Source organism: Larkinella sp. VNQ87 (assembly GCF_049445795.1).
Taxonomy (GTDB): Bacteria; Bacteroidota; Bacteroidia; order Cytophagales; family Spirosomataceae; genus Larkinella.
In genome coordinates this window covers 1-50,363 of record NZ_JBMSDT010000026.1, presented here as the reverse complement: position 1 = coordinate 50,363, position 50,363 = coordinate 1, and the positions used below count along the sequence as shown (strand labels likewise).

The window sequence follows — 50,363 nt, the reverse complement described above, 5'->3', positions numbered from 1 at the left end:
GGCCGTTTTGAGCACGATGGCGCTAAATCTGCACCGCAAGGCAGGCCACAACTCGATTACCGAGGGGCAACTAAAATTTGGCAGTAATGTCAAAGAACTCATCAAACTCATCAGAACTTAACAGCCCTGCCCTGGGTGGGAAAAATGAGTCTGGGCGGGATGGATTATGCCGACGATGAGCGCATTCTATACGTAATGAATTTGTTTGACCGGCGGTTGTATGCTTTGCTGTTGCCGGAAGATGGTTCCGCGCCCAGCTCGCAACAGGTCCAAAGTTATGCCATGCCGGAGCCCGGTTGCAAAGGAGGGTTTTTCCGGCCCTTCGCTGTGAAGTACCATGCCGGTAAGGTGTACATCGGTGGCGTTTGTGACGCACAGGAGTCAGGGAAGGCAAAAGATCTAAAGGCATATGTGTATGCGTTGAATCCGATTAGCCAAAAATTTTCGGAAGTCATCAGTATCCCGCTTGATTATCAGCGAGGAATTATTGAATACGGCGTGGGAAACTGGTTTGCCTGGACCGATGATAATCAAAAGACTATGTTGCCCGACCCCGCCTGGTGGTCGATTCATCCACAGCCTATTCTGTCTGACTTGGAATTCGATCAGGACGGTTCGCTGATTCTTGGTTTTATGGATCGCCTGGGACACCAAAAGGCTACCGGAAAAGGAACCCCCGATGGTCGCTGGAAGCAGTCGGTTGCAATGGCTGCTGGTGATGTGCTGCGGGTTGCGGCTGTTAAACGACATTACGAAATTGAACGCAATGGGCGGATTGGGAAGAACCAAACGAAAGGAATCGACAATCAACAAGGCCCGGGCGGAGGAGAATTTTATTTCGATGATACCTTTACCATCAACGAAACCCAGTATCATCAGGAAAACGGCATGGGTGGTTTGGCCCTTTTACCCTCTACAGGTCAATTGCTGGAAAGTGTTCGGGAGCCGGTTGCCGAGCGTAATTCCGGGGGTATTGTCTGGTTAAACAATCAAACGGGCGCGAAAGAAAGCGGGTTGGCAGTTTATCACCATAACCCCAATCAGGAGTTTGTTGCCCGAAAAACCAATCATGTTGGGGATGTCGAATTAATCACGGAAGCCCCCCCATGCAAATCGGTCACAGGATCTGGCAGGACTGCGATGAAGACGGGATGCAGGATGCCGACGAAATGGGGATGGCGGGCGTCCGGGTCGAGTTATGGCGCAAAGGGAAGCAACTGGCTTCAACCATGAGCGATAGCCTTGGTTTTTACTCCTTCGACAGTCGTTCAACACCGGGTGGGTTATCACCTAAGACCAGCTATGAAATCCGCATTGCGTATATTCAGGAACGTCATAAAAAATTGAGCCTGTCGGCAGCTGACCCGGCGGTTGATCCAGCCATCAACAACGATGGCGTGGATCGGCAGGAATATGCTGTCATTCTGTTCACAACGGAGGCCTTAGGAATCAGCAGTAACTCCCTCGATTTTGGCTTCAAATGTGTAGAAAGACCACAGGTGAAAGCTACGTTAGCCTGTACGGGAACCAATGCCGCTGATGCGATGGTGAAGGTAACGCTGAAAGGAGTTAAAGCTAACGAACGGTTTGACCTGACACTGACTAAGGAATACAGTGGCACAACGGAATATGTCTTGGCACACCCCATCCCACCTTCCGGTTCAATTTTCACCAAGCCATTACTGGATTGGGAATCAGATAATTTAACAGCCAGAGTGATCAACGCAACCGGGTGCTTCCAAGATGTTTACGTAAGTCTGCTTCAGTCAAAAGAATGCATCAGGCTATTTTCCGAACAATCGAATACGGCATCAGAAAGATTACAGATTTCACCGAATCCGACTCCCGATAAAGTGGTTGTTCACTACCGTGGCATGACCACTGGCCCAGTCGTCATTCAAGTGCTCAATGGCAGTGGGAAGGTTTTACACCAAGAAAGTTTGTCCGGCCCCAGTGATGCGTTATACCGCACGACCCTTGATCTTTCACGGTATCAATCTGGGCTTTATATCATATCGCTTCAGCAGGGAAGTACCGTGCTCAGCAGAAAAATCATTCGCCGGTGATCATTCCTCAGGTTTACTGATCGGCTACAACCGTTTTTAACACCTTTCTTTCTTCTTATGAAAAGTTTATCTATTTGCTCTCGCCGGAGTACAGGATGGCTATTGCTCCTGTTTTTGCTATGGAGCGAACTTGTGATAGCCCAAACAACGACTGATTTCCGTAAAGTTGTGCCAGCTTCACCCAACGTAGCGGCCTTGACAAAATACACGGATATACCCGTCAATAATTACACAGGAACACCCTCCATTGACATTCCCCTTTATACGATCAAAACCCGGGATTTAGTAGTTCCTCTTTCACTTTCTTATCATGGCTCAGGCATACGGGTGGAAGAAGAAGCATCAACCGTCGGTTTGGGATGGGTACTAAATGCCGGTGGGGTTATTAATCATGTGATTCGCGGCAGAGATGATTTCAATGATTTTGATGGTGCTACCTGGCGGAACCTTTCTTCAAGTGCCGTCAATGGAGGTTCAGGAGTTTGTTATTTCTTTGAGAATCCAAACTCGGCCTATTTTTTAACCAGTAACACAATCAATGGGAACGCCCTGCAAGAAAAGTTATTATCTGTATACCAAATGGCAGGTAACCAGAACGCCGATGGTGAACGTGATATATTTTCATTTAATTTTTTAGGACAATCAGGCAAATTCGTCATTGAACCCTTAGGGGGAGCACAGTATAAAATTCACTTGCTTTCTCAGAGCGATTTGCGTATTCAATTGATAAACGCAACACTTCCTAATAACGGTTTTATTATTACCGGCGTTGATGGGACAAAATATCACTTTGCCCAAGCCGAAGCGCAACGCTATCGGTCTGGTAAGAAAAGCAATGTTGGCAAACAATACAAGGGAGTGGACACGGATCCCTTGTATGGAAACGAAGAAACAGGATTTGAGCCATCAGCTTACACAACCTATACCGGGGCTTGGTATTTGACAAAAATAGAATCACAGCGTGGAGATGTAATTATTTTCACCTATACAGTTTCCACCGGATATGTTAAAGCGCTTATCAGCCGAATGGAAACTTACATGACGGGTAACGCATCATATGTTGGTCGGTGGAGTATTACCGGAACGGAAACTCAACAAGTTTATCCCAATACCATTTCATTCGATAATGGAACAGTGCAGTTTAGTCTTGCTTCGCGGGAGGATTTAAGGACGGGCGGAATGCGAGTCACTGGCCTCAACGTAACAGCAACCGGTGGCGCTTCCCTTAAAACCGTCCAGTTCACACAGAGCTATTTCAATAGTGGTCAGAATTCACCTTCTTTTGTAGCCAAACGGCTGAAATTGCAATCGGTGCAGGAAAGTAATGGTGGAGTATGTACCCCACCCTATACCTTTTCGTATGAAGAATCAATTGCCTTACCGAACAAAGATTCATACGCCCAGGATTACTGGGGATATTATAATGGTAACAACATTAACAATACGAGAGGGCCGGATGGTAATGGTACCCTTTTGCCTCCCATTGATATCCAATCCGGTCTGTATAAGTTACCCGGTGTATTCCAGGGAGGGGCAGACCGCTCGCCCAATGCGACCTATATGCGGGCCGGGGTGTTAACTCAAATCACCTATCCCACCGGTGGAACAACGGAATTTGACTTTCAGCCTCACACATTTTCTAACTGGCAAATCAATAATCCAAGACCTTATTTATATGTTCAGGAGTATACTGGGTCCACTCCACGAATTGGGGGCGGATTACGGATCGATAAAATCACGGCGAAAGACCAGGGCAACGTTAAGCAAGTAACTAATTTTGATTACCGCCAGCCCGGTTCGGATCCGTCTATGCCGTCTTCTACGGGTAAATTAATGTATCATCTAATATTTGGGGAGTTTGTGCCAGTTCTTGTTGATCCAGCGAATCCAACAAACGGTACAACCTATCAGATGCTGTTTACTTCTCAGCCGCGACACCCAATGGGCAGTGGCGCTCAAGGCAATCCCATTGGATATAACACTGTAACCGTTTACAAAGGGGCTACAAAAGGTGACGCAGGTTATACATCCTACACCTACGAGAATCAGGTAGATAAAAGAGATGTAAACTTCTGTTTATCTACTCCCTCAGGTAGCCTTGAGAACCAAGTAAATTGTACAACAGGTATTTCAAACGTAACGTATGATATTTATTGCGATCCATATGGCTCCGGCGCTTCGTTGAACTACACGTCAGTAACTGAGGCCAGTTTGCCTAATTATGTCTATACGCTGAATGGAAGTCTTTTACGTGAAGATCATTTTAAAGGTGCCACACCGGGTGTATTAGTAAAAACGATCGTCAATGAATATGAAACAACTAATAGGAGTCGTATAAAAAACTTCAAAGTACTAAAAAGGGGGGCGATTTATTCCAGTATAATCTATTACACGGATTCTGAGTGGATTAGGCTCAAAAAGACGATTGTAAATGAGTATGATGAAGGAGGAAATACCAGCCAGGTTGCTTCAACAACGACCACGTATGGATTTAATGCGACCGGTCAACACAAGCAAGTTACGTCAGTTATAAAAGATAACAGCAAAGGGGAACAATTTGAAACGGTAACTACCTATCCGCAAGACGATGTGAGTGGAGCGGCTGTTATGACAGATTTAAAAAATCGGAATATGGTTGTTCCGATTCAGGAAACCCGAAACAAAATAAATGCCGGTCAAAGCCGAACAGTAACACATTCTACGAAGACAAATTACAGTATCTGGTTCAATACCTTCATGGCACCCCAGACCATCGAATCAAAACTTGGTAGTGGGCCGTTTGTCATTGATGCCTCATTTGATTACTCGTCATCCGGAAACCTTGCGTCAATTACTGGCCGGGATGGAATCCGATCTGACTATCAGTATTTCACCGCCAGTGGGAAAAATAATCTACTACAGACCCATATTTTGGGAGCTGGTACATCGTCGGCCCGTTCAACCACGTATGATTATGAACCGTTAAAAGGAGTTTCGAAGATTACAGATCCTAACGGAATCTCGTCGACATACACGTACGATCTACTAGGCCGGTTAAGTGCGATCAAAGACAACAACCAAAATTTAGTAAAAACGTACCATTATAACTATAGTCCTGACGGATGCCGTGTTCAAGGTAGTTTAATCAGCGCCCCAACCCCAATTCCCAGTGAATCCATTGATTCCTTTGCCTACCAACGTGTATTAATTATAGGCAATAGCATTACCAAAATCCCGGCTCGTCTGGATGGAAGTGGCTGGGATTCACCGGCTCTTCGGGCTGAGCTAGGTGGGTGGGGAATGGCCGCATCTGCGAAAGAAAAAGATTATGTAAACATCCTAACAAGTCGTTTTAAAGCCTTAAATCCATCCGCCCAGGTCGTGCCAACCTATCTGCCGCAATTTGAGCATAATCCGGGTTGGAACGGTTTTAACTATGATACCTTACAAACAATTGTAAGTCAGTTTTTTGGGGGCCAAAAGCCGGATTTAGTCATTGTTAGGGTGGTTGAAAATGTTGATAATGCTAAAGTAAACAACCCAGCAAATAGTTTCAAAACCGGATATAATGCACTTTTAAATAAGCTTGTTAGCGTAGCTGAAACGAATGCTAAAATTGTTCTTACTACCTCATTCTGGGAGAAACAACCGGATGCCGATGCGGTGATTCGGCAGGTTGCAACTGAACGCGCATTGCCATTAGTCGAATTGGGTAATATGCGCTACAATCCTTTATTCCGGGCTGCGAACGATCCTGTTACCATAGCTGCCTTTCCCAATGCTGATTTTGGAGTAAATGAGCATCCGGGGGATACGGGGATGCTGGAAATTGCCGATCGTATTTGGGGGAAATTAACGGGGCAGACTCATACACCCGTTCCATCGCCGACAAACTGCGCAACGCCTTCGGCGGTTTTACTCACACCTGCTAACAGCAGCAGTGTGGTTGGCAGTTGGGCCGCGCGTCCGGATGGTAATTTGGGGTTAACCATTCCCTTCTCGTTAAGCGTGTGCATTCCCAGTGGTCAAATTATCAAACAAGTAGAAGTATGGGCCAGTACGACCAGTGATGGTTTCCAGCGCAAAGTAGGCAATGCCATCGCTACGGTCAGTAATCCCAATACTTTTACTCTGGCTTCGTTAGTGGGATCTTCAAACGGGATGTGGTTACCCGCTGATGGCAGTACTCAGGCAGGCCCATTAGATCCGGGCGCTTTTAAGTTCTGGGTAAAAGCGACAACCTATACGAACACTACGTTTGAATCATCAAAATCCACCATCACACTAGTAGCCCCGTCAGGAGGAGCGGGCTGTAGCCTGACAAAAGTGCGGGTGTTCCCTCGCACCGATTGCTGCTCGGGCCGGACTGTGGGCGCTCAGATTCAAGTCTCCACCGTGGGCAAGGACGGTCCCTGGACCACTGTGTTCACCATCCCCAGTGGCGAAACCACCACCTGGCGTGAGTTTGACATCAGTGGGGCCACTGGCACCTACAAAGCCATTCGGTATCTCTCACCCACAGCGGCTAACACGAATGTGGCAGAACTGGAATTTTATTCGGGCAGTACCAAATTAACCGGTACCCCGTTTGGGGACCCGGGCGGGCCACATCAGGGCAATGCTGCGGTCAGCTTCGAGAAGGCCTTCGATGGCAACACCAGCACGTATTATGATGCCTTGAATCCCACGGGGGGGTATGTGGGTCTGGAACTGACCAACTGTGCTCCTTCGGGTAGTTGGGCAGCCTCGATGATAAGCCCGGTGACCAACAGCAATGTGGTGGGTATCTGGACGACTCGCCCGGACAACAGCCAAGGCCTGACGTTTCCTTTCAGTGTGAGTGTGACCGTACCGAGTGGACAAAGTGTTGGCAGTGTGCAGATCCGTGCCCGAACAACCGATGGCAGTGTCGACCGGCTGGTGGGCCATGCGGTCTTGAGCAGTGGGACGACTTACACGCTGGGTTCAGGCATGGGCGCATCGGGCAGCAGTGGGAAATGGTTGCCGCCCTCCTCGACGGAAGCAGGGCCCTTGGATCCGGGAACTTTTATTTTCTATGTGGTGGTCAAGCGGCCGGATAACACCACGGCGATTAGCACCCAGACGAGTTCGCCAGTTACCGTTACGCTGACAGCTCCGGCGAGTGGAGGCAGTGGAACGGTGTCGTTCGTGAGTCCGGTCAACAACAGCAGTGTGGTGGGAACCGCCGTGAGTGGCTACACGGGTTATACGCTGCCCTTCAGTGTGAATGTGACCACCAGCGGTGGAGCCACGGTGGGGACGGTGGAGATCTGGGCCAGCACCTACAATAACAGTGTGACGCGGAAGGTGGGCCATGCGGTGTTGAGCAGTGGGACGACTTACACGGTGGGCACGAGTGTGGGTACGGGCAATGGGCAGTGGCTGCCGCCTTCGAGCACCGAAGCGGGTCCGTTGAATGCCGACACGAATCCCTACAAGTTCTGGGCGGTGGTCAAGCGGCCCGACAACACCACGCTGGTGAGCAACTCGACTACGCCAGTCTCCGTTACGCTGACGACCCCGTCGGGAAGCGGTAGTTGGGGTGCGACAATGGTAAATCCGGCGAACAACAGCACTCTAACCGGAGTACTGACGACCCGACCGGACAACAGCCAGGGCCTGACGATTCCTTTCAGTGTGAATGTGACGGTTCCCAGTGGGCAATCCGTGGGCAGTGTGCAAATCCGGGCTCAGACGCTGGATGGCAGCATCGACCGGCTGGTGGGCAATGCGGTGCTGAGCAGTGGTACGACTTACACGCTAGGTTCAGGCATGGGCGCAGCGGGCAGCAGTGGGCAGTGGTTGCCCCCCTCCTCGACGGAGGCCGGTCCGTTAGATGCAGGAAGCTTCAAATTCTACACCGTAGTCAAACGACCTGATAACACGACCGCCGTTAGCACGCTTTCAACACCGACAACGGTGAGCTTGACAGCCCCGACAGGCAGTGGAAATGGTTGTAGTTTAACAAAAGTGCGAATATACCCGCGCGCCGATTGTTGTGCCAGCCGGGTAGTGGGGGCGCAGATTCAGGTTACCAGCGATGGAACGAACTGGACAACGGTCCTGACGGTTCCGGGTCCGGTTACGACGGCCAGTTGGCTGGAGTTCCCCATCACAGGAGCAACCAATATCAAGTCGATCCGGTATGTAGCTTTGTCCAACGCCTGGGCCAATGTAGCCGAGTTGGAGTTTTACTCAGGCACCACCAAGTTAACGGGTACCCCATTTGGAAGCAACCAGGGTAATCAGACCATGAATTATACGAAGGCTTTTGATGGGAATGTAAACACCTATTTTGAGGCTGCTACCATTGCAAATGGGTATCTGGGCATGGAACTAACCGGATGTCCACAATAAAGAAGCGCTAATACTTTATCTGGAAATCGAAAATTTAGGGTTACAGTAACCCTAAATTTTCGGCTTTTATGGGACTTGCACTCAATTGGACACTTTGAGTGTCAGAAAGAAAGGCTTTATAGGTTGATAAAGAATTGATTTCTAGGATGAAGTAATTATTTGCGTGAGGATGCGAAGGGCGGAAATTGATTTTTTGTACCTTGAAAAATCAATTTCCATCCCTTCCTTTCTCATGAATCATTCGCTGAACCGCCGGACGTTCTTAAAACAGAGCAGCGCGGGTGCACTCGGTCTCGCTTTTTTTCCAACCGTTCGAAAAGTGGCCCCGAGCGACCGGCTGCGCATTGCCCACATTGGCCTGGGGGGCATGGGCAACAACCACATGGGCTGGTTTGCCAAATTACCCGAGGTCGAGATTGTAGCCTTGTGTGATCTGGATCAGGACCACCTCAACAACAGCCTGAAACGCTTGGCGGAACTGAATCCCGGCACGAAAGCCCTGGGATACAACGACTTTCGGCGGGTATTGGACCGCAAGGATATCGACGCTGTGACCGTGGCCACGCCCGATCACTGGCATGCGCAGATTGCCATGCTGGCCTTTGAAGCCGGGAAGGATGTGTACGGCGAAAAACCGCTTTCGTTCGACGTACGGGAGGGCCAGAAGATGCTCAAATGCCTCAACCGCCACAAGCGGGTATTCCAGCTCGGAACACAGATTCACGCGGGCGACAACTACCACCGGGTGGTCGAACTGATTCGGGGCGGTGCCATCGGGAACGTGCATACCGTCCGGTTATGGAAAACCGGCTTGCCCCCTGATCTGGGTCCGGCCAATTACCAGACGCCCCCGCCCACGCTCAACTGGGATATGTGGCTCGGGCCTGCTCCCAAATCACTTTATACTCCGCAGCGTTGCCATTTTACCTACCGCTATTTTTTGGATTATTCGGGCGGAGTATTTCAGGACTTCTGGTCGCACATCGCCGACATTGTCTGGTGGTCGATTGAACCCAAAAACCTAAAAAGTGTTAGCGCGACGGGAGAAGCGCCGGACGGAATCGCCGACGCTCCCAAAGCGATCAATATTGAGTATGAGTTCGACAACCTGAACCTTTACTGGACATCGGTGCCGCCCAACGTGCCGGGAGCCGCCAAACGCGGGATCGGGGCCTATTTCGAGGGTGATAAAGGTACGCTCCTCTGCGATTATGGCTCCCGCGAAATCACCGTCAACGGCATCGTGATGACCGACATCGCGGAAATCCCGCAGTCGATTTCGCGCTCGCCCGGGCACCAGCAGAATTTTGTCGATGCCGTCAAAGCCCGCACGCAGCCGGAATCGAACCTGGAGTACGCCCGGCGCATGACAATGCCAATGCACCTGGGGCTGATTTCGTACCGGCTGGGCCGCAAGCTGGACTGGAATGCCCGCCGGGAAAAGTTTGTCCGCGACCGGGAAGCCAACTCGTACCTGTCGCGGGAGTACCGCCCTGAGTGGGATCTGCTTTAGCCGCTGGTGCCCGTTCCGGAAGCTATCGTGAGGTAGAGCTTTAGCCGGACTCGATCTTCGGATTGGTACCAGTTGCCCAGGGTGGCGCGTTGCAGCATGGTTTTCAGCGTAAGCTCGCTGCTTGGCACCCGCAGGAGCATCGGCCGATTGGTGGTTTCGCCCCGTAGGACTCGGTTGAGTTGATACGTGAGATTGAACGTGTACGTATCCTCAAATTCCAGTTCGTTGGCGAAGGCAGCATAACTGGCTACGGCGCTCGTGGTACCGGTCGACTGGCCGGGCACGGCTTCCACGGTTTCATTCTGGCTGTTGGTAAAAAACAGGCCGAGTTGGTCGGGAGGTGCGGCATTATCGCGAATGTTTTTCCGAATCGGCTCCAGCACCAGTTCTGCCCGGTTCAGGCCGATAAAACCCGTTGGTTTTATAAAACTGCTGAGCGATGGGATTTCAATCCGGGTGTAGAGAAACGCCCCCGGAACCACAAACGACGCTTTTTGAGTCGTTTGGCTGGGCACGGCGTCCGATAGTCGCTGGAGGGCTTGCAGCGGGGTACCGGCACGGTTATTGGTCAAGCTCGAAAAATGGGCCGCCTGGAAGGGAAACAGCAGCTCATAGGTGGTTTGGCTGATGTCGTTGCCCCGGTAATAAAGCCGAATGCCGGAGTTAGCCGACGTCAGGTTAAACGCCAGAAACGTGTTCTGAGTTACCGGGCTGAGAAAAGCGAATCCTTTCCAGAATTCACCCATGGTTTCGGCGTCGTTGATTTCCTTAGTGATCAGCTTCTCGTAAAACGTTCGCGAAAGAGCCTCAGGAAGCCGGATGCGGATTTGACGGTTTTTCCCTTCCTCAATCTCCTTGGCAAACTGAGGGAGAATGGCTGTCTGAACCAGCGGCTGGGCTTTGTACGGCTCAGACTGCGTGTTGTAATGAACGGCATTGACGTCGAGCGCTTGCTGAAGCTGGTGAATCCGAAGCGGGAACGTATTCAGCGTGTCGCCTACCGCATAGGAAAAATCCATCTCCAACACCAGCGAATCAAACCGGATGCCCCGCTGGTCGGGCAAGTCGTTGGTGACATACGAAAGCGAGGCAAAGCCCCGGGCTTCCATTAATCCTGTTTGGGTATCGGCCCAACGGCCTACTACTACGCTGCTGTCGGAGGAGGTGATGAAGGAATCGGGCACCATCACGGTCGACAACTGAACGGTCATCGTGTCGATGTACTGAATCTGGTTCTCGTCGGGCTTGATCAGGTTCTGACCGACATCTAAATCTCCCGACATACAGGCCGCAGCGATAAGGGCCGTGAGCATCGGTAGCGCAAAGCGCAGAAAAGTTTGCATAGAATAAAAGGGAACAAAGTCAAGGTGGTTGAGGGGATTCAGTATACGGTTTACAGTAATCAGTTTACGGTATGCGGTAATGATCTACCTGGGCTGGGAACATCGCCAGCCACCGAAAACCGTATACTGAATACTGTAAACCGAATCCCGCCCATCGGTTAATGTTGTATCGGAACGCCCAGTTCGGCGAGTTCCCGCGGGGTGAGGGTGGGCGGAAACTGGCCCAGGCGGAGTTTGGACATCACCCGCTGGCCGACCCGCCGGGCCTGCTCTTCACTGACGAAACTGCGGTGGCCCGCCTGACCGGGTATGGTCGGCTGATCGATGACGGGCTCGCCATCCAGCATAACCTGATAGCCCCATCCGGTTGGTGTTGCAACGGTCTGTAGTTCGTAGTTCGGTTTAGGCCGCAGGAAATAGTAAGCCGTAATGATGGCCAAACCCAGCAGTAGGACAACCGCAGACTGAAGGTGTTTGCGCTTCATAGGGCCTAATTTTCGTCGGTGTTTTGTTCAACATTCGGATCAAACTCCCACAGGTCGTCGAAACGGCCCGAGCCGCTGCTGCCGGTTGTGATGTACCCTTTGCCATTGATGGCGAATCCGAAGGCATATTGGCGGGCCGAACCTTCGAAGGCTCCCAGGTCATCCCAGGAATCCGTCGCCGGATCATACACCCAAACCGTCGTACTTCCGTCGCCCAGCGTTATGTAGCCTTTCGAGCCGATGGCGAACCCGACGCCGTAACTGCGCTGGACAAGTTCCTCATCTTCAAAATCGTCTTTTTCGATCCAGAGATCCTGGGCCGGGTTGTAGGCCCACCAGTCGCGTTCAGCCGAGCCGTTATTGTTGCCCGTTCCAACGTACGCCAGCCCGTCGATCACGAACGAAACGGCACCGATCCGCTTGGCTCCGCCGTAGCTGGCAATTTTAGCCCATTGGCCGGTCGTTTGATCGTATGACCAGAAGTCTTTCACATAATTACCATCAAAGCCGGTCCCGACATAGCCTTTGTTGCCAATGGAGAACGCAACGGCATTGCGCCGGGCCGTACCGCCGAAGTCGGCAATACGCTTCCAGGTATCGGCTACCGGGTCGTACTCCCAGAAATCCTTTAGCCGGTCGCTGTTGGCATTTAGTCCGGTGCCGATGTAGCCTTTCGTGCCAATCGCAAAACCGACGCCAGCATTGCGGGCTTCTCCTTCAAAATCAGCTAGTTGTGTCCAGGTATTTCGCTCCGGATTATACGACCAGAAGTCTTTGAGCCGGTCGTTGTCGGCATTGGTGCCGGTACCCATGTAGGCAATGTTGTTGATGACAAAACCAGAAACCGCACTACGAGCCACGCCTTCGAAATCGGACCGACGGCGCCAGTCGCCCAGCACCCCGGCTTCATCGTCGGTGCCGCAACTGCTCAGAACGACACCCCAGGCCACCCAGACCAGGGCGTAGCCAAATAAGGTAACCACAAGGGGGCGTCGGGCCGGAACAACGTGAGAAAACCGGGCTGAAATCGAAAACAACAGGCGTTGAAATAAACTTTTCATAGAAAAAAGGGGAAAGTGAGTAAACAGAAAAGCCGTTGCCAGTCCGACAACGGAAAAGGGAAAAAAAGTGCGTATTTCGTTAATAATGGGTTACAATTCATTGCATTCACAAGATGTTTTGCCGGTTGCCCCGCAGGTTAAAAATGCGGGGCATGGTTTTCAGGTCGTAGCGGAGCGCGTACACATAACGTAACGAGATGCCTACGCTCCAGCCGCTGCCGTTGCCCCGCAGGACGGCGGTTTGCGACTCTCCGCCATTGACCCGATAATCCAGGTTGGTGGTGATGGAGTTGCCCAATCCCCAGTATTTTCGGGCAAACAGGCTCAAATCGAACCGGCCGCCGAGCTTAACCGTGTATTCGGCGGAAGCTTCGGCCAGTCCGCTAAGTTTCGGGCTTAACCGGGTATCGCCCAGAATCTGGATCGTGTCGACCTGTGGTCGGGACGATGGGCGGAAGCTGCCTCCGAAACCCGAGTAACTGTACCCTTCAATCATAAACTGACTCAGTTCCTGGCCGTTGTTCGGCACTATCCAGAAACCGGCTCCGAGCCACAGCCCTGATTTGCCGGTTTGCTTGCCAAACTGCAGCCGCCGTTTCCCGCGTACCAGAAAACCGTGTTTGTCGTTCGTAAACCGCAGATCAAGGGCGCTCGTCCCACTGCCGACAAGCAGCGTATTGTGAATCGGCGACCGGGCATAGCCCCCCTCAACCGCCCAACGCTCATCGCCGACCCAGCCAATCAGGGCGCTCCAGCCGGATTTGGTCGTGGCCTGGGTACTGATCAAACCGTTGAACGTTTGCGAAAGCTGACCCTGATCCGATCGGAAAAAACCGTCCATTCCCACATACCAACGCTCTCGTATGTACGCTTGTCCGTATCGCGCCACGAGTTGCGTCAATTCCGTTCGGCGGTTTTTGGCCGAATGACGTTCCGAACCCGGTTCTTCGGTGAGTCCGGACGACGGGCGGTAATAGTCTGCCGTTCCCTGAGCAAAGGCGGGGCTGACTAAAATGGCAAGCCAGAAGGTGGTTAAAACAGTTTTCATGGCAAAAAGCCAGCTTAGAGGTGTATTATAGTTTGACGGTTTTAAAGGTTGACAAACGCTTAATCATTCGGCCTCCACCGGCTTTGCGCTGGATGGACGAACCCAAAGCTGGCAGCTCATTTCCAGCCGAAACGCCCCGGCGTCCCAGCCGACTGCCCGTGATCTGGTACAGGGCTTCGTTGAGCAGGGTCTCGCTGACATCGCCCAGCGGTTGCAGCTCCAGGGGTTCTTCCACCTCGACGTTCGGCGCAAAACCGCCCGAATAATCCGACTGGCCCAGGCTGTTGAAGGATTTGAACACAATCGGCTGCATGCCCCACTTAATCTCGCCGGTATCATCGACGATCGTGATGGATCCTACGTTTTTGCCATAGGTGGTCGTACCGATCGTCGTAACGGTCATGTAAGGACGCAGCCCATTGATAATCAATTCACTGGAGGATGCCGTTCCATCGGTGGTCAGGACGAAGACCCGCGACAGGTTGCTGCCGATGTTCTGGGATTTGTTCAGAAAACGCTGGACGAAAAATTCCTCGCCGTATTCCTGCCGGATGTAGGGCGTCAGTGTGGCGTTCCACTCTTCCCGGAAATACACTTTACTGTTGTCAATATTTTTGCCGATCAGACTCGCCAGATTGGCCGATGACGAGGTGTAACCGCCCGGATTGTAACGCAAATCCAGGATCAGCTCATTGACGCCTTTGGCTTTAAAGTTGCTGAAAATGGCATCGACCTGATCGTCGTATTCCGAACCGTTGCTGTTATTGGGAGCCGGAACAAATTGGTTATACATTAGATAGCCAACGGTTTTGCTCCCCACCGTATAAATAGAATCGATGAAAATGGGATTGGCCTGCAAAACCGTAGCCGTGACTGAAATCGTTCTGTCGGTATCGACCAGTGAATTATTCTGTACCTCGGCCAGCCCGAAACTGTAGTTGGTCGCACCGGAATACAGCAGCGAAACGTAATTGCTGGTCGTGATGGTCTGGCCGTTGACTTTGCTGATGATGTCTCCCCGTTTAAAACCGGCTTTTTCAGCCGGAGAGTCGGGCAGAACGTAGAGCACCTGGGCAATCACGTTGGTCGATCCCTGCGAGCGCAGGTACAGCATAAACTCCATGCCGGTGGTGGTCGATTCGCCACTCAGCGATGCCGTCAGGTCATCAGCGTTTTCCTCGATCCACGAAAAGCGGTCGCCGTCGGGGCGGGTCGTGGCATCGTAGGTGTAGAGCAGGGAGTCAAAAAAGTCGGATGGGTTCAGGGTTAGATCCGGATTCGACGGAATTTTATCGTTCCAGTAATAGTAATCCCGCATGTTCTCCAGAATCCAGTTGTTGACGGTTTCGTTTTCCGACGTGGAGGTAGTGGGGTCCGGATCGATGTCATCGGCTTCTTTCTGGCAGCCCGACAACAGGCTGACCAACAGTAGGGCCAGGCTCCACCAGGCCGGTTGACTTCGCAGGGTGTTTTTCATAAATTGATAATTCAGGTTGTTTCATCATTTTCAAATCTCATTGCCATCACCTTCCCCGACCGCATTACCCGTTCAGCCGGGGAAGGCAATGGCACAGGCGGTTTATCCTCGCTGCTTCAGCACCTGTTTGAAGGTGCCGTCGGACGCAAAAAGTAGTGCTACATACTTACTGTCGCTGGTTTTTACCCACACAATCAGATCACCGTCTTCTTCTTGGACGGCCTGTTTAATGGTGGAACCGGCGTAATTGGTGGTCACGTAACTGGTTACTGACGCGGGCAAATCGGCCACAGCAACACTGGTAAACCGGCCTTTCAGCGGTTTCGAGACTTCCTTGTTGAAGCTACCGTCGGTGTTGAACAACAGCGTCTTGTTCTGGTCGTCTACGGTAATCATGACCAGGTAACCCCGGGTGCTGTCCTGGGCGGCCGTTTTGATTTCGGCTCCGGCGTAGTTCGTGCTGATGTAGGATGTGATGGCCGACGGAAGCTCGGTGACGGCAATCTCCTCCAGCTTACTGCGTTGGCCTTTGCCACCTCCGTTCCGTCCCTTTCTGTTCCTGAAAGCCAGTTCTTCGTTAAAACTGCCATCGGCATTGAACAACAATGCCTTCCGCTCCCCATTTTGGGTGATGCTCACCAGGTAATTGCCATTGTCATCCTGCGCAGCATACTCGATCGTCGCGCCAGTGTAGTTGGCGGAAATGTAGCTGCTGACGGCGGTCGGCAGGGCGCTGACTTCAATCCGGGTAATCGAATCCCGGCAAAAAAAACCGGAGCTGTCGGAAGCCAGACGGGCGGTGCTGGTGGCTGCGACCTCTGAATCGGAATCCGGAGAAACCGCCTGCTGGTCCTGATTACAACCGTACAGGCCCACGACCGCCAATGCGATAAAAAGGAGTTGCTTCATGGTTTTGTGCTAATTAGAATAAAAATTATAGGTTGGTTGGTAATGCTACGGTAAGCCTACTCCTGCTTCAACTGGCCGGTCGTCAGGCTCGACTCGGCACGGTAGAAGTCATAAAGCCGTCGGCCCAGCAGTTCGTGACTGATGGCGTTCAGGCGTTCGCGGTCGCCGGTAATAAAGAACTCCTCGCGGCTATCAATCAGCGCCTGTACATCAAATACATGAAAACCGCGGTGGGATCCCTGGCTTTTCAGCAGGTCGGAACCTTTCCGGCGCAACCAGCCGCTGACGGGCTCCCGGTGGGGGAAAGGAGTCAGTAAAATCACCCGGTGCCGATGAAACCGGAGTGTTTCCAGAATCCGGGCTAACTGGGTGTACACGTCGCGCAAGGGTTGGATGTTGATCAGCCACGACAGTATGCGCATTTTCCACATCGTAGCCAATTCCAAAAGCTTTTCGCCGGGCGTGGGGCGGAGCGAGAGCCGGGCGTCGCGCAGGTGCCGGTTGGCTATCTGAAGAATAATCAGATCGTACCGGCGGAGCGGTACCCGATGCAGCACCTCCGCGATTGTATGCAAGGGCATGGGGGCATGGTACGTTACGACGACTTCCTGCCCGGCCCGTTCCAGTTGCTGCACGAACTGGTCGATGTAGCTTTGCCGGGAATTCAGGCCTGCGTCGTAATGCAGACTGTCCGCGATGACCAACAACTGTAATTTCATTACCTTCTCAAGTTCTGGTTCGGAGCCGGTATCGAAGCCGAACCGATTTTCCAACGTTACAATTGTCATTACGCCCGGAAATCCGGTGCCGTTGCAGGATAATTCGAAAAAAAAATCGGAAATTCAGGAAGTGAAAAAAATGTGAAAAAAGTGGCTGAAGCCTGCAACAGTCGGTCTGGCTTTTGCGTACAGGATAACATGAGTGAATTGTTTACTTAAATCGTTACGGCCTTGTTCTTTAAAAAGCGCCTTTCCTTTACGGAAAACGATCTGGACAGTGTGATTGAAGCCTGCCGCAACCACGATGCGCAGGCTCAGCGTGTTTTGTATAAAAAATTTTATAGTTATTCAAAAAGCATTTGTTTGCGGTATTCGGCTACTACGGAAGAGGCAGAGGAGGTATTGAACGAGAGTTTCCTGAAAGTATTCCAACGGCTGCATCAATACGATGCTTCCCACCCTTTCAAGGCGTGGTTACGGTCGATCCTGATCAATACGGCGATCAGTTATTACCGGAAATACCACAAACTGGATATGAATTCGCTGGAAACGGGTCAGGACGTGCCGTTCGACGACGATGTTGTCGACCGGATTTCGGCCGATGAAATCCTGGCGCTGGTTCAGCAACTGCCGCCCGCGTACCGGACGGTTTTCTCGATGCATGTAGTAGATGGCTACAGCCTTCGGGAAATTGCCGAGGTGTTGCAAAGCAACGAAGCCACGATCCGATCCCACTTTTTACGATCGCGGCAACGCCTTCAGCAGGCTATTCGGTCTGCCTATCCACATCTCTTTCCATCTGATCCTGCGATTCCTGTTCGTTACTATGAAAACTGATAAATTTGAGGAATCTATACGAAAAAAGCTGGAGGACATCGATCCTCCATTCCGGGAAAACGATTGGCTCCAACTCCGGTCATTTTTGCGCCGAAACGGCGTGCCTTCCCTCGGAGGAACCGCAACCCAGTGGCTGATGCCGATGCTGAGTGCTGCATCAGTGGCCGGTTTGCTGATGCTGACGGTGTGGCAATACCGTACGAACCAGCAACTGGAACAGACCGTCCAGACACTCAAAGATTCCGTCGACGTCCTGCAACAAGTGCCCGCAGAGGTGGCTGCCGATTCACCGACCGCTGTTCAGCCCCGGGTCGATACGGTTTACATTACCCGGGAAGTGATAAAGCCTGTTCCCGGTGTCTCGCCGGATGCACCCCGGTATCGTTCGGATTCGGAAGAAGAAACGCTGGCAAATCGTTTGGACTTAGATGTTACCTCGGAAAAGGCTGAGGATCGGTCTGAAAACGAGGAGGTAACCACCGAATCGGAAACCGGAGTTTCGTTGCCGGTCGGTTCCAACCGCAAGAAAACCAATGTGTTATCGCGGCCGGATTCCCGGGAACGGCTAACCGAATCAAACCGTCGGACGGACCTCAACCGCCCGGATCGGAACACGACCCCGTCAGGTACTGTCAATCAGTCCCGCAATTCGTACGAAACCGATTCGTACCGGAGCACCGCAACGACGGAGCGTGGAAACCGTCGCTATGCGGGTCGGCAAAAACCGTCGGGCTACGCAACGAATCCATCGTATGCGTCCGAATCGTCGGGTGAAAACCGCACATCCGGAAGCGGAACGGCCAATCCGCCCGCCCATTTAGCCGCTCCAACGACGCTTTCCTGGGAACCTGTTCGTTTACGGAGTCAGGCACTTTCCTTCGATTCGAGTTATTATGAAGAAGGTTACCAGCGTCGCATCCGCCGGATTCGGCCTTTCTATCCGGCTTCGTCGACCCCGGTACTGGCGGCTAAACCAGTGGTAGAAGAACCACAGCCCCGGTTTCAGTTTCGGCTGGGCGTTGGAGGGCAGGTCGCGGGTAGCCAAACCGGCTACGGGATAGCCGGGGAAATGCTGGTGGGCAAACACCTGGTCGTGAGTGCCGGGCTGAATTACATCAAGCTTGCCGGGGGGGATTTTCTATCGGACATCGACTACCTCAAGAAGCGCCAAATTGATTTTAGGAAGGAGTTTCCGGATAAGGTTCCTGCTGATCCATTTGTTAAAGTGATCAATATTTCACAGGATGCCCGCTCCTGGCAGGTTCCGCTAACAGTGGGATACCGCTTGCCGATCGGGAATTCGATCTCCGTTTTGCCCATGGTGGGAGCCAGTTTAAGCCTAAGCACGCTTGAAAAAATTACCTTTGAGCATCGTAAACCGCCGATGTTCTACGAAACCGATCGGAAATCGATTTACCGGGATTGCGATCCCAAATTGTACCATAGCTGGCTGGTGAGCCTGGGCGTTGAAAAGCAGGTTGGTCACTGGGCAGTGCAGATCAGTCCGTTTGTGTCGACTCCCGTAACCAGTTCGCGGATTAGCCTGAACGAGACGACCGCCGGTTTTCGGGGACGGTTGTTATACCAATTCTGAGTGTTGTGTTAACCTTCTGATGAACAAGAACCCTGGAAAGGTCGTTTAGTTGAAAACGAGACGACCTTTCTATGAACCCTCTCTTCGGAACGAAGGCCAGTCCTTCGGCAGTCCATGCCATGTTGTTGTTGCTGCGCCTGGGTGTTTCGGCGACTATGCTGACGCACGGCTGGCCAAAATTCATGAAAGTAACGACCGGGAATTTCGAATTCGGTGATCCGATCGGCATTGGCAGTGCTCCCTCGCTGATTCTTTCGATGCTGGCGGAGTTCGGCTGCTCGCTGCTGCTCATCCTCGGTTTTCAAACCCGGCTGGCAACCCTGATTTTGATGATCAACATGCTGGTTATCACCGTTTTTGCCCACGGAAGTGATCCGTTTGGAAAAAAAGAAATGCCTTTGCTGTATCTGCTGATTTATACGACCCTCTTTTTCATTGGCCCTGGCAAGTATTCCGTCGATGGACGAACCTCTAAAACCTGGCCCGGGTGATGAGGCCCGGAACGGGTTATTTTCGCCACAGATTTGGCAAAAACCGGTAATAAAGCAGGTGCCGCCAGGTGCCCCAATCGTGCGCGCCTTCCCCTCCAACGTAGTATTCGTGTTGGACGTTGTGCTTTTGCAACGCTTCGTGCAGGGCTACCGTTCGTTGTCCGATGGTCGCTACCTCGCCGGTTCCCTGTCCGACAAAGAGGTAATCCACTTTTTTATTGACGGCCGGATCGTTCAGAAAGGGTGCGCTCACCTGCTCGGTATTCAGATCGCCGGAACTCAGGCAACCAAAGGAGCCGAACAAATCGAGGCAGTTGAAACCGACCATCTGCGTATGCCGTCCGCCCATCGACAAACCCGCCAGTGCCCGGCCTTTCGGTTTGGTAATGGTGCTGTACTGCTGATCCACCAACGGCACGATGTGTTTACGGAGTTCTTCTTCAAAAAGCTTGAAAGTCAGTTCGGTATGTCGAGGGTCGCTGCGGTGAACGACCTGGTTGTTGGGCATCGCAATCAGCATCGGAGCGGCTTTGCCTTCGGCCAGGAGGTTGTCCAGGATGAAGTTGGCCCGGCCATCGAGCGCCCAGGTCGACGCCAACTCTCCACTACCCCCAAGCAAGTATAAAACCGGATATTTCTTCTTCGGATTATAACCGGGCGGGGTGTAAACGTATATTTCCCGTTCGCCGTTCAGGACATGGGAATGATAGACATGGCGGGTCACCAGGCCGTGCGGAACGGGTTGGGCGTCGTAGTAGGCCGGACCATCGCCGTGAACGACCAACTGGCTGTAACCCGGCTGATCGGAAAAACCGGTCAGTGTATTGTTCGGATCGACGACCGTAACCCCGTCGACGATGAGCTTGTAAACGTAGATATCCGGCTTTACCGGTCCAACCGTAAGCGTCCAGAGCGTATCGGTCGTTTTTTGAAACGGAATCGGCTTTGTGGCTTTGAGCGCCAGCAGCAGCGGACCGCCCGTCAGCAAAACCGCCTGAGCCTGGGGCGCTTTCAGCCGAAAGGTCACCATCCGGTCGTCGCCGACTTCAGGGGAAATGACATTCGCGCCGAAGGGATTCAGATTCTGCGTATTCTTGTGCGGGCTCCAGTCTAAATTGACATGGGCCTGTTGCGCCCAAACAGACGAAAACAGGCCCAGTACGATCAGGTTTAGGAATAGCAGTGTTTTTATCATTGGGATTACCCTGACAAAGCTTAAAGTTAAAAACTTAATATGTAAATTGTACATAAAGGCTATTTTTTATTTTTCTGCATGGATTTCAAACAACAGTTGGTGGAGTACTTTCGGGAGGCTGATGCCAGATGCCTACCCGGCCTTTCGGTCGACTCCGTGATTTTCGGGTTTTCCAATAACCAATTGAAAGTGTTGCTGTTGCGGTGGAAAGGGACAGAGGAATGGGGACTACCGGGCGGTTTTATTTACCGGACCGAGTCTGTCGATGTGGCGGCTCAGCGGATTCTGAAAGAGCGAACGGGGATTAACGAGCTCTTTCTGCAACAGTTTCATACGTTCGGCGATGAGGTGCGGTACGACCGGGCCGAAATCCACCGCAAGCTGAGCTGGCCCGATCCGTCGACGCGCCAGTGGCCCAGCCGAACGGTTTCCATCGGTTATTTTGCGCTGGTCGACTTTTCCAAAGTAACGCCAACGGCGGATTTCCTGACCGACGAATGCCGGTGGTGGGATGTCGAAAAGCTGCCGCCTTTGCTGTTTGATCACAACCACATTGTGGAAGTAGCGCTCAGAACGCTGCGGGTTCAGCTTAGCTGGCAACCCGTCGGTTACAATCTGTTGCCCGAGAAGTTTACAATGCCGGAGTTGCAACGGTTGTACGAAACCATTCTGAATCGCCCGCTCGATCCCCGTAATTTTTCCAAGAAAATGCGGGCACTGGGAATCATCGAGCGGCTGGAAGAGCAGCGGAAGGGCGGGGCTTATAAGTCGCCGTATCTCTTTCGGTTCAACACCGAGAAATATAAGAAAGCCCTCAAGGATGGCGATCTGGCGTTTACCTAGCGTTTCGGAGCCGGAATGTTTAGCATCTCAACTCCCGAAACCGCTTGCCGAGACCACGGTTTTCAGCAATTTTATGGTCTTTGCTTCACCAACGATTGGGCAATCCGGCGGTTTGCATAGCCGGATTGCCGTCTCCGAAATTATTTCTTCGTGTGATTGAACGTAATACTTCCCAACGAAAGCAACGGCTCGATGGGCTTGGCCTGGTCGTTTTTGAAAACCAGGTACACATCATGCACACCATTCGTTTCTTTCAGATCGATTCGGGGCGGTCCGGCGCTGCGGGCCGGAGCAGGGGTTGACGCTGGTTTGGCCTGCGTACTGGCCGTCGCGCCCCCGGCATTCTGGATGGCGGTGGCCGTCGGGGCCGAGCGGGGTTGAGCCACCTCGATCTGCGTCTGACCAATCAGTTCACCCGTGGGCGAGTCGAGCCGGACTTCGACCGTACCACCCACGGCACCTTCGCGTTTCTGGGCCGAAGCCATCAGTTCAAGTTGTTTGATGTCGGTCAGGTCGAGCTTTTTGTAGCCGATGTAACCATTGGCAAACGCCATCAGGCTAACCCCATTTCCCATCCCCCGCGCCTTGATGTCGACACCCTGCGTAATCTCAGCCGTAGCCGGACTGACAACCGGGTTGCGCAGAATAAGCTGGGTTTCTGAGGTTTGTGATGGAATGTTTTTCACGGTTCGGTCGGTGTAAGCCGCCCGGACCAGCACTGAGCCCCGGCCGTTGTCGCCTTCGGGAATCTTGACCGTATAACTACCCTGTATGGGCAAGGTGCTCAACGTCTTTTCGGTGCTGTTCAGAATGTAGTGGACAATGGCGGCTGCATCGGCCACCGACATGGCCGGGTGCGCAGGCATGGCCACTTCACCCCAGACACCGCCCCCGCCGTTGATGACTTTTTTCACCAGCCGATCGGTTTCGGGTTTGGCTTTATACCGGTTGGCAATGTCGTGAAACGACGGACCGACCGATTTAGTCGAGACCTGATGGCACACCTTGCAGTCGCTCTGGTTGATCAGCGTCTGGGCCACGGCAAACTGCGTGGACGCATCGACGCTGCGCTGGCTTTGGGCCACTTCGGCAAAATCGAATCCTTCGGAGGTGTAGTCGATGCTGATGGCTACCCGCGCGGGGTCAATTTTTCCCGGAGCCGCGTTGGCTTTGGCCAGGCTACCGTCTTCTTTGTCCGTTACCTGGACAGCGTACTGAATCGGTTTGTCGGGGAAGAAGAAGGTTCGGTTGCCGGTCAGGTTGACGGCTACGGCGGGCGGTTCGTTCCCGGCAATAATTTTGACTGACTGGCTGTTGCTGGCGCCTTTCGGATCCGTCACCGTCAGCGTTGCTGTGTAGACACCCGGTTTGTCGAAAGAAACCGTCGGGTTGGCGGTTGTAAAGACGCGGGGTGCGCCGGCAGCGGAGGTTACTTTCCACTGGTATTTCAGCGCATCGCCGTCAAAATCTTTGGTGCCTTCCGACGACAATGTGGTTTTGAACGGAACCGTACCGCCTTTCTGGCTGACCGACGCGTAAACGACCGGTTTGCGGTTGCCGCCGTTGTATTCGATCCGAACCAGCCGGGAATTGTCGCTCTTGCGGAACCAGTTGCTGCCGTATTCGAGTACGTAGAGATCGCCGTCTGGTCCAAATTTCATGTCAATCGGTTCGACCGGGCGGTAACTGGGCAACACCCGTTCCATCGATTTATAATCCCCATTTTCGTCCATTGAGATCGCCATGATCCAGCCGCGTGAAAAGTCGGTGGCAATCCATTTGCCTTCGTAATACGTGGGCCAGGGCCGTTTCGGATTTTTGAAATCAGCACGGTGGTAAATTGGGCCACCCGTAGCGCTCCGGGAACCACTGCCCACCAGCGGGAATTTCTCGGAAACGCCGTACGGATAGTAAATGAAATTAGGCGCAACCGGCGGCAGTTCGGTCAACCCGGTGTTGTTGGGCGAGTTATTGATGGGCTTTTTGGGGTCTTTTTTCTCCAGCGGTTTGTTGTTGGCATAGTCGTAAACCGGGAAGGCCTGGTCGTTGCCGACAAACCACGGCCAGCCGAAGTTCCCCGGTTTGCGGGCCTGGTTCAACTCATCGTACCCACGCGGGCCGATTTCGGTATCTTCGTTGGCATCCGGGCCTACTTCACCCCAGTAGATAAACCCGGTTTTGCTGTCGATGGCAATCCGCCAGGGGTTGCGGTGGCCCATCGAATAAATTTCCGGACGCGCTTTGGCGGTGCCTTTCGGAAACAGGTTGCCTTCCGGGATGGTGTACGAACCGTCCGGTTCGGGGTGAATGCGCAGAATCTTGCCGCGCAGGTCGTTGGTGTTTCCGGCGTGGCCCTGGTCATCCCAACTAGCGCGGCCGGGCCGTTCGTCGGTCTGGGCGGCCTGCTGGTTGCCGGTATTGTTGCCCACGGTCAGGTAGAGGTTTCCGGCTTTGTCCCAGGTCATGCCGCCCCCGGTGTGGCAGCAGACTTCCCGCTGCGTCGTCACTTCAAGCACAACTTTTTCGGAACCGGCAACGAGTTTGTCATTGACCAGGTCCCAGCGGGTCAGCAGGTGTTTTTTTTCGGTTGGGTGGGCGTAATAAAGATAAACCCAATGGTTTTTCTCGAAATTCGGATCGAGCGACAGGCCCATCAGTCCTTCTTCGGCTTCCCGCGAAACGCCTTCGGCGTTGGTGTATTTGGTGTTGACCGGGATGTTGGCAATCAGATTGACGGTTTTCGTGGCCGGATCGTACTTTTTGAAAGCGCCTTTACGCTCGACAATATACACCGAGCCATCTTTCAGGGGTTCAAAGACCATCGGTTCGTCCAGCCCTTCAGCCACGACGACCGGCGTAAACCGGCTTTCATCCGGTTTCTGATTTGGGTTGTCCTGCAGGGTGAACGACGCTAACCCGGCAATCAGGGCAGCGTTCAGCAGAAAGGAAAACGGTTTTGAAAGGTAAGGGTTGTACTTCATCATAGGATGGACTCTATACTGGGTTTTATTGTGTAGTTTTTACACCTAAATGTATCAAAAAAAAGTCATTCATTCTCACAACTGTTTCTCATTTTCATCCTGATCGATCATGGATCAGTGAAAATTGGGAACCGTTGAAACAATGAATGACGTTGGCGTGAAGGTCGAACCGGCTACATCGGTTTTGACTTCCGGCCGATCAGTTTCAGATCCAGTGTAAAAGTGTCTTCGATAATTTTATCGGCCGCCGTTCCGATGACAGCCGCCCGGTATTTGATGTCGTATTCCAGCCGGTTTACGGTCAATTTAGCGAGTGCTTCCACGTTGTCGCCATCCAGTTTGACCGTGGCCGGGAAGCTGATGGGTTTGGTGGTTCCCTTGATCATCAGGTCGCCCGTAACGGTGTAATTCGGCTGACCGTCTTTTGCTCCGGCAATGGGCGCTAATTTGGTGATTTTAAAAGTCGAAACCGGGTTTTTATCAACCGCGAAGAAATCGTCATTTTTCAGGTGACCTACCACGCGTTCGCTGCCTTTGTTTTCGGTGATGGTGGTCATATCGGCCGTGAAATTACCCGCCGTCAGTTTGTTGCCATTGAAGACAAATTCGCCTTTGGAAAGTTTGATGTTTCCCGTGTGTTCGCCACCGACTTTTTTGGCGTTCCAGACGAGCGTACTTTGTTCCGTATCAACAACATAGGTAACGGTTTTGGCAATCACTTTTCGGGTGCTTTTCTCGGGGCCATTTGTTCCGGCAAACGTGATCAACGGGCTGGCCGACAACAGAACGACGGCCATGAAACTGGCCAGGATTTGTTTGGTTTGCATAAAATAGAGAGGTTGGTTTAAAGAAAGGTCGGGTTTGACGGGATTCCGCAGCGCAGAATCCCGTCGGGAATAGTCAGGAATTGTTATTGCCGGGGACGGCCACCGCCCTGCCCACCGGCTGGTGCGGATTGTTGTTGCATACCCCCTCCGCCGTTGTCATCGCCACCGCTTTTCTGGTCGTCGTTGTTGATGGTTTTCTTCCGGCGTCCGAAGCTGAAACCGGAGCCGTCCATGCTCATTTTACCCAGTCGGTACGAGAAGTTGACGCGGACACCGGCGTTGTACATGTTGTTCACGCTACGTTGGGTCAGCAGGGGCGAAATCGACTCGGAACGAACTTTGAACGGGTAGTTGAAAAAGTTTTCAGCCGCCAGTCCGATGCTGCCCCGTTTGTTTTTGAAATCTTTCTTCACGCCCAGGTTGTAGAAGGCAAAGCTGCCCTGGTAGCCCTGCAGGGTAATCTGACGACCCCGGCCCCCGCCGAAACCCTGAATCCCCCAGCCGTTTTTCAGTGTCACGCTCGTGAACAACCGTCCACCCACAACCCAGCCGGAGTTCGACGCTCCGTACAGCGGATTGGCGTTGTTGTTGGTCAGGTAAGTATGGTACAAATCGACGCCACCGCCCAGTTGCCAGATCGAGAACAGGGTCACGTTCGTGAACAGGTTGGCCCCGTAGGCGCGTTCCGTACCGATATTCTGCGTGGTCGTGCTGATCACCGTCTGAAAATTGGGATTCAGTTCCGTGCCAATGTTACGGGTGGACGTATCCCGAACGCTCGTGATCGAGTTGTCGGTAATCCGGGCAAACAGGGTGGCATTCAGGTAGAATTTCTTAATCTGACCACTCAGGCCCAGTTCGAAGTTGTCCGTCAGTTCAGGTGCCAGATTGGGGTTCCCCTGGCTGATGTTGAGCGGGTTGGCCGCGTTGATGTTGGGGTTCAACTGCTGAATACCCGGGCGTTGAATCCGGCGGTTGTAGGCCAGTTTGATGATTTTTCCGCCTTTGATGCTTTTCGAGATGTTGACGCTCGGAACAAACGTGCCGTAGTCCGGAATGTCGCTGACGTCGGCGGTCGGCTGTTCGCTGCTGTTGCTAAACCGGGCATTGATGAAGGTGTATTCGTACCGGCCACCGGCTTTGAACGTCCACTTGGTTTTGGTTGCGAGCGTGTAGGCTACATAACCGGCCGTGATGTTCTGATCATAGTCCAGGGCGTTTGACGGCTGGATCGGGCTGATTTCGTAATTCTCGTTATCGCCGTTGGTGGTGTAGAACGTGAAGTCGCTGTTGATTTTCCGGAAAATCCCTTTACCCCCGATCTCGAACAACTGGTTGCGGGTAATCGGCGTCTGGTAATCGACCTGAATTGTCGATTCCTGGTTGTAGCTCGGGTTTTCGTTTTTCTGGCGACTCGTCACCGTCTGCATATCGGTGCCGTTAAGCAGTTCAGTGATGAAGTTGTTCGTGTTGCTGTTGCGGCTGTACAGACCCAGGATGCTCAATTCCTGGTTCGTTTTATATGTTTTCGTATAGCTCAGGTTCGCATCGACGGTTCCCGAATTGTTCTTCGACTCGACGTTCCGGCCCGTGCGGTTGGCCAGGAGGTTGATGTAGGACAACGTTTGCAGGTTGTCCTGGTAGTTGATCATGTTCCGCAGCCCGTACCGAACGCTGGCCGAAAGGGAGGTATTTTTATCGATGTCATAGTCCCAACCGAACTGGTAGTTACCAAACATACCGGCCTGCCGGGTGTCGGCATTCTGGATCGTCGTGGTCGTACCGGTCTGGCTGACCGTGGTCTGGGTGCTGTTGAACGAGCCCCGGACGTTGTACATAGCCCGGCCAAAACCGCCGAGGTTGAAGCCCATTTTTCCCTGCCGGTAGCTGGCGTTCAGGTTCAGGTTCGAACTCCGGTTTCCGGTGCCAATGTCCATGTTCAGGGTGGCACCCTGCAGGGTGTTCTTTTTGGTCACGATGTTGATGATCCCGGCGGATCCTTCGGCATCGTACTTGGCCGAGGGGCTGGTAATCACTTCCACGGTTTTGATCATGTCGGCCGGAATCTGCTTGAGAGCGTCGGCTACACTGCTGGCGATGATGGTCGAGGGTTTGTTGTTGATCAATACCCGCACGTTGCTGCTTCCGCGCAGGCTGACGTTTCCGTCGAGGTCAACGCTCAGCATCGGTACTTTCCGCATAATATCGGCCGCATCGCCCCCTTTCGAGGTAATATCCTTTTCGGCGTTGTAGACCAGCCGGTCTACTTTTTCTTCGATCAGTGCGGCCTGGCCCGTCACCGTCACTTCGTTCAACATCCGAACATCCTGCGACATTTTAACGATGCCGACGTTGATGTCCGATCCTTTTTCGATTTTGATGGGGTTGGATGTCTTGTTCTGATAGCCCAGGAACGAATACTGAAGCTTGTAGTCCCCCGGCGCCAGGCGGGTGAGGCTGAATTTCCCCTTAGCATCGGCCGTGGTTCCGTCAATGGGCTTTCCGGTTTTGACGTCGATCAGCGCGATGGTGGCAAATTCGACGGGTTTGTTGGACGTCGAATCCATCAGATATCCATTGATTTTCCCGTTACCCCGGGGTTTATCATCGTCGGCGGTGCCGGGAATAAAGGTTTTTTCCTGTTGTTGATTACCGCGCTGGCCTGGTTGCCCCATCCGGCCGCCAAAACCACCGCCCGGTCCGCCCCCGCCCGGAAACTGAGCGAAAGTCTGGACAGTGACCAGGCTGCTTGCTATAAAAAGAAGTGAGAGGGAAAACTTGCTCATGGATTTGAGTTCATTAGACATTGGAATGACAAAACAACAACCGTGTACGGACAGAGAAAAACGGAATAGACTAAAGAGGTGGGAACATCGCCGGATGGCGTCTTTTTACCGATGAACGTGACCCGTATTTTTGACCAGCCACCGGTGTAATGCCGGTGGCTGGATCGGAATCAGCCGACGGAAATGGTACGGAACGAAACCGGAGTCGGTACGTGCGTTGCCAGATTGATTGCCCGGGTCTGGGTGTTTTTCCCGTCGGAGACAACTACCCGGTACAGGCCGTCCGGTAAACCGCTGATATCAAAGCGAGTACGTATAGCCTTTTCGTCTTTGCTGAGGTATTGCGTAGCCTGGGTAATGCCACTTTGATCGACCAGCCGAACGGTGATCTTGGAACCTTCCAGATTCTGAACGACCACGTCAACTTTCATGTTGGAAGGAAACGCAATAACCGATGTTTCAAATGGTACTTTCCCATCGCCGGTGTTTGTCGTGGTGGCAAAGGAAGCCGAAGAAGCGCTAAGTGTAAGCGCGAGAGCGAGCACTGTGAGAATAGATTTCATGTGGATGACTGTTTTTAAAATGAATTGGTGGTTGGTTGGTTCACAGCCGGTTGCGCTGTTTGAACGATACAAAGGAATAGAGCGCAGCTTTGCCAGCAAAACGCAATATACCAGTGAGTTAGGGATGCCGATCAATGGGTAATTTCGACCGATAAGTACTCAAAAAAGGGCGTGTCCGGGTCGGAAGAAAGTGACAAACGGGATTATAGGCAAAAATGGGCCGTTGGTCGGGATAAGCAGCCTATTTGTCGATTCTATAGGATGAGTATATGATTTGTGCTGTATTCTTGCTGTAGTAAATTTGAATTCAGTCATTCGACCTGGCTTCATAGATCGCATCAGTCGAATGTTCACGATATATTAATAGAGATGGTAGTTGGACAACCTGGTTTCCCTGAAATCAGGTTGTTTTGTCTTTTTCGCCGAATTTCTTCAACTTGGGTGTAACGTCCGCAATCCTCGCATTTCATGAAACTACTCACGTTACGTCACGGTGTTCCGGTATTGATCCACATTCTGGCGTGGGGCTTACTCGGTTTTGCCCTGTTGGTGTATCAACCCCTCAATTGGGACGTTGTAGTGCCCAGTCAGTTCTGGGTGAAGCAGGGGCTCTATTTTGGTCTGTTAGTGGGCGCTTTTTACCTGAACACGATGGTCCTGGTTCCCAGTCTGTTGTTCCGTGACCAAACTGCCGTGTATGTGGTAGCGGTAGTCGCGGCCGCGGTGGCGGTTCTGGTGCTGCTCTACCATATCGATACCTGGCTGAATCTGCCGGAGCTGATGCACCGGGCTTTTCACCCGGAAGGCGGTCCGCGCAAACCCCGGAACATCTGGGGATGGAGCCAGTCGGTCCTGGTGACCACGTTTCTGATGCTCGGGATTGGAACCAGCATTGCATCGGTTCAGAAGTGGCAGGAAGACGCCCGAATCCGGCTGAGCCTGGAACAAGCTCGGGTTACTTCCGAGTTGTCGTTTCTCAAAGCCCAGATCAATCCGCATTTCTTTTTCAATACCCTCAATAATATTTATGCCCTGACACTCATTGATGGCGAAGCCTCCCGCGAGGCCTTGCACCGGCTGTCACGGATGATGCGGTATGTTCTTTACGAAACCGGGAACGATACGACCATGCTGAGCAAGGAAATTGCGTTCGTGCAGGACTACATCCAACTCATGCAACTTCGGCTGACCGACAAAGTCAGTGTGATTCTGGAGCAGCCAACGCCCCTGAAAGACGTGCCGGTGGCCCCAATGCTGCTACTTCCGTTTGTCGAAAATGCCTTCAAGCACGGCGTGAGCGCCATGATGCCGAGCCGGATCGTCATCAGCATTCATCAGGACGGAACGAATTTGGAAATGAACGTGAGAAATACCATCTTCCCCGAGAAAAACCAGTCGCTGGAGGTGGGAAGTGGCATCGGTTTGACCAATACCCGTCGGCGGCTTGATCTGCTCTATCCCGAACGTTACGAATTGTCGGTCATGGAAGACACGCCTACCAACGAGTATCTGGTCCATCTGAACCTGAACTTAGCATGACGTTAAACTGTATTGCGGTCGACGACGAGCCGCTGGCGTTGGGGCTGGTGTGCGCGTTTATCGAGAAAACGCCTTTTTTACAACTGGCCGGGCGGTATAGCAGCGCGGTTGAGGCCTTGCAGGGACTACACGACAATCCCGTTGATGTGTTGTTTCTGGATATTCAGATGCCGGACCTGACCGGTATGGAACTGGCCCGGGTGATCGAACGGAGTCCAAGTGGGCAAGCCCCCCGAATTATCTTCACGACGGCTTACAACCATTTTGCGCTGGAAGGGTACAAAGTCGATGCACTGGATTATCTGCTGAAACCGTTCAATTACGAGGAGTTTCTGCGGGCTGCCAACAAAGCCAAAGCCTATTTCGAACTGGTCAAACGGCCCGTTGCTGCGCTGGCGACGGCTGCCCCTGAACCGGAGGACGAGTACCTCTTCCTGAAGGTGGAATACCAGTTAGTCCGGATTGCCTTCAACGATATTCTTTACATCGAAGGACTCAAAGATTACGTCAAGGTTCACCTGCGGAAAGAGCGTCCGGAGGCTGTTCCGAAACCCATTCTGTCCTTGACGAGCCTGAAAGCACTAGAGGACAAGCTACCCGCCCGGCGGTTTATGCGGGTGCACCGCTCGTTCATTGTGGCGCTGGACAAAATCGAAGCCGTGACCCGGAACACGATCCAGATTGGCCCGGCCACGATTCCGGTCAGCGATCAGCACAAGGATGCCTTCAACCAATTTCTGAGCCGCTGGTCGTAGGCGTTTCGGTGGCAATCTGTCGTTCGAGCGTCGCTTCAGGGCCTAACGTGAGCAGGTTGTTGAGGTGATCGGCAACGGCGTCGGCAAAGCCCGAGAGACCGCTCAGGTCGGTTTCCCAGAGGGTGGTGTCGGCGCAGAGTGTTTGTACGAAGTTCCGGACCGAAGCCACATCGTGAACGTCGACCTGCTGCCATAATTTGTAAAAATATTCGGCATAATCGTCGCGGATGGGGTAGGTGATGATTCCTCCGGTGGATGTGGCGGTTTCGCCCAGGTACGTGCCTTCTTGCACCCGAACCGCTTTCATGAAGCGCAGATAAGCCGCAAAACCCAGCGCCATACGGGCGGGTACTTGCTGCGAATTTTCCATAAACCGCTGAATGGTCGGCAGATTCCGAGCCCGCATTTTCGAGGTTTCGTGCAGGGTAATGCTCAGCAGCAAGTGCTCGATGTAGGGATTGCGGAACCGGTCGAGTACGTCGGCCGCAAACTCCCGGACGGCATTCGGGTTGTTTTCTGGAATCATCCATTCGGGCAGGGTCGGCACGATCTCCTGCGTAATGACCTCCTCGACAAACCGGCCCATCAACGGGTGCTGCATCATCTCGTTGACGGTTTCGAGCCCCAGCAGATAGGCCAGCGGCACGCTGATGGTATGGCCACCGTTGAGCACCCGAAGTTTACGCTCCCGGTAAAAATTGATGTCTTCGTCGATGATGACACTGGCATCGGCTTTGGCAAACGTCAGCATGTTTTTCACCCGATCGTCGCCCTCGATGGCCCAGAGCCGGTAGGGTTCGGCCATAATCAGCAGGTTGTCCTGATAACCCAGGTCCTGTTGCAATTGCTGGTGCGTTTCGGCGTCGGGTTTGCCCGGTACGATGCGGTCGACCAGCGAGTTACAAAACCGGACGTGGTATTTCAGCCATTTCATGAACAACTTGCCGAGTTCGTTGTGCAGAGCCACTTTCTCGACAATATTGCGGAGCTTCAGCCCGTTGTCGGTAATCAACTCCGTCGGAATGACGACCAATCCCTTGTTGCGGCCTCCGCCAAAATTCTTGAAACGCTCGTACAAAAAAGCCGTCAGTTTGGCCGGGTACGACTGTGGGGGATTCTGGAAAATACTTTCTTCGACGTACTGAATGCCAACTTCCGTGGTGTTGGAGATAATCACCTGCAACGATGGTTTTTTAGCTACATCGAGTACTGCTTTCCAGTTGTCATGGGCCGAAATCACCCGACTGATGGCTGATACCACCGTATGTTTGTTAATCAATTCACCTTTTTGAATCCCCCGATTGACTACGGTATACAACCCATCCTGATCCGCAAACTCGTCGGTGGTTCCGCCGGTCGATTTCACCACGACGATGCTGCCGTTGAAAATTCCCTGCTGGTTGGCTTTGTGAATCAAATAATCGGGTAAACCGCGCAGCAAAACCCCCGTGCCAAATTGCAGCACGCGCTCGGGGTGATTAGGAGCCGGATGGTTCGAACGGTTCAGTTGTGTCATGATCGTGAACTATTTCTGGGTTGTATCGACGGAGAATGCGGAAACAGTAATTTGTAAATGTAAATCTAAAAAAGAATGATGAGTTAAGAGTTAGGAGTTAAGAATTAAGAGTTGGCTCCGCCGTTTGCTAGCTAAGTGGCGGAGCCAACTCTTAACTCTTAACTCTTAACTCTTAACTCTTAACTCCTCAATGTGGGAGAGCACTTCACGGGCTTTGGCCTCGATCTGGTCGAATTGCCGGTTGTTCAGCACGTCTTTCGGGAAGAGCTGCGAACCGATGCCGACCGCCGTAACGCCCGCGCCGAACCAGCGGCTCAGGCTTTCGCGCGTAGGTTCGACCCCCCCCGTCACCATCATGCTTGTCCAGGGCATGGGACCCTTGACAGCTTTCACAAAACCGGGCCCCAGCGTGTCGCCCGGAAAGACCTTGACGACTTCCACGCCCAGTTCCTCGGCGGCCGAGATCTCGGTCAGTGTCGCACAACCCGGCATGTAAGCCACCTTCCGGCGGTTGCAGGTGCGGGCAATGGATTCATGATACGAGGGGCCTACGATAAAATTAGCGCCCGACTGGATGTACAACGCGGCCGTACTGGCTTCAACCAGGGTGCCTGCGCCTAAAATTAGCTCGGGAAACTCGCGGGCAGCTACTTTAGCCAGTTCCGAAAACAACTCGTGGGCAAAATCACCCCGGTTGGTAAACTCAAACGCCCGGATGCCGCCCCGGTAACAGGCTCCCAACACCTCGCGGCAAACCTCCAGGTCGGCATGGTAAAAAACCGGCACCACCGGCACCCGCCAAATGGTCTGATAAACCTCTAATCGTGAAAAACGAGCCACCTTTTCTCAGTTAAGAATTAAAAGTTAAAAATTAAAAGTACAGCGTCGTTACTTTTAATTTTTAACTTTTAACTTTTAATTCTAAAATCATCTTCTCAATCGCCCGGAGCTATCGCCACCGACGAGGGCTTCGACTTCTGCGACGGTAACCAGATTCGCATCCCCTTCGACGGTATGTTTCAGGGCCGATGCAGCCGCGCCGAATTCGACGGCGTATTGCGGGTCGTTGGTCGCCAGCAAGCTGTAGATCAGCCCGGCCAGGTAAGCATCGCCCCCGCCAATGCGGTCGATAATGTGGGTGATGTCGTACACCTCCGACGAATACCGGGTCGAACCATCGAATAACTTAGCGGTCAGGCGGTTATGGGAGGCACTGATGGATTGCCGTTCGGTGTCCGTAAAATACTGGATGCGCGGGAATTTTTGCTGCATTTTCCGGCAGGCATCCTCAAAACTCGTGGCTTCGACCCCGTAAAGTTCTTCGAAATTTTGCTGATTGCCCAGCACCAGATCACAACCGGCGGTCAGGTCAGGCAAAATTTCCTGGGGCGTTTTGCCATATTTCCAGAGGTTGCTCCGAAAGTAAATATCACCCGAAACCCTCACACCCAGGCGATTGGCCGTCTGGATCGCTTCCAACAAACAATCGGCCGCGTATTGGGACAAAGCCGGTGTGATGCCCGACCAGTGGAACCAGTCGGCCCCACTCAAAATGGTTTTCCAGTCGAAATCGCCGGGTTGAAGCAGCGAAAATGCCGAATCGTAGCGGTCGTAAATGATCTGGCTGGCCCGGCTGACAGCCCCGGTTTCCAGAAAATACAAGCCGAGCCGCCCGTGGCCGAACCGGATATGGCTCGTATCGACGCCGTGGTACCGCAGCGTCGCGGCAGCGGCCTGTCCCAGGGCATGATCCGGAAACCGGGTGACGTGGGCGGTTTGACAACCGAAATACGCCAGCGAAACGGCCACATTCGCTTCCGTTCCGCCGTAAACGACGTTCAGGGAATGCGCCTGCGTGAATTTTGCAAAACCGGGCGGAGCCAGACGCATCATGACTTCGCCGAAGGTGACTACTTTTTTCAAGTACTAAATGGTTTAGAATGGTTGTATGGTTGAGAATGGTTGAAATGGGTTTGAATGGTTTATGATGGTTTGGATGGTAATCATTTTAGCCATTTAACCATATAACCATCTGACCATTTAAACCCTTTCAACCATTAAATTAAACACCGATACTTTCCAGTTCTTTCTTCGTAACCGGTTCCAGCGTGGGCGATAACGAATGAATGATCGCCAGGGCGATCAGGTAGGTCGAACTGGCGATGATGAACAACGGCAAATACCCGAACGTGACCCGGATGTTGCCCGCAACAGCCGCCAGCAAAATACCGCCCACCGCGCCGAACATGCCGCCAATTCCGGTGACTGAAGCCACGGCACTTTTGGGAAACAGATCCGACGCAAAGGTGTAAATATTAGCCGACCAACCCTGGTGAGCGGCTGTCGCCAGTGAAATCAAGGCGATCGCGACGTAAATGCTACTCGTTTGGGCCGCAAAAAAGATTGGAACGACGCAAATCGCACAAATCAGCATGGTGGTTTTCCGCGCCCGGTTAGCCGACCAGCCCATCTGAATGAACTTGGACGAAAGCCAGCCAAACAACACACTGCCACCGTCGGAAACAATGTAAATCACCAGAAACGGCAAACCGACATTTTTGAGGTCCAGGCGCTGATCGAGCGATTCGCTGCTGTTGAAAAAATCGGGCAGCCAAGTCAGGTAAAACCACCAGATCGGGTCACACATGAATTTGCCGACAATGAACGCCCAGGTTTGCCGGAAGCCCAGCAAGCGCCACCAGGATAGTTTCTCTTCCGGAATGTCTTCTTCCTTATCCTGTTGAATGTAAGCCAGTTCAGACCGGCTGACCCGCGGGTGTTCCTCCGGTCGGCGGTAAGTCCGGAGCCAGGCAATCAACACCAGAAAACCGAGTAAACCCGTTGCAATGAATGAAAACCGCCAGCCGAATTGGATCGTCAACCACGGAATCAGGGCGGCAGTGGCAATGATGCCCACGTTTGTTCCGGCGTTGAACAGCCCGGCGGCAAACGAACGCTCTTTTCGGGGAAACCACTCGGCTACGGATTTAATGGCCGACGGGAAGTTACCGGCTTCGCCGATACCCAGCATGAACCGAACCATGCTGAGACCGCGCAGGGAGCCGATGAACGCATTCAGAACGCCCGCAATGCTCCAGACGATGATGGAAATGGAATACCCCCGTTTGGTACCAACACGGTCGATCAGCCAGCCCGTGAGTAGAAAACCGAGCGCGTAGGCCACCTTGAAAACCGTATCGATGTAGCTGTATAGCACTTTAAACTGATCCAGATCGCTTTCGGTCAGGGCCTCGCCGGGCGCTTTGCCCATCATTTCCCGCCGGAACGTTTCGTCGATCATCGTAAACGAAAGAACCTGCCGGTCGATGTAATTGATGGTCGTCGCGAAAAACAGCAGCAGCACAATCCGCCAGCGAAAGTTTCCGGATAGTTCGGGCATTGACAGCAAAGGGTTAAAATATCATAAAGACAAAATTTTACCAAACTTACCGAAATACCGCTAAAAAATAGTAGATCGCAAGGCCGAACGGCCCAATGAGTAGAGCCATCCGGCCGCTTTCCTTTTTTAGCAAAACCCACAACAAAATGGCATTAGAACAAACCTGGCGCTGGTTCGGTCCGGCCGATCCCGTTAGTCTCAGTGACATCAAACAAGCCGGTGCAACGGGCATTGTCACCGCGCTGCACCATATTCCGAATGGGCAGGTGTGGACAGTGGAAGAGATAAAAGCCCGTAAAGAACTCATCGAAGCCGGAGCGCCCGGCGAACACCACCTGACCTGGTCGGTCGTGGAAAGTATTCCGGTGCACGAAGCGATCAAAACCCGGACGGACGGTTTTCAGCAATACATCGAGAACTACAAGGAATCGATTGTGAATCTCGGCCGCTGTGGAATTGATACGGTTTGCTACAACTTCATGCCCGTTCTCGACTGGACCCGCACGGACCTGGATTACCTCATGCCCGACGGCTCGACGGCCCTGCGCTTCGACGCCACCGAGTTTGCCGCTTTTGAACTGTTCATTCTGAAGCGACCCGGTGCCGAAAACCATTACACACCCGAGCAGGTCCTGAAAGCCCGAAACCGCTACGAAGCTCTTGATGAAACGGCGGCCCGGCGGTTACAGCGCAACATTCTGGCGGGTTTGCCCGGTTCGGAAGAAAGCTATACGGTCGAACAATTTCAGGCCACGCTGGATACTTACAAACACGTTAGTGACAAAGAGTTACGCGAAAACCTGTACGCGTTTCTGCGGGAAATCGCGCCCGTTGCGCAGGATGCCGGGGTCCGGCTGGCGATCCACCCCGACGATCCGCCGTATCCGATTCTGGGCTTGCCGCGCGTGGTCAGTACCGAAACCGACGCCAAAATGGTGCTGGAAGCCATCGACATCAAGGCCAACGGACTGTGCTTCTGCACGGGTTCATACGGCGTCCGACCCGATAATGACCTGGTCGGGATGGTCGAGCGACTGGGGTCACGCATTCATTTTATCCACTTACGCAGCACCAAACGGGACGAGGAAGGTAATTTCTACGAAGCCAATCACCTCGACGGCGATGTCGATATGTTCGGGGTAATGAGCGCCCTGCTGGGCGAGCAGCGACGCCGGGAGGAGGAAGGGATTGCCGACTGCCGGATGCCGTTCCGGCCCGATCACGGTCACAAAATGCTCGACGACCTGAACTCCGGTAAACGTACCAATCCGGGCTACACGGCCATCGGGCGGTTGCGCGGCCTGGCCGAACTGCGCGGCCTGATGCTCGGCATCGAGCGGTCGAGTCTGTGATTTTTTGTATCTTGGGGAAAGATCGTTTAAAGTTTGAGGTTTAACGATTTATGGCGTTAAACTTCAAACCTTAAACCTCAAACGTCAAACCGGAATATGGTTCAGGAAAAACAAACCAGGAAACGCAGTCCGGAGGAGCGGGCTGCCCGGGCTCGGTTGCTCGAATCGCTCGTCTATGAGATGTGGGACGGCAAACCGGTTTATTACGCCGGCTATAAGGAAGTAGTAAGCGGCAATAAAACGGTTGACGAAGTCATGAGTTCGAGTTTGTTACAGGGAATATTGGTCGCCCGGTTGGTGACCCGGTTTATGAATGGCTTGAGTGAAGAAGAATGGACGGTAGTGACCCATGAATTGGGCGTGCAATTCAAGAAAAATGATTGGCGGGCTTGTGATATCGCCATCTTTTCTACCCCGGAACTGGCCGATCAGGATTTGACCAAATACGCCTGGATACCGCCGAAAATAGCCATCGAAGTTGACACGAAAGCGGATTTTACCCGGTTTCATTCCGATTTTGATTACTACCAGCAAAAAACCACCCAATTGCTGGAATTTGGTGTCGAAAAAGTGATCTGGATTTTTACGGAATCCCGGAAAGTCTGGGTGGCCGAGCCCCAAAAAGACTGGTTGCTGAAGAACTGGGACCAGCCCGTCGAGGTGCTTCCAGGCTGTTTGTTTGTTCTGGATGCGTTGGTAACGGGTAAAAAAACCGGCTTGTAGTCTTTGCTCCAAAAACGCAATGTACTACGATCATGCTCGTTGATCATCCAATTAAATCCTTTCTGGACGACGATTTTCTCCTGAAAACCGATACCGCCCGGCGGCTCTATCACGACTACGCCAAGGCGATGCCCATTATCGACTACCACTGCCACCTGCCGCCCGACCAGATTGCGGCCGACAAACGGTTTGAAAATTTGACGCAAATCTGGCTCTACGGTGATCACTACAAATGGCGGGCCATGCGTACCAACGGCATTTCGGAACGCTACTGCACCGGCGACGCGTCGGACTACGAGAAGTTCGAAAAGTGGGCCGAAACCGTGCCGTACACCATGCGCAACCCCTTGTACCACTGGACGCACATGGAGTTGAAAAACCCGTTCGGGGTCGAAACGATCCTGAATCCGACGACGGCCCGCGATGTCTACGATGCCTGTACGGAACAACTTTCCGGTTTGTCGACCCGCGCGCTCCTGCGGCATTTCAACGTCCGGAGCGTTTGCACGACCGACGACCCGACGGACTCCCTCGAACACCATCAAAAAATTGCCGACGACGGTTTTGAAATTAAAGTTCTGCCGACGTTCCGGCCCGACAAAGCGATGGCGATTGATGACGTGCCGGTTTTTCAGGCTTACGTGAAGCGCGTGGGCGAGGTCTGCAACCAGGAAATCCGAACGCTGGAGGCCTATTTGGAGTGCCTGAAACAGCGGCACGACTATTTTGGGCAGATGGGTTGCCGATTGTCCGACCACGGACTGGAAACCGTGTACGCCGAGCCGTATACCGATGCCGCGGTGCGCGTGATTTTCCAGAAACTGCTCTTCGACGTGGCCTTGAGCAAGACCGAGCGTTTGCAGTTCAAGTCGTTCATGCTCGACCGGTTTGCCGAATGGGATTGGGAAAAAGGCTGGACGCAGCAGTTTCACCTGGGCGCCCTGCGCAACAACAACCAGCGGGCGTTGCGGACGCTCGGCCCCGACACGGGTTGGGACAGCATCGGCGATTTTCCACAGGCCCGGCCGCTGGCCCGGTTTCTGGGCGGGCTCGACAACCGCGATCAACTGGCAAAAACCATCCTGTACAACCTCAATCCGGCCGACAACGAAGTGATCGCGACCATGATCGGGAACTTCAACGACGGCTCCACACCCGGCAAGATTCAGTTCGGCTCGGGCTGGTGGTTCCTGGATCAGAAAGACGGCATGGAGCGGCAGATCAATGCCCTGTCGAACATGGGGTTGCTGAGCCGGTTTGTCGGAATGCTGACCGATTCGCGCAGCTTCCTGTCGTACCCGCGTCACGAATATTTCCGCCGGATTCTGTGCAACCTGTTCGGCAACGACATCGAAAACGGCGAGCTGCCCAACGACATCGACTGGATTGGCAAGCTGGTACAGGACATTTGCTACCGAAACGCGGAACGTTACTTCGGGTTCTGAACCGTACCCACGGACTTTAGTCCGTGTGAGTTTAGATGACCATTGCGGTAGAATAAACTCCCAAAACTCGGACTAAAGTCCGTGGGTACGGAGAAACACTCATTTGAGAAAAACGGTTATGTTTGTGAACCATCAACCGTACTCTTTGAGACCTTATGGCCACCCGCACCAAACTAACCAAATCGGCCGCTGCGGCTTACAAATTAGCTAACCTGCCGACCGACGGGCAGGTCCGTGTCGTGATCGAACGGGTTTCGCCCGAACTCGACGGCGGTCGGTTTCCGATCAAAGCCGTTCCCGGCGAAACGATTGCCATCGAAGCTGACATTTTTCTCGATGGGCACGACAAAGTAGCTGCCCGATTACTCTACCGCCATGTCGACGAGCCGGATTGGAGCGAAGTGCCGATGACGTTTATCGTCAATGACCGCTGGGGGGCTTCGTTTCCGATCGAAAAAGAAGGGCAATATCGGTACACGCTGGAGGGCTGGGTCGATCACATCGCGTCGTGGCAGCACGAAATCGCCCTGAAAGTGGCCGCTGGTCAGCGCGTAACGAGCGAACTGATGGCGGGTGCCGTCTTTGCCGACGGCATGGCGCAGCGGGCGGGCGGTGATGATAAATCGACGCTGGAGTGGGTCGCCGGTTTGTTCCGAACGGGTTCGGACGAATCGGCTGATATTCAGTACGAAGAAGCCATTCGGGTGGCGCAGAGCGAACAGTTTACCGACTTGCTGCGCCGGTATCCCGAACGGCAGCATCCGTCGCGCTACGCCCGTGAACTGGTGGTGGACGTCGACCGGCCGAAAGCCGGTTTCAGTACCTGGTACTGCCTCTTTCCACGCTCGGCTTCGCCGGAACCGGGCCTACACGGGACATTCCGCGACGTGGAACGGCTCTTGCCGCGCCTGGAAAGCATGGGCTTCGACGTGCTGTATTTGCCGCCCATTCATCCCATCGGCCACGCGTTTCGGAAAGGGAAAAATAACAATGTGGTGGCCCAGCCGGATGAACCGGGCGTTCCATACGGCATTGGCTCCGAACTGGGCGGCCACACGGCCATCCACCCCGAACTCGGCACGCTCGATGATTTTAAACACCTGATTGCCATCGCGAAAAATCACGGGATGGAAGTGGCAATGGACCTGGCCATTCAGTGCTCGCCGGATCACCCCTGGGCCAAAGAACACCCGGAATGGTTCAAAAAACGGCCCGACGGAACGATTCAGTACGCCGAGAATCCGCCCAAAAAATACCAGGATATCTACCCGGTTTATTTTGAAACCGACGACTGGCAGAGCCTTTGGCTCGAAATGAAAGAAATCATGCTGACCTGGGCGTCGTGGGGCGTTCGGATCATTCGGGTCGATAATCCGCACACCAAACCGTTCCAGTTCTGGGAATGGCTCATTAAGGAGGTTCGGAAGCAATACCCCGACCTGATTTTCCTGGCCGAAGCCTTCACGAAGCCGAAGGTGATGCAGCAACTGGCCAAACGCGGTTTTGCGCAGTCGTATACCTATTTCACCTGGCGGAATACCAAGCACGAGTTGCAGGAGTACCTAACCGAGCTGACCCAGAGCGAGATGAAGTACTATTACCGCCCGAATTTCTGGCCGACCACTCACGACATCAATCCGTATATTCTGCAATCAGGGCATGAGCCGCAGTTTCTGATCCGGTTTTTGCTGGCAGCCACGCTCTCGTCGAATTATGGGATTTACGGCCCGTCGTTTGAATTGATGGAACACCTGCCGTTTCCGGGTAAGGAAGAATACATCGATTCGGAAAAATACGAAATCCGGCACTGGGACTGGAGCCGAACCAACCGGCTGACCTACCTGATTGGTCTGGTAAACCGCCTTCGGCGCGAAAATCCGGCGCTGCAAGCTACTAATAACCTGACGTTCTGCCGAATTGACGACGACGCTCTGATGGCCTACCTGAAAGTGACGGGCGAAAACCGGCTGCTGATGGTGATCAATACCGATGCCTACAACCGGCGGGCGGGCATGGTGCAGGTACCGACCTGGCAGTTGGGCATTGGCGACGATCAGCCGTATACCGTTCATGACCTGCTGACCGGGGCCTATTACACCTGGCGCGGCCAGTGGAACTACGTCGAACTGGACCCGTATCAACTGCCCATGCACTTGCTGAAAATTGAGCTCTGACGAAATACCGTCTAGTCTGTCGGAAAAGTAGAGCCATTGCCTAAGAATTGTGTGGTATCCTCGCCCGGATGGAGTTAACTTAGTAATGAAGCCCAAACTCTATCCTGTAAACTCATGATTCAAAAAGCAATTCAGTATCCGGCGTTGATTAAGTATTTGAAGGGATTTAGCAACTACTCGTGGTTGCACTATTGTGATGGTCGTAAACTGTTAGTTGCTAAATCGCTTTGTTATTTCGAAAAGAAGTTACCGGATTTCTTTAGGGTTCATAAAACAGCCCTGGTCAACCCGCATTACATTCAAGATTTTCAGGCTCCACCGGGGCATAAAATGTCAGGATCGATTCGCCTGAAAGATGGTGAGGTACTGCCTGTGAGCCGTCGTCGCTGGAACCAGATCGTTGATCCGTTGACCATGCTGTTATTGGCTCCGTCGGCCGGTTACCAGTCCGATAGACTGTCAGAAACCGTCGGATCGCTGGAGATTTTGACTGCCAAAGAAGCGCTGAAAACCGCCAAACACCAGCCTGCCCGGCAGATCTGGGTTGCGATGGCGGATGAGATCAAAGTCACGTTGCTTCGGCAATTGATGCGCGAACGCTGGCCGAACTGGCACCTGCAACTCTTCGATACGGGCTCCGGCATCCAAAAAGCTCTGCCCGATGTCGACGATACCGAAATGCCTGCCATGATTATTCTCGACGGCAGCCAGGCAAACGGTCTGGTGACGTTGCGTTCGGTGAAGCGCAGCAGCCGGTTTCGGCTGATTCCGACGGTTTTGCTGTCGTCGGCCGGAAACCATGATCTGGCAGAGCTGGGCTACGAATCGGGTGCCAACTCGGTGATCGTTCAACCCACCGAGCCAAGCCGGTTTATCCAAGTGCTGGAAAAAACGTTCCGCTACTGGTTGACGATGGCTTCGGCTCCGTATGCACAGGCCCGGATCAGACCAACGTTCAGCTAAACGATCATTTAATACAGCGAAGAAGAAGTGTTCGGCAGGATCACGGTTTCCCACCAGTAATCTTTCAGCGTCTCGAAATACGTGAGCCATTCGCTGAAATCCGTCGGCTTGACCACGTACGAAGTGACTCCCCGCTCGTACGATTCGGTAATGTCCTCGTGGTGAGCCGAACTGCTGAACACGACAATCGGAATCTGGGCAATGTCGGAGCCGATTTCTTTAATCTGTTCCACGGTATTCCAGCCATCCTCGCGTTCGGGTAAGTACAGATCCAGCAGAATGAGTTTGGGGAGTCGAAGACCCGTCAGGGCACATTCTCTGAGGTGCTCGACGGCCTCCTGCTCATTGCTGAACACCAACGCTTCTACTCCCGAAAAGCTTTGCTGAATGGCATTTTTAATCAGAATCTGGTGGTCCGGATTGTCCTCAATCACCAGAATACTGGCGTTTTTAGCCCGGCCCGGGCTTTTTTTTGTGCGTGGCGTGTTCATGGTTGTTACAGTTTCCCTTTTCAAATCTTTACACAACATTCGTTCTCCGGTTCTGAACGAATGAATCAATAAATCAACCATTGAAAATAGGTGTCTTAACTGACTTCCGGGATACCTATTCTAATAATTCGCTTGAACGGTCAATTGTTTAACTGTTGAATCAGAAAATCCCAAATGATTTCGTCGATGTGAGGTGTCATGCCCACCCGGAGCACCTGATTGTCGGACTTACCGGGCATTGCACGGACTAAACGGGGCGGCATCGGCCCGTACCGGCGGGCTGTGGGTATGGGTTACCTTTCGCTAAATACCGCGTCTAACTGGAAACCGAAAACCCAGTCTGATCGTTTTGGGCTTGATAACCAAGCTTGTAAAGCGTGCTGTCATTCCGAGTCGTTTTTTCAATTGTTATTGTAAGTATTCTTTCCTTTACCGTAGAAACGACGGCCTGGGCACAACGCAACGCCCGGTATCCCCAGCGGAAACAACCGGCTCGTGCCGTATCGGTGCCGAAACCGGCGGGTGTTCATTTTTGCGGAGAGCCGGTGCCGGTCGAGAGCGGGGCCGTGGCGCGCAACCTATCGATGGCGCTGATGCGGAATGTTTCGTCGCAAAATCATCTGCTCAATTTCCGTCGTCGGGCGTTGGCGCACTACTTCCCGGTCATCGAACCGATTTTGCGAAAATACCGCATTCCTGACGATTTCAAGTACCTGGCCGTGGTCGAAAGCGGGCTGAAAGCTGATGCGGTTTCGCACAAGGGGGCCGTGGGCTACTGGCAACTCATGCCCGAAACGGCTGAGGAACTGGGCCTGAAAATCAACGACAAAATAGATGAACGCAAGGACTTGCTCAAATCGACGGATGCCGCCTGCCGGTACCTTCGGATTCTACACCGCAATCTGGGCTCGTGGACGATGGTAGCGGCTGCCTACAACGGCGGAATTGGCCGGATGCAAACCCACATGAAGCAACAACGCGAGACGAACTACTACTTTCTATCCATGAATCAGGAAACCAGTGACTACCTATACAAAATTGTGGCAGTCAAGGAGTTTTTTCAGTTTCCGGGGCAATACTTGACCAGCAACCTGATGGCGTCGGCGGGCAATTCGTACGAACGCGAGCGGGCCGAAGCGATGGCAAAGGGCCTGATTCCGGTCGAAGAACCTGAACCGATCGGTTTTGCCATCGAGCCAAAGGAAAGTATGGAATTACGGATTGAGAGTGCTTCGGTCGATAGTTTGCTCGGCGCTTTGTCGCGGCCAAAACCGGAGACTTCCATGTTGTTTAAAGGTGATGTACAGGCTGAACTGGTGAAGCCCGGTAAAGCGGCTGTTGGGCAAACCTGGGAGTTTCGGCTGACGGAAACGACGCAGCTAGGCGAACAAAAGCTGGGGAAAGAGGATCGGCTTTTTGCGATTGTCGATGACATCGACCGGCGGACGGGCCAGATTTTCCTGCGATCTACCAAACTGGTGTCGATAGCTGATCAGCAACCCTACAAAATGACGCTGATTTGCCTGAATCCGCAAACCGGTCTGGCGGGCGTTCCGCTCCCGAAAGCCGATCAGCTCAAACCGGATGGCCGGGCCTGGACCGTGAGCTGGAAAGTCCTGTAGCGTATTACCAGCCGGGCGGTTCGACCACGGGCGTCTGTCGGCCAAAGAAATTCCGGCAATCACCCTGCGGCACGATGACGGAACTGATGTAGCCATAAATCGCCTGTCCGTATGTGGCTTCGCCGGTTTCCCGAAACCGCTTGCGGGCCACGGCTGAGGCTCCGAAAAAACCGAGTGCCTGCTCGGTGGGGTCGCTGGTGTTGGTAATATTGCCCATTACGGAAGCCGGAAGTGGGTCGAAAATGGTGCCTGTCCGGGATTGCTGCTCCTTGAATAATCGCCAGAACTGATAAGCCGCCGGTGTCAGGCTGTATTGCTGCACTTCGACCAGCGTGGGGCCGGGCGTATAAATGGGCGAACGCATCACCAGCCGCTGCGGAAGCCGGTTTCCGTTGACACCATTGTCCGACAAAATATTTACATCCTGACTGAAATACTGCACCCAGCAGCGGTCGAAACAGATCGCTGTACAACCCAGACAGCAGGAAACACCCGTCGAACGCCGGGCGGTGTAAGTATAAGCCGTCCAGCGGTAATAATTCGCCTGATTGGCCGGGTCATTCACGTCGGCATAGAAATAATACTGATACGGCAAAGCTACGCTTTCGGTGGGGGTAAACCGGGCATAGACGCTGTCGATAGTCGGCACGGTGGGCATTTGCTCCGGCGCTGAAACATACGTCTTGCCGTCGGCCAGTCGAATCGTCAGCGTGTAGGACCGGCCGGGTTGACCCACAAACGTGGAGTCTGTAGTCCGGTAAAACCCGGCATTCATGGCGTCGTGCGCCAGCGATGTGGAACGTCCGGCATCGTCGCGTAAGGTCACGGTTGCATCCGTTATTTTCTGATCCTGCGGGTTTTCCTGATCAAACGTAAAACTGCCCGAATACGAAAGCCGGACGGTATAAGGCGGTTTTTCGTTCGTAATCAGGCCGTCGACCACCAGTTGCGGTTTTTCGTTCCGGATGGGCAATGAGACCTGATCGATGCAGGAAGCCAGCCCAATCCATAGCGTCAGAGAGAGTAAAAACCGCTTCATCAGAAATAGAAATTATACGTAATAGACGGAATCAGCGTACCAAAAACCGCCAGCCGATACGCATCAGTTCGGGCATTCGAGCGGTTGAAATACACCGAATACGGGTTTTTTCGGGCATAAACGTTGTAAATCCCGATGGTCCAGATGCTGTAACGGGTTTGGCGGTTGCTCAGCCGCGTGTCTTTCGAAAAAGCAATGTCCAGCCGGTGGTAATCCTGAATCCGGTCGGCATTGCGTTTGGAATAATTCAGCGTCGGCTGGTTGGCAAAGACGTACTGGCCGTCGGGGTAGGTGGCCGGAACGCCGGTGCTGTACACAAAATTGGTCGTGAAGGTCCAGTTATACCGCATCGCCAGCCGGGTTTGCAGGTTGAGGTTGTGCGGTTTGTCGAAATTTGACGGATACCACGCGCCCTGGTTGACCTGCAGTTCGCGGTAGGGCGTCTGGACGGCCACCAGCGAGCGGGCGTAGGAGTAGTTGAACTGCCCGGTTAGCTTGCCCCGGTTTCGCGCTACACTCAGTTCGACACCGTAAGCCCGGCCCCGTGCCCGGAGCAAATCCGTTTCCAGCCGTTCGTTCAGGAGCAGCGTGGCGCCGTTGCGGTATTCCACGAGGTTGTCGATGGTTTTGTAGTAGCCTTCTAGTGCAATTTCTATCGTGTTGTCGTTCAAATTTTTGAATACGCCAACTGCCACCTGGTCGGCCACCTGCGCGGGCACGAACGAATCGCTGGCTTTCCAGAAATCGGAGGGCGTAATGGCGGTCGTGTTCGAAATCAGATGGATGTACTGCCGGTTTCGGCTGTAGTTGAGTTTGACCGACAAATCGGGGGCCAGTTGCAGCCGCAGCCCAAACCGGGGTTCAAAACCGCCGTAGGTCCGGATGGTTTTCCCATCGGCATACACCGTCGAATCGACCACGGATTCGGGCGTCCTTGGCCCTTGTTCGGCGTAGCGGTAAACGGTCTGCGGACCCAACTGGGCGTAGGACGAATACCGCAAACCGGCCTGGAGCGTGATGGCTGGTGTCAGGACCCATTCCGTATTAACGTAAACGCCCAGTTCGCGGGCACTTTCCGGTTCGAGCCGCTTCGGGTTGATGCTGGAGGGCGCGCCCGTTGGCTGCTGATCGCCTTTCTGAATCTGGTACAAAATACCGTTCGCGCCCACCTGTAGTTTGTGTTTTTCGAACAACGTATAAAACAGGTCGGCTTTGGCTTCGCGGTGCCGGATGTAGGACGTGAGCCGAAAGGTGTAGCCCCCGGTTTCGCCATCGACCTGGTACTGATAACCGCTGTACAAGGCATTGATATTCAACTGGATGTTTTTTCGCAACAAACTACTCCAGCGCCCCGACACCACGTTCGACTGCCAGCCGTAGGTCGTATCACCCGGAAACTTGAAACGGTCGTCGCTTCGGTAAGCCGACAGCGAAAACGTGTTAACGGCATTGGGAGCGTAATTCAGGCGCAGGTTGCCGTCGTAGAAAACCGCCCGGCTTTCCCGGGCCGCGCTGCCCTGCGGGAATGAGTTCAGAATCCAGTTCGGATAGGCCACGCGCCCGGCCACCAGCAGCGTGAGTCCCTTGGCAATCGGCCCATCGACCACCAGCCGTCCGCTGATCGGACTGATCCCACCCGATAGCCGCCAGCGTTCGCCGTTCCCGGCTCGGGTGTTGACGAGCAGCAGCGACGAAATCCGCCCGCCATATTGCGACGAAAAACTGCCTTTGTAAAGGTTTACATCCTGAATAACATCCGAACTGACATTGGTGTAAAAACCGAGCAGGTGGGAGGTGTTGTACAACGGTGCGCCGTCGAGCAACACCAGATTCTGGTCGGTGCGGCCCCCGCGCACGTTGAAACCGCCCGCGCCTTCGCCCGCCGTTGTCACCCCGGCCTGAAGTGTGAGGGCTTTCAGGATGTCCGGTTCGCCGAGCACGACCGGCATTTTTTTTAGTTGCCGGACATCGAGTTGAATCTGGCTCATCCGAATGTCCTTGACATTTTGGTCGGCCCGCCGGTCGCGGACCTCGACTTCATCTAATTCAAATGTCTGGGAAATCAGCCGGAAAACCGTTGTTCGATTGCTGTTGACAACAATGAACGGACGGTCGGACTTGAAACCCACCGCCGAGAGGTTGATGTGGTACGAACCGGGTGGTAGCGAAACCGAAAACCGCCCCTGCTCGTCGGTGATGGTGCCTGCCCCGGTTTCGGTCACGAACAGACTCGCACCCACGACCGGGAGGTTGGTATCGGCCCGCATGACGGTGCCACTGAGGGTAACCCGCTGGGCGAGGGCGGTTTGTAAACTGGCTAAAAAAGCAACAAAGCAAAGCAGGTAAAATCGACGCATGCGCGGCCAGGGTTGTATTTACCAAGACAGCAAAAACCGTCAAGACGTTGGAATCATCCAAAATACAATTTTACGAATACAATTTACAGCGTCATCGATCGCCTGAAAGGCCTTTTTTGTAAACTTCTATCGCACGGTTCCGGGCCAGGGTATGATCGACCATTGGGACCGGGTAGTCGAGGGAGTTGAATTCGGGCACCCAGCGCCGGATGTAGGCACCTTTCGGATCGAACTTCTGCGCCTGGAGCGTCGGATTGAACACCCGGAAGTAGGGCGCAGCATCCGTACCCGAACCGGCGGCCCACTGCCAGCCACCGTTGTTGGCCGAGAGGTCGTAGTCGCGGAGCTTTCTGGCGAAATAGGCTTCGCCCCACCGCCAGTCGATGAGCAGGTGTTTGCAAAGAAAACTGGCCGTAATCATCCGGACGCGGTTGTGCATCCAGCCGGTTTCGTTCAGTTGCCGCATCCCGGCATCGACAATCGGGTAGCCTGTCCGGCCTTCGCACCAGCGCTGAAACTCGCCCTCGTCGTTGCGCCATTCGATGTTGTCGTACTCGCGCCGGAATGAAAATTTCTCGACATGCGGAAAATGGTCGAGCACCTGAAAATAAAAATCCCGCCAGATCAGCTCGTTCAAAAAGGTCACGTTGTGCTCGCGGGCCTGCCGGGCCAGCTCGCGAATGCTGATCGTGCCAAACCGGAGGTGAATGCTGAGTTCGCTCGTGCCCGGAATGGCCGGAAAATTGCGGGTTTCTTTGTAATTTGCCAGCAATTTTGCCGGGACGATTTTGCCCGGAAACGGCTCGTTGAACGGCTTAAAACCGAGTTCTTCCAGGGTTGGAATCGGCTGCGCGTCGATCTTCAGAAAGTTACGGACATATTTTTCCGTCGGGTACGACCGTAGGTAAAAATCCGTCAGTTTTTGCTGCCAGGTGCGGCTGTAGGGTGTAAAAACCGTGTAGGGCGACCGGTTGGCGGTCAGGACTTCGTCCCGGTCGAAAATCGTCTGGTCTTTGTACATGTAAAATTCCGCGCCGTTTTCGTACAGCAGTTCGGCCACGGCTTTGTCGCGTTCCTTGGCATAGACTTCATAATCGTAATTGGTGAAAACTGCCTGAATATCAAACTCTTTCAAAAGCTTTTGATAAACGTCGAGGGGTTTCCCGTAGCGAACGATCAGTGAGGTGCCCAGCTTCCGGAACTCCGTCTGCATCTCCAGCAAGGTCTGGTGAATGAATTCGAGCCGCCGGTCGCGTTTGTCTTCAAGCGCGTCCAGAATGGTTTGGTCGAAAATGAAAACTGGCACGATGGGCCAGCCGCTGCGCAGGGCGTGGTACAAACCGGTGTTGTCGTTCAGTCGCAAATCCCGGCGGTCCGTGGGTACGGGTACTTACTGCTTATACACCTTGCCTTCCTTCATCACAAACCGCACCTGCTGCAACGTTTTGATGTTCTGGACGGGGTTTTCATCGACGGCAATCAGGTCGGCCAGTTTGCCGGTTTCGACCGAGCCAAGCTGGTTTTTCATTCCGAGCAGTTCAGCGTTCACCATCGTGGCCGATTTGATGGCTGCCAGCGGGGGCATCCCGGCTTCGACCATGTACTCAAATTCCTTCGCGTTGTAGCCGTGGACAAACACGCCCGCGTCGGTACCGAAGGCAATCTTGACACCCGCTTTGTAGGCTTTGGCAAACGTGCCCTGAATCAACGGCCCGATCGCCAGGGCTTTCGGCGTGACCATCGGCGGGTAGTACCCGAAAATCCGGGCCGAATCGGAGGTTACTTTTCCGGCAATGATCGTCGGAACGTAGTAGGTGCCGTGCTTCTTGAACAATTCGATGGCTTCGTCGTCCATCATGGTGCCGTGCTCGATGGTCGTCACACCCGCGCGG

38 protein-coding genes are annotated in these 50,363 nt (G+C 53.3%); 17 read left to right on the top strand and 21 right to left on the bottom strand.

The features are described from left to right. Positions 1 to 135: 135 nt before the first annotated feature. From ACO2Q8_RS29000 to ACO2Q8_RS28985, 4 genes are all read left to right on the top strand, one after another. A complete protein-coding gene (locus ACO2Q8_RS29000; RefSeq protein WP_423348408.1) occupies positions 136 to 1,233 on the top strand; it encodes a hypothetical protein in 1,098 nt (365 codons plus the stop codon). Then, a complete protein-coding gene (locus ACO2Q8_RS28995; protein ID WP_423348407.1) occupies positions 1,152 to 2,066 on the top strand; it encodes a T9SS type A sorting domain-containing protein in 915 nt (304 codons plus the stop codon). Before ACO2Q8_RS29000 ends, ACO2Q8_RS28995 begins: the two co-directional genes overlap by 82 nt. A gap of 57 nt (positions 2,067 to 2,123) precedes the next feature. After that, positions 2,124 to 8,423: a discoidin domain-containing protein gene (locus ACO2Q8_RS28990; protein ID WP_423348406.1), complete on the top strand. Its 6,300-nt coding sequence runs from the start codon at positions 2,124 to 2,126 to the stop codon at positions 8,421 to 8,423. Between the two features lie 232 nt (positions 8,424 to 8,655). After that, positions 8,656 to 9,936, top strand: coding sequence for a Gfo/Idh/MocA family protein (locus ACO2Q8_RS28985; protein WP_423348405.1), 1,281 nt, complete (start codon positions 8,656 to 8,658; stop codon positions 9,934 to 9,936). On the opposite strand, the gene ACO2Q8_RS28980 is transcribed toward ACO2Q8_RS28985, so the two are convergent. The 7 genes from ACO2Q8_RS28980 to ACO2Q8_RS28950 all read right to left on the bottom strand — a co-directional run bounded on the left by ACO2Q8_RS28980 (position 9,933) and on the right by ACO2Q8_RS28950 (position 16,978). Then, on the bottom strand, positions 9,933 to 11,279 hold the full coding sequence (locus tag ACO2Q8_RS28980; protein WP_423348404.1) for a DUF4270 family protein: 1,347 nt from the start codon (positions 11,277 to 11,279) through the stop codon (positions 9,933 to 9,935). The two genes, ACO2Q8_RS28985 and ACO2Q8_RS28980, sit on opposite strands and share 4 nt — an antisense overlap. Before the next feature lie 158 nt (positions 11,280 to 11,437). Next, positions 11,438 to 11,764, bottom strand: a complete 327-nt coding sequence (locus ACO2Q8_RS28975) for a DUF4907 domain-containing protein (RefSeq protein WP_423348403.1) — start codon at positions 11,762 to 11,764, stop codon at positions 11,438 to 11,440. Between the two features lie 5 nt (positions 11,765 to 11,769). Next, complete coding sequence (locus tag ACO2Q8_RS28970; protein WP_423348402.1) at positions 11,770 to 12,825, bottom strand: Kelch repeat-containing protein; 1,056 nt, start codon at positions 12,823 to 12,825, stop codon at positions 11,770 to 11,772. Positions 12,826 to 12,931: 106 nt separating this feature from the next. Further along, positions 12,932 to 13,873 carry a hypothetical protein gene (locus tag ACO2Q8_RS28965; protein WP_423348401.1) on the bottom strand — a complete coding sequence of 314 codons (942 nt, stop codon included), beginning with the start codon at positions 13,871 to 13,873 and terminating at the stop codon, positions 12,932 to 12,934. A gap of 25 nt (positions 13,874 to 13,898) precedes the next feature. Next, a complete protein-coding gene (locus ACO2Q8_RS28960) occupies positions 13,899 to 15,350 on the bottom strand; it encodes a S41 family peptidase (protein WP_423348400.1) in 1,452 nt (483 codons plus the stop codon). A 102-nt stretch (positions 15,351 to 15,452) separates the two neighbouring features. Then, positions 15,453 to 16,259 carry a PepSY-like domain-containing protein gene (locus ACO2Q8_RS28955; protein WP_423348399.1) on the bottom strand — a complete coding sequence of 269 codons (807 nt, stop codon included), beginning with the start codon at positions 16,257 to 16,259 and terminating at the stop codon, positions 15,453 to 15,455. 56 nt (positions 16,260 to 16,315) lie between these two features. Next, on the bottom strand, positions 16,316 to 16,978 hold the full coding sequence (locus tag ACO2Q8_RS28950) for a hypothetical protein (protein ID WP_423348398.1): 663 nt from the start codon (positions 16,976 to 16,978) through the stop codon (positions 16,316 to 16,318). Positions 16,979 to 17,209: 231 nt separating this feature from the next. Between ACO2Q8_RS28950 and ACO2Q8_RS28945 the strand changes: the two genes are divergently transcribed. From ACO2Q8_RS28945 to ACO2Q8_RS28935, 3 genes are all read left to right on the top strand, one after another. Next, positions 17,210 to 17,815 carry an RNA polymerase sigma factor gene (locus ACO2Q8_RS28945; RefSeq protein ID WP_423348397.1) on the top strand — a complete coding sequence of 202 codons (606 nt, stop codon included), beginning with the start codon at positions 17,210 to 17,212 and terminating at the stop codon, positions 17,813 to 17,815. Next, complete coding sequence (locus ACO2Q8_RS28940; protein WP_423348396.1) at positions 17,805 to 19,409, top strand: hypothetical protein; 1,605 nt, start codon at positions 17,805 to 17,807, stop codon at positions 19,407 to 19,409. The genes ACO2Q8_RS28945 and ACO2Q8_RS28940 overlap by 11 nt, the downstream gene beginning before the upstream one ends. Before the next feature lie 71 nt (positions 19,410 to 19,480). Continuing rightward, positions 19,481 to 19,900, top strand: coding sequence for a DoxX family protein (locus ACO2Q8_RS28935; RefSeq protein WP_423348395.1), 420 nt, complete (start codon positions 19,481 to 19,483; stop codon positions 19,898 to 19,900). Positions 19,901 to 19,916: 16 nt separating this feature from the next. Here ACO2Q8_RS28935 and ACO2Q8_RS28930 read toward each other — a convergent pair whose 3' ends face one another. Beyond that, on the bottom strand, positions 19,917 to 21,095 hold the full coding sequence (locus tag ACO2Q8_RS28930) for an esterase (protein WP_423348394.1): 1,179 nt from the start codon (positions 21,093 to 21,095) through the stop codon (positions 19,917 to 19,919). Between the two features lie 78 nt (positions 21,096 to 21,173). Here ACO2Q8_RS28930 and ACO2Q8_RS28925 point away from each other — a divergent pair, with 78 nt between their 5' ends. Beyond that, the gene (locus ACO2Q8_RS28925) at positions 21,174 to 21,938 is read left to right on the top strand and encodes an NUDIX hydrolase (protein ID WP_423348393.1); all 765 of its coding nucleotides are present in this window, start codon (positions 21,174 to 21,176) and stop codon (positions 21,936 to 21,938) included. A gap of 140 nt (positions 21,939 to 22,078) precedes the next feature. Here the strand turns inward: ACO2Q8_RS28925 and ACO2Q8_RS28920 are convergent, their stop codons facing one another. The 4 genes from ACO2Q8_RS28920 to ACO2Q8_RS28905 form a co-directional block, all read right to left on the bottom strand. Further along, positions 22,079 to 24,919, bottom strand: coding sequence for a PQQ-dependent sugar dehydrogenase (locus ACO2Q8_RS28920; protein WP_423348409.1), 2,841 nt, complete (start codon positions 24,917 to 24,919; stop codon positions 22,079 to 22,081). 173 nt (positions 24,920 to 25,092) lie between these two features. Then, positions 25,093 to 25,746 (bottom strand): YceI family protein, encoded by a 654-nt coding sequence (locus ACO2Q8_RS28915; protein WP_423348392.1) that lies wholly within the window; start codon positions 25,744 to 25,746, stop codon positions 25,093 to 25,095. 83 nt (positions 25,747 to 25,829) lie between these two features. Continuing rightward, a complete protein-coding gene (locus ACO2Q8_RS28910; RefSeq protein ID WP_423348391.1) occupies positions 25,830 to 28,532 on the bottom strand; it encodes a TonB-dependent receptor domain-containing protein in 2,703 nt (900 codons plus the stop codon). A gap of 170 nt (positions 28,533 to 28,702) precedes the next feature. Then, entirely contained in the window at positions 28,703 to 28,963 is a 261-nt protein-coding gene (locus ACO2Q8_RS28905) for a hypothetical protein (RefSeq protein ID WP_423348390.1), read from the bottom strand. Here ACO2Q8_RS28905 and ACO2Q8_RS28900 point away from each other — a divergent pair. The 3 genes from ACO2Q8_RS28900 (at position 28,962) to ACO2Q8_RS28890 (ending at position 31,389) form a co-directional block, all read left to right on the top strand. After that, the gene (locus tag ACO2Q8_RS28900; RefSeq protein ID WP_423348389.1) at positions 28,962 to 29,237 is read left to right on the top strand and encodes a hypothetical protein; all 276 of its coding nucleotides are present in this window, start codon (positions 28,962 to 28,964) and stop codon (positions 29,235 to 29,237) included. The two genes, ACO2Q8_RS28905 and ACO2Q8_RS28900, sit on opposite strands and share 2 nt — an antisense overlap. A 326-nt stretch (positions 29,238 to 29,563) precedes the next feature. Then, entirely contained in the window at positions 29,564 to 30,634 is a 1,071-nt protein-coding gene (locus ACO2Q8_RS28895; protein WP_423348388.1) for a sensor histidine kinase, read from the top strand. Beyond that, the gene (locus ACO2Q8_RS28890) at positions 30,631 to 31,389 is read left to right on the top strand and encodes a LytR/AlgR family response regulator transcription factor (protein ID WP_423348387.1); all 759 of its coding nucleotides are present in this window, start codon (positions 30,631 to 30,633) and stop codon (positions 31,387 to 31,389) included. Before ACO2Q8_RS28895 ends, ACO2Q8_RS28890 begins: the two co-directional genes overlap by 4 nt. Here ACO2Q8_RS28890 and ACO2Q8_RS28885 read toward each other — a convergent pair. From ACO2Q8_RS28885 to ACO2Q8_RS28870, 4 genes are all read right to left on the bottom strand, one after another. After that, positions 31,361 to 32,905 (bottom strand): tagaturonate reductase, encoded by a 1,545-nt coding sequence (locus ACO2Q8_RS28885; protein WP_423348386.1) that lies wholly within the window; start codon positions 32,903 to 32,905, stop codon positions 31,361 to 31,363. The genes ACO2Q8_RS28890 and ACO2Q8_RS28885 overlap by 29 nt on opposite strands. 165 nt (positions 32,906 to 33,070) lie before the next feature. After that, on the bottom strand, positions 33,071 to 33,745 hold the full coding sequence (locus ACO2Q8_RS28880) for a bifunctional 4-hydroxy-2-oxoglutarate aldolase/2-dehydro-3-deoxy-phosphogluconate aldolase (RefSeq protein ID WP_423348385.1): 675 nt from the start codon (positions 33,743 to 33,745) through the stop codon (positions 33,071 to 33,073). Positions 33,746 to 33,832: 87 nt separating this feature from the next. Further along, positions 33,833 to 34,828 carry a PfkB family carbohydrate kinase gene (locus tag ACO2Q8_RS28875; protein WP_423348384.1) on the bottom strand — a complete coding sequence of 332 codons (996 nt, stop codon included), beginning with the start codon at positions 34,826 to 34,828 and terminating at the stop codon, positions 33,833 to 33,835. A 139-nt stretch (positions 34,829 to 34,967) separates the two neighbouring features. After that, positions 34,968 to 36,305: an MFS transporter gene (locus ACO2Q8_RS28870; RefSeq protein WP_423348383.1), complete on the bottom strand. Its 1,338-nt coding sequence runs from the start codon at positions 36,303 to 36,305 to the stop codon at positions 34,968 to 34,970. A gap of 146 nt (positions 36,306 to 36,451) precedes the next feature. Here ACO2Q8_RS28870 and uxuA point away from each other — a divergent pair, with 146 nt between their 5' ends. The 5 genes from uxuA (at position 36,452) to ACO2Q8_RS28845 (ending at position 42,962) form a co-directional block, all read left to right on the top strand. Beyond that, on the top strand, positions 36,452 to 37,657 hold the full coding sequence (gene uxuA / locus ACO2Q8_RS28865) for a mannonate dehydratase (RefSeq protein WP_423348382.1): 1,206 nt from the start codon (positions 36,452 to 36,454) through the stop codon (positions 37,655 to 37,657). Positions 37,658 to 37,753: 96 nt separating this feature from the next. Further along, a complete protein-coding gene (locus tag ACO2Q8_RS28860; protein ID WP_423348381.1) occupies positions 37,754 to 38,380 on the top strand; it encodes a hypothetical protein in 627 nt (208 codons plus the stop codon). Between the two features lie 32 nt (positions 38,381 to 38,412). Then, on the top strand, positions 38,413 to 39,825 hold the full coding sequence (uxaC, locus tag ACO2Q8_RS28855) for a glucuronate isomerase (protein ID WP_423348380.1): 1,413 nt from the start codon (positions 38,413 to 38,415) through the stop codon (positions 39,823 to 39,825). 155 nt (positions 39,826 to 39,980) lie between these two features. Then, on the top strand, positions 39,981 to 41,999 hold the full coding sequence (locus ACO2Q8_RS28850) for an alpha-1,4-glucan--maltose-1-phosphate maltosyltransferase (RefSeq protein WP_423348379.1): 2,019 nt from the start codon (positions 39,981 to 39,983) through the stop codon (positions 41,997 to 41,999). 114 nt (positions 42,000 to 42,113) lie between these two features. Next, on the top strand, positions 42,114 to 42,962 hold the full coding sequence (locus tag ACO2Q8_RS28845) for a response regulator transcription factor (protein WP_423348378.1): 849 nt from the start codon (positions 42,114 to 42,116) through the stop codon (positions 42,960 to 42,962). A gap of 8 nt (positions 42,963 to 42,970) precedes the next feature. Here ACO2Q8_RS28845 and ACO2Q8_RS28840 read toward each other — a convergent pair whose 3' ends face one another. After that, entirely contained in the window at positions 42,971 to 43,453 is a 483-nt protein-coding gene (locus ACO2Q8_RS28840; protein WP_423348377.1) for a response regulator, read from the bottom strand. 377 nt (positions 43,454 to 43,830) lie between these two features. Between ACO2Q8_RS28840 and ACO2Q8_RS28835 the strand changes: the two genes are divergently transcribed. Further along, positions 43,831 to 45,075 (top strand): lytic transglycosylase domain-containing protein, encoded by a 1,245-nt coding sequence (locus ACO2Q8_RS28835; RefSeq protein WP_423348376.1) that lies wholly within the window; start codon positions 43,831 to 43,833, stop codon positions 45,073 to 45,075. A 4-nt stretch (positions 45,076 to 45,079) separates the two neighbouring features. Here ACO2Q8_RS28835 and ACO2Q8_RS28830 read toward each other — a convergent pair whose 3' ends face one another. The 4 genes from ACO2Q8_RS28830 to ACO2Q8_RS28815 form a co-directional block, all read right to left on the bottom strand. Next, the gene (locus tag ACO2Q8_RS28830) at positions 45,080 to 46,114 is read right to left on the bottom strand and encodes a DUF4249 domain-containing protein (RefSeq protein WP_423348375.1); all 1,035 of its coding nucleotides are present in this window, start codon (positions 46,112 to 46,114) and stop codon (positions 45,080 to 45,082) included. Beyond that, positions 46,114 to 48,471, bottom strand: coding sequence for a TonB-dependent receptor (locus tag ACO2Q8_RS28825; RefSeq protein WP_423348374.1), 2,358 nt, complete (start codon positions 48,469 to 48,471; stop codon positions 46,114 to 46,116). Before ACO2Q8_RS28825 ends, ACO2Q8_RS28830 begins: the two co-directional genes overlap by 1 nt. A gap of 91 nt (positions 48,472 to 48,562) precedes the next feature. Continuing rightward, entirely contained in the window at positions 48,563 to 49,834 is a 1,272-nt protein-coding gene (locus ACO2Q8_RS28820; protein ID WP_423348373.1) for a cryptochrome/photolyase family protein, read from the bottom strand. Between the two features lie 27 nt (positions 49,835 to 49,861). Beyond that, positions 49,862 to 50,363, bottom strand: a 502-nt coding sequence (locus tag ACO2Q8_RS28815; RefSeq protein ID WP_423348372.1) for an amidohydrolase family protein, incomplete at its 5' end; no start/stop codon positions are given.

Coding starts and splice junctions, on each gene's coding strand:
- ACO2Q8_RS28915 (WP_423348392.1), bottom strand. CDS start 25,746: ATGCAAACCAAACAAATCCTGGCCAGTTTCATGGCCGTCGTTCTGTTG.
- ACO2Q8_RS28845 (WP_423348378.1), top strand. CDS start 42,114: ATGATTCAAAAAGCAATTCAGTATCCGGCGTTGATTAAGTATTTGAAG.
- uxuA (WP_423348382.1), top strand. CDS start 36,452: ATGGCATTAGAACAAACCTGGCGCTGGTTCGGTCCGGCCGATCCCGTT.
- ACO2Q8_RS28955 (WP_423348399.1), bottom strand. CDS start 16,259: ATGAAGCAACTCCTTTTTATCGCATTGGCGGTCGTGGGCCTGTACGGT.
- ACO2Q8_RS28960 (WP_423348400.1), bottom strand. CDS start 15,350: ATGAAAAACACCCTGCGAAGTCAACCGGCCTGGTGGAGCCTGGCCCTA.
- ACO2Q8_RS28990 (WP_423348406.1), top strand. CDS start 2,124: ATGAAAAGTTTATCTATTTGCTCTCGCCGGAGTACAGGATGGCTATTG.
- ACO2Q8_RS28940 (WP_423348396.1), top strand. CDS start 17,805: ATGAAAACTGATAAATTTGAGGAATCTATACGAAAAAAGCTGGAGGAC.
- ACO2Q8_RS28895 (WP_423348388.1), top strand. CDS start 29,564: ATGAAACTACTCACGTTACGTCACGGTGTTCCGGTATTGATCCACATT.
- ACO2Q8_RS28890 (WP_423348387.1), top strand. CDS start 30,631: ATGACGTTAAACTGTATTGCGGTCGACGACGAGCCGCTGGCGTTGGGG.
- ACO2Q8_RS28825 (WP_423348374.1), bottom strand. CDS start 48,471: ATGCGTCGATTTTACCTGCTTTGCTTTGTTGCTTTTTTAGCCAGTTTA.
- ACO2Q8_RS28905 (WP_423348390.1), bottom strand. CDS start 28,963: ATGAAAGTTGACGTGGTCGTTCAGAATCTGGAAGGTTCCAAGATCACC.
- ACO2Q8_RS28970 (WP_423348402.1), bottom strand. CDS start 12,825: ATGAAAAGTTTATTTCAACGCCTGTTGTTTTCGATTTCAGCCCGGTTT.
- ACO2Q8_RS28920 (WP_423348409.1), bottom strand. CDS start 24,919: ATGAAGTACAACCCTTACCTTTCAAAACCGTTTTCCTTTCTGCTGAAC.
- ACO2Q8_RS28885 (WP_423348386.1), bottom strand. CDS start 32,905: ATGACACAACTGAACCGTTCGAACCATCCGGCTCCTAATCACCCCGAG.
- ACO2Q8_RS28965 (WP_423348401.1), bottom strand. CDS start 13,873: ATGAAAACTGTTTTAACCACCTTCTGGCTTGCCATTTTAGTCAGCCCC.
- ACO2Q8_RS28850 (WP_423348379.1), top strand. CDS start 39,981: ATGGCCACCCGCACCAAACTAACCAAATCGGCCGCTGCGGCTTACAAA.
- ACO2Q8_RS28995 (WP_423348407.1), top strand. CDS start 1,152: ATGCAGGATGCCGACGAAATGGGGATGGCGGGCGTCCGGGTCGAGTTA.
- ACO2Q8_RS28910 (WP_423348391.1), bottom strand. CDS start 28,532: ATGAGCAAGTTTTCCCTCTCACTTCTTTTTATAGCAAGCAGCCTGGTC.
- ACO2Q8_RS28950 (WP_423348398.1), bottom strand. CDS start 16,978: ATGAAATTACAGTTGTTGGTCATCGCGGACAGTCTGCATTACGACGCA.
- ACO2Q8_RS28840 (WP_423348377.1), bottom strand. CDS start 43,453: ATGAACACGCCACGCACAAAAAAAAGCCCGGGCCGGGCTAAAAACGCC.
- ACO2Q8_RS28980 (WP_423348404.1), bottom strand. CDS start 11,279: ATGCAAACTTTTCTGCGCTTTGCGCTACCGATGCTCACGGCCCTTATC.
- ACO2Q8_RS28860 (WP_423348381.1), top strand. CDS start 37,754: ATGGTTCAGGAAAAACAAACCAGGAAACGCAGTCCGGAGGAGCGGGCT.
- ACO2Q8_RS28925 (WP_423348393.1), top strand. CDS start 21,174: ATGGATTTCAAACAACAGTTGGTGGAGTACTTTCGGGAGGCTGATGCC.
- ACO2Q8_RS28930 (WP_423348394.1), bottom strand. CDS start 21,095: ATGATAAAAACACTGCTATTCCTAAACCTGATCGTACTGGGCCTGTTT.
- ACO2Q8_RS28935 (WP_423348395.1), top strand. CDS start 19,481: ATGAACCCTCTCTTCGGAACGAAGGCCAGTCCTTCGGCAGTCCATGCC.
- ACO2Q8_RS28870 (WP_423348383.1), bottom strand. CDS start 36,305: ATGCCCGAACTATCCGGAAACTTTCGCTGGCGGATTGTGCTGCTGCTG.
- ACO2Q8_RS28900 (WP_423348389.1), top strand. CDS start 28,962: ATGTTGGAAGGAAACGCAATAACCGATGTTTCAAATGGTACTTTCCCA.
- ACO2Q8_RS28975 (WP_423348403.1), bottom strand. CDS start 11,764: ATGAAGCGCAAACACCTTCAGTCTGCGGTTGTCCTACTGCTGGGTTTG.
- ACO2Q8_RS28985 (WP_423348405.1), top strand. CDS start 8,656: ATGAATCATTCGCTGAACCGCCGGACGTTCTTAAAACAGAGCAGCGCG.
- ACO2Q8_RS28830 (WP_423348375.1), bottom strand. CDS start 46,114: ATGAAGCGGTTTTTACTCTCTCTGACGCTATGGATTGGGCTGGCTTCC.
- uxaC (WP_423348380.1), top strand. CDS start 38,413: ATGCTCGTTGATCATCCAATTAAATCCTTTCTGGACGACGATTTTCTC.